Raw genomic sequence first — 53,365 nt, 5'->3', positions numbered from 1 at the left:
GGTGGTGGCCGCCAAGCTGGACCTGGACGACGACGCCGTGCGCCAGCTGCAGACCGTCCCCGTGCGCGGCAGCATCCCCGGCGGCGTGCCGACCGACCCGACCATCTACCGCTTCTACGAAATCGTGCAGATCTACGGCTCCACGCTCAAGGCGCTGGTGCACGAGCAGTTTGGCGACGGCATCATCAGCGCGATCAACTTCAAGCTCGACATCAAGAAAGTGGACGACCCCGAAGGCGGCCAGCGCGCGGTCATCACGCTCGATGGCAAGTACCTGCCGACCAAGCCGTTCTGAACGGCACGCCGGTGGCGGGATGGCCGCGGCACAAGCGGCATCCGTCCACCGCCCCCGGCGGCGCCCAGCGTAGTCGCCGGCCGGCGCCGCGATGCCCGGCACGCGAAGCGGCTAGCCTGCCGCGACGCGGGGGTCGAAGTCGAACTCGATGCGGATGCCGCCAGGCTCGCAGAGCATGGTGTGCCGCTTTGGCCCGGCGCCCAGCTGCTCGGGCGAAAACTCCACGACCACACCCGGCCATTTCGAGACACGCTCGAATACCTCGTTGAATTTTTCTTCCGTGGCGACGCGCAGCGCAAGGTGGTGCAGGCCCACGTTAGTCTTGCGGTCGAAACCGGTGAAGCTCGCTACATCGGCGACCTGCCACAGCGTCACCAGGACCTTGCCGTCCGAGACAAACGCCGCAGGGTAGTCCGGTTTCTCGCCGACCTGTTTCCATCCCAGGCACTGGATGAAGAAGTCTCGGGTACGCGCCAGATCCGGCACGCTCAGCCCAATATGGTCGATGCCAACGGTCATGGATTCTTCGTTCATGGTTTCGCCTTTTCAGGATGGTCGGAATCCCCCGGGGGGGACCTCTACATCCTGTCGCGCTGACGGGGAGGCGTCAAGGTGCATCAATGGCATTTCCGGAACTGACGAAAGCCTCCCCGCAGGCAATGAAGCCGATACCGCGCACCTGCCGGCGCAGCGCGGCGACGCTCAGTCCAGCGTGATCTTCAGGTCGCGGATCAGCTTGTGCCAGCGCAAGGTCTCGCTGCGCAGCAGGTCGGCATATTGCGCGGGCGTGCTGCCGACCGGCTCCACGCCGAAGTCCACCAGCCGCTTGTTGACGGCCGGCTCCCTGATGGCCGCCACGACCTGCTTGTTCAGCGTGGCGATTACCTCGCCCGGCGTGGCGGCCGGCGCCACCATTCCCACCAGCGCGGCAGCCTCCACGTTCTTGTAGCCGGCTTCGGCAAAGGTCGGCACATCCGGCAACTGCGGCAGGCGGGTCGGGCTGGCCACCGCCAGGGGCTTGACCTTGCCGCCCTTGATGAAGCCGGCGCCCGAGGCCAGGTCGACCATCATGGCCGGCACCTGACCGCCTGCCACGTCGGCCAGTGCGGGCGCCGCGCCACGGTAGGGCGCGTGGACCATGTTCAGCCCGGCCTCCACCTTGAGCAACTCCATTGCCAGGTGGTGCGGGCTGCCGGCGCCGGCGGAGGCGTAGTCGATGCCGCCCGCGCCGGATTTTGCCTTGGCCCTGGCGATGAATTCCTGCACGTTGTTGACCGGCATGCCCGGGCCGACCACGAGGATCATCGGGAACTTGCCCAGCAGCGTGACCGGCGCCAGGTCCTTGACCGGGTTGTAGGAAAGCGTCTTGTACAGCGCCGGGTTGAAAACCAGCGTGCCGTTGTCCGCCGACAGCACCGTGTAGCCATCGGCCGGTGCGCGCGCGGTCTCTGCCGCGGCGATCGCGGTGTTGCCACCCGGCTTGTTGTCGACCAGCACCGGCTGGCCCAGCTTGGCGGACAGCGCCTGGCCGATCGAGCGCGCCAGGAAGTCCGAGCCGCCGCCGGCCGGGTAGGGCACGATCCAGCGCACCGGCTTGGCCGGGAAGGGGGATTCGGCCGCAAGCGCGAAGGACGCCCAGGGCAGGACTGCCAGGCCGAGTCCGACGGCCAGGAATTTGCGGGTGGTGTTCATGTCTGTCTCCGGTTTCTAGTCATTTTTGGTTTCCTGCATCGCGCGGTGCCACGCCTGCGGTCAGTGCCGGAGCGGCCCCGCGGCGGCGGGCGGGGGTGCGCCAGCGCCCCCCGCCCGCCGGCCTCATACGCTCACGTGCCGCAGGTCGAGCACGCGTTGCGCCTTGCCGGTGGCGGTCGTCTTGATCTCACCGGCATTGAGCACGCGCACCGTCGTGGACACGCCGACGATCGTCTTCACCCGCTGCTGCAATTCCCTCGCAAGCTGGGCACGCTCGCTCTCGGCGAGGGCGTCGCAGAGTTCCGCCCGCGCTTCCACCGACACGGAGAGCGCATCCAGGTGGCCGTCGCGCGTGACGCACAGCTGGTAGTTCCCGCTGAGCCGCGCGATGCCGAGGATCAGCTCCTCGATCTGGCTGGGGAAGACGTTGACGCCACGGATGATCAGCATGTCGTCCGAGCGTCCCGTGATCTTCGCCAGCCTGCGCATCGAACGCGAGGTGGGCGGTAGCAGCGAAGTGAGGTCGCGCGTGCGGTAGCGGATCATCGGCATGGCTTCCTTCGACAGCGACGTGAACACCAGTTCGCCGTGGCTGCCGTCGGGCAATACCTCGCCGGTGATGGGGTCGATGATCTCCGGGTAGAAGTGATCCTCCCAGATGACCGGGCCATCCTTGCTTTCGATGCATTCGCACGCTACGCCGGGGCCCATGATCTCCGACAGGCCATAGATATCGAGCGCCTGGATGCCCGCACGCGTCTCGATCTCGCTGCGCATGCCCTGTGACCACGGCTCGGCGCCGAAGATGCCGAGCTTGAGCGAAGACGTCGCCGGATCCATGCCCTGGCGCGTCATCTCGTCGATCAGGTTGAGCATGTAGGAGGGCGTGACGAGAATGATGGACGGCTCGAAGTCGCGGATCAGCTGGACCTGCTTTTCGGTCTGCCCGCCGGACATCGGCACCACCATGCAGCCGAGCCGCTCCGCTCCGTAGTGGATGCCGAGGCCGCCGGTGAAGAGGCCGTAGCCGAAGGCGTTGTGCAGCGTGTCGCCGCGGCGCCCGCCCGCGGCCCGGATCGACCGTGCCGTCACGTTGGCCCAGGTGTCGATGTCGTTCGCGGTATAGCCCACCACGGTCGGCTTGCCGGTGGTGCCGCTGGAGGCGTGCACGCGCACCACCTCGTCGCGCGGCACCGCAAACAGTCCGAAGGGATAGTTGTCGCGCAGGTCCTTCTTCGTCGTGGTCGGAAATTTCGCCAGGTCCGAGAGCTGGCGCAGGTCGTCAGGGTGGACGCCGGCCGCGTCGAAGGCGCGGCGGTAGTGCGCCACGTTGTCGTAGGCGTGGCGGAGCGACCATTTGAGCCGCTCCAGTTGCAGCGCCTGGATCTCGTCGCGGCTGGCTAGTTCGATGGGGTCGAGTTCGCTCGGATGGGGAATGGGCTGGACCACGGTTGTCTCCTGGATATGACGCTACTGAATAGGATCGGACGGTGGCGGAGATGGGGGCGCCACGCAGCGGCCTGCCTCCTGGCGATGCGAGGCGACGGTCTGTGCCGTCGTCCGTCGCCAGGCTGGCAAGCGTCCGGTAGTACTTGTATCGATGGTTGGCGGACCGAAGCCGCTCAGGCGCCCGTAGCGGGCGCGCTGGCGGGCACGCTATGCAGGCGAGCGCTGCGCAACATGGCGGCGGCTCTGCACGACGCGGAACCGGTTGGCGACGAACGCCGAGTCGGCGAGGCTGGCGTTGGCCGCGGGATTCGCCCCGGTGGCATGGAAGTCGGAAAACGCTGCCGACTGGTTCACGAACACGCCGCCCGCGAGGTTCACCGACAAGGCGACACCGCCCGTCACCGCAGCCTCTTCGGCCGCTTCGAGCACCTGCTCATCGGTGCTGTAGACGGATAGCGTCAGCGCGCCGCGCGTGCGGGCGATGCGTGCGGCGAGTGCCAGCGAATGCGCGGTGGAGTCGGTGGCGACCACGAACGCGATCGGGCCGAACCATTCCTGCGTGAACGCGGCTTCGTCGCCGCTGGCGTCGAGCTTGCGCAGCAGCGGTGTGCTGACACGGGCTTCCGGATAGGCCGGATGCGCCAGGCTGCGGCTGTCGAGCAGCGGCGTGCCAAGCCGGGCTGCCTGTCCGATGCGGTCGAGCACGCCCTGGTTCTGGATCGCGCCCGTCAGTTCGACGGCCTTGGCCGGATCGGCGGTCAGCTTCTGCACGGCGTCGGCGATGGAGCGGGCGACGTCGTCGAACGACACCGTGCCTTCGGCCGTGCGGATGCCGTCGCGCGGCACATAGATATTCTGGGGCGCGGTGCACATCTGGCCGGAGTACAGCGCGAGCGAGAATGCGATATTGCGCGACACGGCCTTCAGGTCTTCGGCCGAGTCGATCACGATCTGGTTGACACCCGCCTTCTCCGTGTAGACCTGCGCCTGGCGGGCATGCGCTTCCAGCCAGTCTCCGTTGGCGGTGCTGCCGGTGAAATCGATCACGCGGATCTCGTCGCGCGTGGCCAGCGATTGCACGAGGGGCCCGTCGTTGGGGGCGGTCGCCAGCAGGGTCACCACGTTGGGGTCGAAGCCGGCCTCCGCCAGCACCTGGCGCGCGATGCGCACGGTGATGGCGAGCGGCAGGATCGCGGCGGGATGGGGTTTGACGATGACGGCATTGCCGGTGGCGAGATCGGCGAACATGCCGGGATAGCTGTTCCAGGTCGGGAAGGTGCAGCAGCCGATCACCAGCCCGATGCCGCGCGGCACGATGGTGAAGCGCTTTTCCATGGCCAGCGGCGGGTTCTTGCCTTGCGGCTTTTCCCAGTAGGCCGACTCGGGGACAGCGCGCATTGCGTCCCAGGCGTAGGCGATCGCCTCGAGCGCGCGGTCTTGCGCATGCGGGCCGCCGGCCTGGAACGCCATCATGAAGGCCTGCCCCGTGGTGTGCATGACGCTGTGCGCGATCTCGAAGCTGGCGCGGTTCAGCCGCTCGAGGATTTCCAGGCTCACGCCGATCCAGGCCTTCGGGCCTGCCTTGCGGTACTGCGCCTGCGCCTGCTGCACCGCCGGGATCAGTGCATCCGGGTCGGCCTTGGGATAGCCGATGTCCAGTGCGAAGCCGAACGGCGAGTGTTCCTGGCCAACGGTGCCGCTGCCGCCATGGCTGCCGGCCTGGTCGAGCGCGAAGGGCTGCCCGAGTTGCGCCTTGAATGCCGCTTCGCCGTCAGCCGCGGCGGTCTCGCCGTAGGCGCGCGGGCTGGGCATCTCGTTGAAGGGACTCCAGTAGCCGCGCGTGCGGATGGCTTCCAGGGCGTGTTCGAGGGTCTTTTCGTGTTTGGTAAACAGGGAGTGGTTCATCGCTGGGGGCCGCTTTTTCTGGTAGGTTGCAGTGATCGGATTACCGTTCGTCGTAGCTCACGACAACCCGGTCCGACACCGGATGGCATTGGCAGGTGAGCACGAAGCCATCGTCGATTTCATGCTGTTCGAGCGTGTAGTTCTTTTCCATCTTCACTTCGCCTTCGAGGACCTTCGCCCGGCACGTGCAGCACACGCCGCCCTTGCAGGCATAGGGCAGGGCGAGGCCGGCCTTGAGGCCGACATCGAGCACGCTGATTCCCTGGTACGGCAGGCGCAGCTTGCGCTTCTTGCCGTCGATGATCAGTTCCAGGTCAGCGGCCGGCATGTCGTCGGTGATCTCGACCGGTGGCACGCCGGCCTGGGGCAGCGGCGTGCCGAAGCGCTCGACGTGCACCTTCTCCGGCGCCACGCCGGCAGCCTTCAGGGCCGCTTCGGCGGCGTCCATCATCGGTCCGGGACCGCAGATGAATGCCTCGTCGATCTCCGTGGCCGGCGTGAGCGTCTGCAGGAAAGCGCGGCACTTGTCCTGGTCCAGCACGCCGTTGAACAGTTCGACTTCCTGCAGGTCGTCGGACAGCACGTGATACAGCGAGAACCGGCTCATGAAGCGGTTCTTGAGGTCTTCGAGTTCCTCGGCGAACATGATCGCGTCGACGCTGCGGTTGCCATACACCAGCGTGAAGCGGCTGGTCGGCTCGGTCTCGAGGGTGGTCTTGATGATGGCAAGGACGGGCGTGATGCCGGAGCCGCCGGAGAAGGCGACGTACGACCTTGACAGGTCGGCGTTCAGGTGCGTGAAGAAGCGGCCGTCGGGGGTCATCACTTCGATCTCGTGCCCGGGGCGCAGCGTATCGAACGCAAAGTTCGAGAATCGCCCGCCGCGCACCCGCTTGATGCCGATGCGCAGTTCGCCGTCGCGGTCGTAATCGGTGACGCCGACACAGATCGAGTACGAGCGGCGCGTCTCCTCGCCGTCAAGGTGGGTCTTCAGCGTGACGAACTGCCCTTGCGTGAAGCGGTACGCGTCGCGCAGCTCGTCGGGCACTTCGAACGAGACCGTGACGGCATCGGCGGTTTCGGGCCGTACCTCGCGGATACGCAGCGGATGGAATTGCGGAGTCGCCATGATGTCGGTCCAGGTCAGTACGGTTTGAAATAGTCGAACGGCTCGCGGCAGTCGATGCAGCGGTATAGGGCCTTGCACGCCGTCGAGCCGAATTGCGCCAGGCGCTCGGTGTGGTGCGAGCCGCATTGCGGGCAGGCCGGCGTGGCGCTGGCGGCGCGCGCCACGAAGCGGATCGTCGTTTCCCGGGGCGCCTGGTGGCTGCCGCAGTTGCCCATCGGTGGCGCGATGCCGTAGCGGCGCAGCTTCTCGCGCGCATCGGCGGTGATCCAGTCGGTGGTCCATGCCGGCGCGAGCACGGTGGCAATCCGGTGCGGCACGATGCCGGCCGCGCTGAGCGCCTGGCCGATGTCCTCCGCGATCTGCGACATCGCCGGGCAGCCCGAGTAGGTCGGCGTGATCACAACCTCGACGGCGCCGTCCGCGCCGCGCCGCACGTCGCGCAGGATTCCCAGTTCGCGCAGCGACACCACTGGGATCTCCGGGTCCGGCACCGCTTCCAGCACGGCCCAGGCGTGTTCCAGCGTGGCGTCCGGCGTCATCATGGCGTTGGCGTTCATCATGTCCTACCAGGTTGCACCAGGATGCTGGCGTGCCAGCGACTGCATTTCGGCCAGCAGGTAGCCCATGTGCTCGGAATGCTCGCCGTGCTTGCCGGTGGTGATGTACTGCACCGCGGCGGGGGCACTGAGAGTTGCCTCGGCCAGCGTCGCGGCGACGTCAGCCTGCCATGCGGGCTCGAGGTCCGCCATCAGCGGGCCGATGCCGGCCGCCGCGATCGCGGTTTCCACGGCGTCGGTCGCGAAGAACTCCTGTGTGTACGGCATCAGGTAATCGAGTGCCGCCTGCGCCCGCCGGTGCGATTCGTCGGTGCCGTCGCCCAGGCGGACCAGCCAGTCGCTTGCGTGTTGCAGGTGATAGCGCGTCTCCTTCAGCGACTTGGCCGCGATCGCCGCCAGTTGCGTGTCGGCGGACGACTCCAGGGCGGCCCACAGGTGGATCATCAGCGCCGAATAGAGGAAGTTGCGCGCGATCGTCACGGCGTAGTCGCGATCGGTGCGCACCGTGCCGGCAAGCGGGCCGGCGTGCGGCAGCTCGGCGATGGTGTAGTTGGCGAACTCGCGCTCGGTGCGGAAGTACGCGTAGCTGTCTTCGGTCTTCGTTGCGCCGCCGGCGGCTTCGTCGAGGGCCGCGGCATGCGAGTACAGCAGGCGGGACTGGCCGATCAGGTCCAGGCTGATATTGGCCTGCGCGATGTCTTCCTCGAGTGCCGGGCCCTGGCCGCACCACTCGCTGTTGCGCTGGCCGAGGATCAGGGCATTGTCTGCCAGCCGGAGCACATAGGAGAGGTGGGCGGACGCATGGGGGGAAGTATGGGGTGACGTAGTCATGGTCATGTCCCGCCTCACATGTGGTCGACTTCGGCCGGCAGCACGAAGAAGGTCGGATGGCGGTAGATCTTGTCGCCGGCCGGCTCGAAGAATGCCTCCTTGTCCGCCGGGTCGGACGCCGTGATCGCGGCCGACGGCACCACCCAGATGCTGACGCCTTCCTGCCGGCGCGTGTAGACATCGCGCGCCATGCGCAGCGCGGTGCTTGCATCGGACGCATGCAGGCTGCCGCAATGCTTGTGGTCCAGGCCCTGCTTGCTGCGTACGAATACTTCCCAGATCGGCCATTCCTTGCTCATCTTCGTCTCCTGTTCAAGCGGCTTGTTTGTGTGCGCGCGCCGCCTGCTTGGCGGCATGGGCGAGGGCGGCTTCGCGTACCCAGGCGCCGTCGTCGTGTGCCTTCACGCGGGTGGCGAGGCGTTCCTTGTTGCACGGCCCGTCGCCGTTCACCACGCGCCAGAACTCTTCCCAGTCGATCGCGCCGTAGTCGTGCGCCTTGCGCTCCTCGTTCCACTTAAGGTCCGGATCGGGCAACGTCACGCCGAGGATCTTGGCTTGCTCGACAGTCGCATCGACGAATTTCTGCCGCAGGTCGTCGTTGGAGATACGCTTGATGCCCCACTGGAACGACTGCCCGCTGTGGATCGAATCCTTGTCGCTCGGGCCGAACATCATCAGCACCGGCCACCACCAGCGATTCACCGCCTGCTGCACCATGTCCTTCTGCGCCTGCGTGCCCTTCATCATCGAGAGCAGGGCGTCGAAGCCCTGGCGCTGGTGGAACGACTCCTCCTTGCAGATGCGGATCATTGCCCGTGCGTACGGGCCGTAGGTGCAGCGGCACAGCGGGATCTGATTCATGATCGCCGCGCCATCGACCAGCCAGCCGATCACGCCGACATCCGCCCAGGTGGGCGTGGGGTAATTGAAGATGCTCGAGTACTTGGCCTTGCCGGCATGCAGTGCATCGACCAGCTGGTCGCGCGAGACGCCCATCGTTTCGGCCGCGCTATACAGGTAGAGGCCGTGGCCGCCTTCGTCCTGCACCTTGGCCAGCAGGATCGCCTTGCGCTTGAGGCTTGGCGCGCGGCTGATCCAGTTGCCTTCGGGCTGCATGCCGATGATCTCGGAGTGCGCGTGCTGCGAAATCTGCCGGATCAGCGTCTTGCGATATGCGTCTGGCATCCAGTCCTGCGCCTCGACCTTGCCGTCGGCCCGCATCAGCGCGTCGAAGCGGGCTTGCTCGGGAGAGACGTCGGCGTTCGCCGTATCGATGGGCTGGAGGCCGCCTGGGATATCAAGTGACTGGGTGTACATGAGATTTTCCTGGGGGATCTGGAGACTGAGTATATTAATAAACCGACCGGCCGGTCGATGAATTATAAGAATCGATTCGAAGATTTCAATAGGATTAGATTTGCGGGTGATGCCGGCGATGTTCGCGAGATCGGCAAGCGGACGGAAGGCCGCCAAATGCAGGTCGCGCATGGGACGCCGCTGACGCTTCGCGATGCCCTTGGCGCACATGCCGATGCGCGCCCGCGCGTATCAGGCACCCGGCGCGGGCATCTGCATCCGCGATGGCGGGATCGCGATACGCCATTTTGCAAGGGACCGCGAGCCAGTCACCATGGGAAAAGAGGTCGCTGCCGCCGCGAAGCACGCTGCCGGCGACCCTTTCCACCAAAGGAGACAAGGACATGGCACCACGGAAACTCTTGCAGGCCTGCCTCGCGTTCAGCGTGGCGACAACGGCGTTCGCCCAGGATCCCTATCCGTACAAGCCGGTGGCCGTCGTGGTCCCGCAGACGCCAGGCGGCGCCAACGACGCCATTGCCCGCATCGTCACGCAGAAGCTGTCGGAGCAGTTCGGGCGGCAGTTCATCGTGGAGAACCGGCCCGGTGCCGGCGGCAACATCGGCACGGCCTACGTCGGCAAGGCCGCCGCCGATGGCTATACGCTCCTGTTTACCGTAAGCAGCGCGCACCTTATCAATCCGGCGCTGTACAAGCGCACGGGCTTCGATCCGGTCCGCGATTTCGTGCCGGTGGGCAGTGTCGCGACGGCAGGGTATGTGCTCGTTGCCAATCCCGCCTTCGGGCCGAACAACGTCAGAGAACTGGTCGAAGCGGCGCGCGCGAAGCCGGACACGATCATGTATGCGTCCGCCGGCAACGGCACCTTGAACCACCTGATCGGCGAAATGCTCCAGCACAGCGCCAACATCAAGCTTGTCCATGTTCCTTACAAGGGCGCTTCGGCTGCCGTGGCGGACGTGGTGGGCGGACAAGTGCCGCTATCGGTGCAGAGCCTGCCGTCGGCGCTGCCCTTTATCCGCGCGGGCAAGCTCAAGGTGCTCGGCGTCACCAATGAAAAGCGGTTGCCCTCCATGCCGCAGGTACCCACCGTGGGGGAGACGCTGCCGGGCTTCGGAGCCACCCCCTGGTACGGGCTTTTCGCCCCCGCGCATACGCCCGGCGCGGTGGTCGGCCGCCTTCAGGCGGCCCTGAACAAGGTCATCGACAGCCCCGACGTGCGCGACACCCTCGCCCGGCAGGGATGCCAGCCCTTCGTGTCGGGCACGCCGCAGTTCGAGGCGCTGATCCGCGACGAGTTGCCGCGCTGGGCCGCCATCGTCAAGGCAGCCGGCGCGACCGTCGACTAAGCCCGGCGCGGCTGGCCGCTTGCGCTATGCGCGCAAGGCGGCCAGCGCGCGGGCCGACGGGCACAGGTGGTCTACCAGCAGCCGCGCCGCCACCGGCAGGCTGTCGTAGGAGCGGATGCACAGATTGAGCTTGCGCCGCGCCCATGGCTCCTTCAGCCCGACCGGCCGGATCTTCAGCACCCTGGCGTATCGTTGCGCCAGGCTCTTGGGAAGAATGACGATGCCCATCCTGGACTCGACCATCARGCAGACCGCGTCGTAGCTGTTGACCTGCATGCGGAATCTCACCGGCACGCCGAGCTCGCCGGCAGCGCGCATGAGCTGCAGGTTGATGAAGCTGCCGGTCTGCAGACCGATCAGGTAGTGCTCCAGCAGTTCGGCGCTGGTCAGCCATTTGCGGCCGCCCAGGGGATGGCCGGCAGGGACCACCACGACCAGTTGATCCTCGCGGTAGGGCAGCGTGAGGACATTCTGCGGCTGGCTGCCCAGGTCTGCATAGAAGCCCACATCCGCTGCGTTCTCGGCCACCCCGTGCAGGATGGCGCTGCTGATGCGTTCCTCCAGCTGGAGCTGCACGTGCGGGTATTTCTCGACAAAACCCTGCAGGTCGGCCGGCAGGAACTGTGCGATCGAGGACACGTTGGCGAAGATGCGCACCAACCCGCGAGTGCCGCTCGAATAGTCATGCATCAACGTGAAGATATTGTCGAGGTCGTTGATGATGCCGCGCGACAGGTTTTGCAGGGCGACACCCGCCGGGGTGGGGGAGATGCCCTTGTTGCTGCGCTCCAGCAATTGCGTATTGAGGACGTCTTCGAGATCGCTGATCCGCTTGCTGACCGCGGAGGCGGCGATATGCTCGCGCTCCGCGGCAGCGGCGATGGTGCCAAGCTCGGCTACCGCGAGGAACAGCTTGAGCGAAACCGGGTCGATTTTCATGGGCGGGGAGGAGTCTCCGGAACGGGGCCAGCCGCGACCGCACGGACCGCGCGGCACACGCGCCGCGCCAGGATCGTGCCCCGGGGTAGCTGCGGGCTTTGTCCTGCCGCAGCCAACAGGCGGCAAGCCGGTGTGGCGAGCCCGCCATCGTGCGTGGCGATGGCTATATTACGCTCCTGGCCACGCCATGGCGCGATGCCCGGCGCGGCGCCAGAGACACGGGCATGCCCGTGGCGGCGGTCGCTTCAGGGCCGGGCTGGCCACACCGGCCGCCGTGGCGGCCGGCGCAATCAGGGCCGCCAGGCGAGCGACAGGATCGCGCGCAGATCCGCCGCGGTCCTGATCGGGCGGATGTTGTTGCGCGTCACCATCGGGTGGGCCAGCGCGGGCGCGATCATATCGTCGACCTGCTGTCGCGTGAGACCGAGGTCGTCGAGCGTCGTCGGCATGCCCAGTCGCTCGAGGAGATTGCCGAGAATCGCGTGGAAGGGCCGGTCCGGCTGCCCCAGCGCGGCGCGAATCCGGTCGTGCTGTGGCACCGCCCAGCCCTCGAGCCACCTGGCCTGGGCCAGCATCAGCACACAGGCCGCATCGCTGTGCGGAACCCCGCCGCGGGGCCCCACGATGTGAACCATCCAGTGGCTGAAGCCATGGGGCACCGACATTTGCCCCATCCCCGTGTACCACGTCGCCAGCTGGCACTGGGTGAAGGCATCGAGCACGCCCCGCGCGAGCAGAGGCAGGTTTTCCATGTAAAGCGTGATGGCTTTCTCGGCCAGCACGCTCGCAAACGGATGCGTCGATGACGAACACGCCGTGTTGATGGCGTGGTCGAGGCCGCGGATTCCCGTCGACATCAGCAAGCGCACGGGCGTCTGGAGAAGGAGCGCGGGGTCGTAGATGATTGCCTGCGGCGAGCCGTCGGGCACGACAAAGCGCGCCTTCAGCCGGGTCTCGTCGTCGATCGGCGTGCTCACCGGTGTCCACTCCGACGTGGCCAGCGTGGTGGGGATCGCGATCTGGCGGATCGCCGCCGGCGCTTGCGAGGTCGTCAGCATCTCGGTGCCGTCGTCCGACAGGACGAACTGCAGCTCGAGCAGCCGCGCCCTGTCATACACGTTCTCGGAGAGGCAAAGTTGCATCGCCTTGCACATATCCATGACCGAGCCGCCGCCGACCGAGACAATCACGTCCGCGCGCGCATCCCTTGCCTGCCTTGCCGCCCTGAGCACATTGGACAGCGGGGAGTGCTCGCCGACGTCGTCGGTCAGGCCGACCAGGCGCTCGCCAAGGCATGCCCTGATCTGCCCGATGAACTCTGTCTTCGTGTTGATCGACCGCGAGCAGACGACGAACACGCGTCGATACCCGAACAGCGACAAGACGTCCGGCAGCGCCTCGGCTGCCGACACGTTGTGGAATACGCGCTCGTGTCCCGTGAAGCGGTAGCGAAACGCCCTGTGTCCGATGCTTTCCATCCTGGTTTCCTTGTGATCCCGGCGCGCGACGGAGCGCGGCGCCTGCAGGTCACCGAATCATGGCGCCAGGGTGTCGGCCCGAAAACAAGTGGTTCGCGAGCCTGCCATCGTGAATGGAGATGGCGGCAGCCGGGGCGCATGCCGGGGCTGCCTTGGATGCCTTATGGCATGGACCGCAGGACGGATCGCTTCGGGCGCGAGGACAGCCGGTCCACGGCCCTTCGTACTTCAGGAACGGTGCGGAAATGTCCAGTCGCTTTCCGGAGAGGATTTGGCCAGAAATGAGAACGATGTGTTCTCATCCGGCATGTTTATTCCCTGCGCCCGATTCCCTAGACTCTTGTCATGTCCATTGAGTCGAGAATAAGGACTCAATAAATAGGCAAAAACCAAGGCATCTGGGATGTTCCGAGAATTAATTTCCATAGTGTTGGCCGGATCGATTGTTGGCCATTCTCTGCCGGCCGTGGCCGGACCCGACTTCTACGTCATCGAGAGGGCCAGGGCGGAAAAGCGAGCCCTGGCGAAAAAGAGGGCGGATACGACGAAGGCATCCAGCCCTGGAGCCGGTGTTTCCATGCTTACGCCGCGTGGCGTCGAATACAGACCGGAGAGCAAGATGTCCGGTGGATAGGCGACTAGCGGCAGGCGCGAACCGGCAGCTGCCAGGCGGGTGGCGGGCTACCCCCTCGGATGGGGAGGGCGGTTGAAAACCATGGGGAAAGGCGCAAGATGACCGGCGTGATTGGATTAATCAGTTTTTTCCTGCCGGAGATTTAATTATGAAGCGCACATCCCTGTTTGTCTTGTCTCTTTCCTTTGTCGCGGGTATTGCCGCAGCACAGGCACAGAGGACGCCAGACCCATACACAGACGGCGCGCGCACCGGAAGCCGGGACCCGTACACGGAGGGCGCGAATTCCGGCAAGTTCGATCCGTACACCAGCGGCGCGAGGCAGTCCACCGCCGAAAAACTGAATCCGTCGCAAGCTACGGGGCCGGACAAGCCGAGCCGCGATCCCTATGGCAGCGGGGCCAGGAACGGCGCACGCGACCCCTACACCGACGGCGCCAGGAACGGCCCGCRTGACCCCTACACCGATGGTGCGCGCTCGGGCAAGCCCGACCCCTTTACGGACGGCGCGAAGTCGAAATAGGCGCGCAGTCGTGCCGTCCGTGTGATCAGTATCCGCTGGGGCACCTGGCCATGCATGATGAATCTGCAGTCCCGGCGGGTACATTTCCGGCTGGCAAGGTATTCTGGATCGGCCTGATCCGACAACCTATACTTGCGGTGATAATCACCAGGCAGCGTGGGGCTTCGGAAAATTAGCGGTGTGACCACGCGCCGGCCCCGCGCCCGGCGGTGACTTGCCACGGCGACGATCATGAGTCCGACTGGTTCCCGAGGAGCAATACGAGCGAGATGACGCAAGCCCAGACGCTACCCGGCCCGGCCTCGGCCCGCGACGCGAAATGGAGGCCAGCGCTGATCCGCACCAAGCTGGTTCCGCCATACACGCGCCATCAGATTGCCCGTCACAATGCGCTCCAGCTCCTGTCACGCGGCACCGAATGCAAGCTCACAGCCCTGGTTGCCCCCGCAGGCTTCGGCAAGACCACGCTTCTTTGCGAGTGGCGCAATGCACTTCTCGAGCAAGCGTACGCGGTGGCATGGCTGAGCATCGATCGCGAGGATGACGACCTGGTCCAGTTTACGGCCTACCTGCTGGCCGCAGTCCAGCAGGCGAGCGCCGAGGTAGGCGACCGCATGCAGCAACTCCTGCGCAATGACTATCTCGCACCCGTGGAGGCGCTTCTCGCTGAGCTGCTCAACGAGGTGGCGGCATGGGAGGGGAAGCTCGTCCTCATTCTCGACGACTTCGATCGCCTTCGCTCCGGCGATATCCATGAAGCCGTGTTCCGGCTCCTGCGCTATGCACCGGAGAACCTCCATATCGCTATAGCGGGCGAAGCGAGCCACCAATACCGCTGAGTTATTTTGCGTCCCGGGGCCAGCTGCTGCGCCTGGGGCCGGAAGACCTGCGTTTCGATCCCGCGGAAACGCAGGCCTTCTTCTCGAAGACGGCAGGGGTGACGCTGGACGGCGAACAGACCCGGAAGCTTCTGAGCGCCACCGAGGGTTGGGTCGCAGGGTTGCAACTCGCGTCGCTGGCGCTCAAGCAAGGCGGGGAGGGCGAGGATCTTGCGGCACAGTTGCCGCGCGCCCGGCGCGACATCGCTTCCTACCTGAGCGAGAACGTCATGGCGCACGTGCCTGGCGAGATGCTGGACTTCCTGCTGGACATATCGATCCTGGACCGGCTCTCGGCGGCCCTGTGCAACGCCGTGACCGGCAGGGACGATGCGCGCAAGAACCTCGAGTGGTTGCTGGCCGGCAATATGTTCCTGCGCCCGCTTGACGCGGAATGGGAGTGGTACCGGTTTCATGCGCTGTTCACGGATTACCTGCGCAAGCGCCTGCAGGAGGAACGGGCGGAGGATATCGCCGGCCTGCATCGCAGGGCCAGTGCATGGTATGCCGGCCAGTCCCTGTGGCCGGAGGCCGTCAAGCATGCGCTCGCCGCGGGCGATGTGGACCAGGCCGCGAGCTGGGTCGAGCGCTGCGCCATGACGCTGGTCGAAGCCAGCGATGTACGAACAGTACTGACCTGGCTGGCCAAGCTTCCGCACGAGGCAATACAAGGCCGGCTGCGCCTGCGCCTGGTTCATGCCTGGGCGCTCGCGCTTTCGCTGCAGACGGTGCTGGCGCAGCGGGAACTGCGCGCGGTCGAAGCCGACATCGCTCGCGACCGCTCCGTTGCCGACAGCATCGGCGTGGAACTGGCCGCCGTGAAAGCGTTGATTGCTGGCCTGTCCGATGCGAGCCGGGATTCTCTCGAGCTCGGACGGAGTGTGCTGGACATGCGGCCGGAACCGAACTCGTGGGAGGAGGGCATAGGGCTGACCACGCTCGTGTTCGGGTTGGCATATGCGTCCGAGTTCGACGAAGTGCAGCGCCTGCGCGACCGTGTCTCCCATGGTGCCGAGCGGGGTGCGCCCCTCTATGCCACCGTCTATCGGCAGAGCATGGTCGGCCTGAGCCTCTTTGTGGAGGGCAGACTGGAAGAGGCCGTGACCACCCTGGAGCACGCGCTTGGCCAAGCCAACGCAAGCGCCGGCAGCCAGTCCGCGGCCGCCGTACTGCCGGTTGGCTACCTTGCCGCGATCCGCTATGAGTGGAATCATCTCGAGCGGGTCGCCGAGATCCTGCGTGGGCGGCTCGATATCGCGCTCCAGGCCTGTTCCCTGGGTCCCCTGGCGGGCTTCTGCATCACGCTGGCGCGGCTGGCGTTCCTGAACGGCGACGTGGATGAAGCGAACGGGATCGTGGAACGCGCCGAAGCCGTCGCGAAGGAACGCGGCTGGCTCCGCCTGCAGGTGGCCTGCAAGGCCGAGGCCATCCGGCTGGCCATTCGCGCCGGCAATCTCGGGCGCGCCGCCAGCATGGGGCATGCGCTTGAGACGCTGCTGCCAGGCGAGAATCCACAGGCACTGTCAGGCAGCCAGCGCGAGACATGGCAGCGGCGCGAAGCCGCACTGTGCCGGTTGCTGATTGCGCGTGGGCGCGCCACGGAGGCGCTGCCACGTCTGCGCGCCATGCAAGCGGAGGCGCGCGTCGCGGGCATGCGCTATGTCCTGTCCCAGGTGACCGTGCTGCTGGCCGTGGCCACCCTGAGCGCGGGCCAGCCCGAGGACGCTGCCGCGGCGATCGGGGAAGCGGTGATCTATGGCCAGGACAACGGGCTGTGCAGGGTGTTCCTCGACGAAGGCGAACCGGCGCGCGAGATCCTTCACGCGTTGCGCAAGCGCCCCGACGCCTTTCCAGGTGTCGAGTCCTGGTATATCGAGAAGGTTCTCGCCGGGCTGGACGCGACGGGAAACGCCGCGGCCGCGCCGGTGCGGCCCGCCGCGGAGCGCCCGCCCGAGCGAACGGCGGCCAGCAGGCTGAGCGCCCGCGAAGTCGAGATCCTCGACTACGTCGCCCGCGGCCTTTCGAACAAGGAAATCGCCCGGGCGCTCCGGGTAGCCCCCGAGACCATCAAATGGCATCTCAAGAACATCTATGAGAAGCTGAGCGTGACGTCCCGCATTCAGGCCATCCAGAGCGGACTGGGCATGGATCTGCCCCGCCACGACCGGCCGAAGGGGCATGCCTGACGCAGGCGTTCAAACGCCGCCTCTCCGGCGGCGCTTTATCTCGTCGGACACCGCGCCGGACACCTCGCTCGCGCCGGCCATGATACGCGCGCGGTGTTCAGCCGGAGCGGGCTCCGGCTGAACATGCATACCCGCGGATACGGGCAAGCTGCTAGGCAGATGGCGTCAGAACGATCTTCCCGATATGCGTACCGGAGTCCATCAGTTCATGCGCCTGCGCGGCGTTCTCGAGCGGGAAGGTCCTGTCGACGAGCGGCTTGATCGTGCCGCCTGCCATCAGGGGCCAGACATGTTCCTCCAGTTCGCGGATGATCTGCGACTTCTCGGCTGCGGTGCGGGAGCGCAGCGTCGAGCCGATATGGGTCAGGCGCTTGGTCAGCATCGGGAAGAAGTCCACGTTCTGCGCCGCCCCCTTGATGACACCGATCTGCAGGATGCGCCCGTTCAATGCGGCCGCGGCGTAGTTGCGCGCTACGTAGTCGCCCGCGATGATATCGACAATCACGTCCACGCCGTTGCCGTCGGTGTGGCGCATCACCGCCTCGACAAAATCCTCTTCGAGGTAGTTGACCGCGTGGTCGGCGCCGAGCCGTAGACTGGCGTCGCGTTGCGCCGCGGAACCGACCGTCGTGATGATCTTGCTTGCGCCGAAGGCTCTGCTCAGCATGGTGGCGGTGGTGCCGATGCCCGATGCGCCGCCGTGGATCAATACGGTATCGCCCTTTGCGAACTTGCCGCGCTGGAACAGGTTCAGCCACACCGTCATGAAGGTTTCCGGCATCGCCGCCGCCTCGATCAGCGTCAGGCCGGGCGGAATGCGCAAGGTGTTGCTCTCGTTGGCGACAGCAAACTCCGCGTAGCCGCCGCCGGGGATCAGGGCGCACACCAGATCGCCCGTCTTGAATTGCGTGACGCGGTCTCCCAGTGCGACGATTTCGCCTGCCACCTCGAGTCCGGGGATATCGGATGCACCCGGTGGCGGGTCATACAGCCCTTTGCGCTGGAAGACGTCCGGGCCGTTGACGCCGGCCGCAATGATGCGAATCAGCACTTCGTCGGGTTTCGGCCGGGGAACGGGACGCTGTGTCGGGACGAGAACCTCCGGACCGCCCGGACGGACGATTTCGACCGCGATCATGGAATCACGAAGGGTTGACGGATTGATGGACATGAAAAATCTAAAATAAACCTAAAGGATTGATGAATTTTCGTTTAATCATATTTCAATGAGAAATTGAAAAAACGATAAGAGAAAGTATAGGTTCTTCCGAATATTCCATGTGATGCGCTTGCTCAGTGCACGAATGCGAAAATGCATCAGTGGGAGGCGCAGTGGGACTTGCCGCGTGATGTCTTGTGCCGATACGCACTACGCGCCACGCGCGCGCGGGCACTTCTCTGCCCATAAGCCGCGCGCCGGAACGCATTGTGCGTGCGTTGTCACCTTCGAGTTGCGTTCATTCCCGATGCCCCCCGGATGGGGAGGCGGCTTGCATGGCCGTGGCAGATCCGGATGATGCTTGCTGTCGGTGGCAGGCTGGCCGCGCGTGAAGCGTGATGCCGACCGCAACTTCATGAATCGCGATAGCCGGCAGGCCCGTCGCCAGAGGTCGACCCACCTGACGTTGCGGCGGGGGCGCCGTTATCGGCGGCCGCCGCCGCGTTGTATCTCGTGTCCCCCGCGGCCGATGCGCGATCAGACGCACACGCTGGCGCGATGCCGGAGCGGGTTGTGCATGACTATCTGGCGTAAGGCGCGTGTGCGCGCCATACGTCGCTGAGAAAGGCGCCTCGCGGCCATGCACCGGCGGCGGGTGCGCACGTAGATGCCATGAAACTGATTGACTGGAAGGATTGGGAAGTGTTTTGCCGCGTGGTCGAGGGGGCTGGCTTTACCGCCGGCGCCACCTTGATGGGAATCCGCAAGTCCGCGGCGAGCGCCGCCGTTTCCCGGCTGGAGGCCGAACTCGGCGTGCGCCTGCTGGAGCGCACGACCCGCAGGGTCAGGGTGACGGATGCCGGCCGGCAATTCTATGACCGTATCGCCCCGCTTTTCGGGGAGCTGCGGGAGATTGGCTCCGACTTGTCGTTGGCCAACAGGGTGGTGCACGGCACGCTGAAGATCGCAACGCCCTACGAGGTGGGTGCGCAATACCTTTCTTCCAGCCTGGCGCGGTTGATGTCAATGCATCCCGGGCTCGAAGTGCAGGTCGATGTCACCTGGGACCAGCCGGATCTGGTGCGCGATGACTACGACGTGGCTTTCGTCATGACCAGTGATTCCCTTCCCGACAGCTCCCTGGCGGGAAAGCGCGTACTGCGCATGGAGCGAGGCTTCTATGCCGCGCCAGTCCTGGCCGACAGGCTGGGCCCGGCGCGCACGCCGGACGAGCTTGTGGCGTGGCCGGCCATCGGGGCTCCGGACGAGAAGAACTGGGAGTTCGTGGCGGCGGGCACGCTCGAGGACAGGCGCCTGGCCGTAGCGCCCCGCCTGCGCACGGATAACGCCGAGATCCGCAAGCGGGCCGCGCAGGACGGCCTTGGCGTGGCGCGCTTCACTTGTCCGTTCGTTCATGACGAAGTAAGGAACGGTACGCTGGTGCGGGTACTCCCCGACTATGCGTCCGCTCCCGTGAAGGTGTACGCCCTGATGTCGACGCGAAAACACCGGACCGCCAACGTGCATGCATTTCTCGGCCTCCTTGAAGCGGAACTTGGTGCGGCAGGCGCCGCGTTGCAGGGAAGCCCCGCGGCCGCGCATGCCCTCGCAGCCCGTCGGAAGGCCTAGCAGGCCAGGGGCGGGCATCGCGCATGGTGCGGTCCAGCCGCGGTTCCTTCCCGCCCGGAGCCGTCACCGGCGCGCCGGGCGTCGGCGCCCCGATCAGTGCCGGCTCGCTTCGGCCGCGCCGAAACCGGTCTGCGCGCGCACGAACTGAGCGTCGAAGGCCTGCCGTTCCGCCGTCGCGCGGGCACTGCCGTCCAGCCTGGAAGCCGCCCAGGTCACGAGGAACGCCAGTGGCATGGAGAACAGTGCAGGGTGGTCATAGGGGAAGATTGCCGCGGGATGGCCCAGTACGGATTTCCAGACCGCCGGGCCCAGCACCACCAGGCCGACGGACGATACCAGGCCGGTCAGCCCGCCCCACACAGCCCCGCGCGTGGTCAGCCCCCGCCAGTACATCGAGAGGAACAGCAGCGGGAAGTTGGCTGACGCAGCGATATTGAATGCCAGCGCCACCAGGAAAGCGAGGTTCTGGCCCTTGAACAGCATCCCCAGCGCAACGGCGATGGCACCGATCACGAGCGTTGCCCGCTTGGTGACCGATACCTCCTCGGCTTCGGTCGCGCGGCCGCGGCGTATCACGCTGGCGTAGAGATCGTGCGAGATGGCGCACGCGCCCGACAGGGCGAGACCAGACACCACCGCGAGAATCGTGGCGAAGGCTACCGCGGCAAGGAAGCCAAGGAACAGGCTGCCGCCGGTGGCGTTCGCCAGGTGCATGGCGACCATGTTGCCGCCGCCGAGGAGCTTTCCTCCCACCTTGCCCGCTTCGAAGAAGCGAGGATCGGTTCCCACGATGACCATGGCGGCCAGGCCGATCACGAACATCGCCACGAACATGTACCCGATGAAAGTGCTGGCAACCAGGACACTGCGGCGTGCCTGCCTTGCATCGGGCACCGTGAAGAACCGCATCAGGATGTGCGGCAGGCCGGAGAGGCCGAAGATGGTCGCCAGAGACAGCGACAACGCGGAAACGGGGTCCGCGAACAGGCTGGCCGGGGACAGCAGGGCGATGCCGCTCGGGTGGACGGAGACGGCCCTGGCAGCCAGGCTTTCGAAGCTGAAGCCGAAGCGCGCGAAGGCGAGCGCGGCAAGCAGTGTGCCGCCCAGCATCAGGAGCACGGCCTTGATGATCTGCACCCAGGTGGTGGCGATCATGCCGCCAAACGTGACGTAGACGATCATCAGGCAGCCGACGCCGATCACGGCGTAGTGGTAGTCGATCCCGAACAGCAGCTGGATCAGCTCCCCGGCCCCCACCATCTGGACGACCAGGTAGAAGAAGACAACGATCAGCGAGCTGATCGCCGCCACCCACCGCGTACTGACCGGATCGAGCCGGTGGGAGACGATATCCACGAACGTAAACTTGCCGAGATTGCGCAGGCGTTCGGCCATGAGGAAGAGCATGACGGGCCAGCCGATAAAGAACCCCACGATGTAGAGCAGGCCGTCGAAGCCGCGCGCGTAGACCAGGCTGACGACGCCCAGCAAGGTGGCCGCCGACATATAGTCCCCGGCCACTGCCAGTCCGTTCTGGAGGCCGGTGATGCCGCCGCCGGCCGTGAAGAAATCGCTGGCCGTCCTCGTGCGCTTCGCGGCCCAGTATGTGATGCACAGGGTGATGGCGACAAACACCAGGAACATCGCAATGGCGACCGGGTTGAGCGGCTGGCGGGCGGCGGGCTCGACAGCAGGACCGGCCCAGGCGGGTCCCGCTGTCGCGGCAAGCTTGGTGGCGAGGGCGGCAGCCAGCAGGCGCAGGCGAGCGTATCCGGTCACGAGAGCACCTCCTGCAGGATCTGGCTGGCAAGCCTGTCCAGGCCGCGATTGGCACGCGCCACGTAGATGCATGTCGCGGCCCAGCCGATCACGATCACGGCGATCGCCAGGACGATGCCGAGATTCGTCATCGCGCCCGCCGCGATGGGCCTGGCCAGCACGGCCGGCCGCATCGTCACCATCGCCATCAGCAGCAGGTAGGCGCAGAGGACAATGCATAGCAGCGTCCAGGATAGCCTGGCCCGGCGTGCCGCCAGTTCCCTGAAGCCCGGGTGTTCTTGTATGCGGCGTGTAGCCGACGCAGTGGTCATCGTTGTCTCCTCGTGGGTTGTCCGCCTGGGCGGACCTTGGTTTTGCCGTTCGTGCGGCGGCATTGGTGCATGGGCTTGCGGTGGGCTACTGGTACTTGTCGCGCAGCAGGCGCTTGTTGATCTTCCCGACGCTGGTCTTCTCGATGGCATCGACGAAGACGACCCGCTCCGGCACCGCGTACTTCGAGATCACGCCGCGGCGCGCGCAGTCCCCCAGGTGCTCCCGTATGGTTGCTTCGTCGGCGCTTTCACCCGGCTTGAGCACGACCAGGGGCAAGGGACGCTCGCCCCATTTGGGGTCCTTCACGCCAATGACCGCGACTTCGCGCACCGAGGCGTGGCGCGAGATCAGGTCCTCCAGTTCGAGCGACGAGACCCATTCGCCGCCCGTCTTGATCACGTCCTTGATGCGGTCGGTGACCTGGAGGTAGCCGTCGCTGTCAATCGTGCCGATGTCATTGGTATGCAGGTAACCGCGCGCCCACAGTGCCCGGGATGCCTCGGGGTCCTTGTCATATCCCTGCGTCAGCCACGGCGCGCGCACCACGATCTCCCCGCTTGCCTTGCCGTCGTGCGCGACATCGCGCATTTCCTCGTCGACGATGCGCAAGTCGACCAGGGGAATCGGCAGGCCGGTCTTGGTCCGTATGTCGAGCTCGCGCGACGCTTCGCCCGCCATCGACGTCTTGACCTGGGCGAGCGTGAGGATCGGGCAGGTCTCTGACATGCCGTAGCCGGTGAAGACATCGATGCCCCGGTCGATGGCCGCTTGCGCGAGGCCGCGCGGCAGCGCCGAGCCTCCGACGATGACCTTCCAGCCCGCCAGGTCCGCCGCTTGCGCGGCGGGACAGGAGAGCACCATCTGCAGGATGGTGGGCACGCCGTGCGAGAACGTGACCTTCTCCCGCCCGAGCAGCGCGAGGAGCGTTTCAGGCGCGTAGCGTCCGGGGTAGACCTGCTTCATCCCCATCGCCGTGGCGACGAACGGCATGCCCCACGCATGCACGTGGAACATCGGCGTCATCGGCATGTACACGTCGTCGCGGTGCACCCGTCCCTGCGCCGGCGCGCTTGCGAGAGCGGCCATYGTGGCCAGCGTATGCAACACGATCTGGCGATGGCTGAAGTACACCCCCTTTGGCTGCCCGGTGGTGCCGGTGGTGTAGAAGGTGGTCGCCCTGGTGTTCTCGTCGAAATCGGGAAACGGGTAGTCGGGCGAGGCCGAAGACAGCAACGACTCGTACTCGTCGGCGAATCCGTCGGGCGGGTCGGTGGCCTGCGGGCTACCCTGGGCGTCTTCGAGCAGGACGAAGGTGTCGACGGTGAGAAGGTGGGAGCGGATGAGCGCCAGCACCGGCAGGAAGTCGGCGTGGATCAGCAGGGTCTTGGCGCCGGAATGATTCAGGGTGTAGATGATCTGTTCCGGCGCAAGCCTGACGTTGACGGTGAGCAGCACCGCGCCCATCATCGGCACGCTGAAGTAGGTTTCCAGGTAGCGATGGCTGTCCCAGTCCATGACCGCCACCGTATCGCCGGGGACGACGCCGATGGAACCCAGGCCGCTTGCCAGCAGGCCGATCCGGTGGCGCATGGTCCAGTAGCTGTGCCGGGTCTGGTCGCGATAGACGATCTCTTGCTCGGGGTGCACGGCGAGCGGCGCGTGCAGCAGTTGCTTGATGAGGAGCGGGTAGGCGTAAGCAGATGACGTACGCTCGTTCGGGGAAGGCATGGGCACGGTTTTCCTTTGTTGTCCTGGCGGCAGAATCAATGCGAGTCTTGATGGAAGGCGAGGGTGCCGGCCGCGCCCGCCATGACGGTCTGGCCGAGCCCGGTGACCTGTGCCAGCAGGTGATCGGCATAGAAGCGGGCCGTGGCGCGCTTTGCCTGCAGGAACGCGGCATCGCCTTCGCCGCGCAGGAGCCGGCCCTGCGCGATGCGCAGCGCGCGGGCCATCTGCCAGCCGCCGCAGACGAGCCCTGCGAGCTTGAGGAAAGGAGTCGCGCCGGCGTACACGGCTTGCACGTCTACGCTGTGATTGCGCACCACCCATTCGACGCAAGCCTCCAGCACGCCGACGGCCGCGGTCACTTGCTCATGTACCACCCGCACATCGTCCTGACTGCCGAGTTCAGCAAGCAGTGCGAGATCGGAGCGCATCATCGCGACCACGGCGCGTGCCGTGCGCCCATTGTCCCTGGCGATCTTCCTGCCGACCAGATCGTTGGCCTGGATGCCCGTGGTTCCCTCGTAGATCGTGGTGATCCGGGCATCGCGCAGGTGTTGCGCGACGCCGGTCTCCTCTATGTATCCCATGCCACCGTGGACCTGAAGCGCGGTGTTGGTGACTTCGACAGTCATTTCGGTGGCCCAGCCCTTGTTGATCGGGGTGAGGAAATCCACGAGGGCCTGCTGGCGGGCACGCTCTTCAGGGTCGCTGGCGGCATGCAACATGTCGCCCGCGGCGGCCAGGACGTAGGCAACCGCCCGGGCCGCTTCGGTCAGGGCCCGCATGGTCATCAGCATGCGGCGGACGTCAGGGTGGCGGATGATGGCCGCGGCGCCGGTCTCGCGGTCGCCGACCGGCCTGCCCTGGGTGCGTTCACGCGCGTAGCGCACGGCTTGCTGGTAGGCGCGTGCGGCGATGCCGATGCCCTGCAACCCGACTGCGCCACGCGCTTCATTCATCATGACGAACATGGACTCGAGTCCGCGGTTTGCCTCGCCGACCAGGTATCCCACCGCGCCTTGCGCATCGCCATAGGCCATCACGGCAGTCGGGCTGGCGTGAATTCCGAGCTTGTGCTCGATGGACACGCACCTGACATCATTGCGTGCGCCTAGCGTGCCGTCAGGCATCACCAGGAACTTCGGGACCAGGAACAAGGAAATGCCCTTGACGCCAGGGGGCGCATCGGGCATCCGCGCCAGCACGAGATGCACGATGTTCTCGGACAGGTCATGTTCACCGTGGGTGATGAAGATCTTCTGCCCGTAGATGCGGAAGTGATCGCCTTCGGGGACGGCTCGGGTGCGCACCGCGGCGAGATCGGAACCGGCCTGCGGTTCGGTCAGGTTCATGGTGCCGGTCCAGCGTCCCTCGATCAGCGGTGGCAGGTAGCGCTGCTTCTGTGCATCGGAGCCACACAGCATCAGTGCCTCGATGGCGCCGCCGGTCAGCATCGGGCAAAGCGAAAAGCCCATGTTCGCCGCGGCGAGCATCTCGAAGACCGCAGCCGCGACCACCCTCGGCAGGCCTTGGCCGCCGTACTCCTGCGGAAAGCGCAGTCCATTCCATCCCGCGGCTACGAACTGGCGATACGCTTGCTTCACCCCGGGTGGTGTGGTGACCTTTCCGTCGGCGAGCGTACAGCCGACCACGTCACCCTCGCGGTTGATCGGCGCGAGCACTTCGCCGCTGAACTCCGCGGCGGCGTCGAGGATGGACGCGACCGTATCCGCCGTGGCGTCCCCGAAGCCGGGCAGGGCGGCGATATCAGCCAGCCCGGCCAGTTCGGTGAGGACAAAATTCATGTCGCGCAGTGGCGCGCTGTAGTGACTCATGGTGTCTGATGGTCTGGCAATGCCGCGAGGGACTGGTGGAGGGAATTGCGTCAAGCGTAGGCGTCCTTCCTTGCGCTTTCAGCCCCTCCGCCGGGGAGCCCGGCGCAGGCGCCACGCCTCCCCATCCGAGGGGCTGGCACGTGCGGGGAACGCCCTTAGTCTTCTGCAGGCTGATGCACGGGCGCTGGCGCCCAGCAGCGTTCGTGCGCAATAGGAGCGCCGGCCCGGCTAGACCCCTGAGGAGACATATTCATGGCAGTCACGCATTCCATCCCGCAACCGTTTTCCGACCTGGAGGGGAAAGTCGCACTGGTGACCGGGGCTTTCAGCGGCCTGGGACGTCATTTCGCACTCACGCTCGCCCGTGCCGGCTGTCGCGTCGCGCTGGCCGGGCGGCGGCTGGCAGCGGGCGAGTTGCTGCTGTCGGAGATCCGGGAGGGCGGTGGCGAAGGCTGTGTCGTACCACTCGACGTGTGCGAATGGAGGTCGGTATTCGCGGCGTTCGATATCGCCAGCCAGGCGCTGGGCCCGATAGATATCGTGGTGAACAATGCCGGCATTGCGACGACAGGGCCGGCCATGGAGACCACGGAGGACGAGTGGCAACAGGTCATTGAAACCAACCTGAACGGCGCCTGGCGGGTCGCCCTGAGCGCGGCGCGCCATATGCGCGATGCGGGTAGCGGAGGAAGCATTGTGAATATCGCATCCATCCTCGGCATGCGCGTTGCACAACAGGTGCCGGCCTATTCCGCCGCCAAGGCGGGCCTGATCCACCTGACCCGCTCGCTGGCGCTCGAGTGGGCGCGCTACGGCGTGCGCGTCAACGCCCTGGCTCCAGGCTACTTCGAAACGGATATCAATCGCGAGTTCTTCGAGACGCAAAGCGGCTCGGCGCTGATCCGGCGCATCCCCCAGCGCCGCCTCGGCCAGGCTGGCCAGCTTGACGGGGCGCTGCTGCTGCTGGCTTCCGATGCCTCGGACTACATCACCGGAACGATCCTCCCGGTGGACGGCGGACACATGGTCAGCTCGCTCTGAACGGGCGTGGCCCGGCGAGATGACCCCGATGGGCGGTTCCCCAAGGAATCAGGAGCATTTCAAGCAATGAACACAACAAATCCGGACCTGGATATCCACGTCCTGGCCGAACTGCTGCATGGCGTCGGCCTGACAGACTACCGGTGCCTGAAGGCGCACCGCCTGACCGGCGGCCAGTCCAACCCGACCTACCGCATATCGTGCGGCCCTCGCCAGTATGTCCTGCGCACAAAGCCGCCCGGGCAATTGCTGGCCTCGGCGCATGCGATCGACCGCGAGTACCGCGTGCTGCAAGCCTTGCAGAACAGCGAGGTGCCGGTTCCACGTGTCCACTTCTACAGCGACGATACCTCGGTCGCGGGAAGCCCGTTCTACATCATGGATTACCTCGATGGCCGGGTCATGGTCGATCAGTCGCTGCCGGGCCTGGCTGCTACGGAACGCAGTGCCATCTACGCGGAGATGAATCGCATCATTTCCACGCTGCACATGGTCGACTATGCCAGCCTGGGGCTGGGCGACTTCGGCAAGACCGGAGACTACCTGGCGCGCCAGATTGCCCGCTGGACCCGCCAGTACCGGCAGTCGGAGCAAAGCATCCGGGCGATGGACGCGCTGGCCGACTGGTTGCCGGGCCATGTTCCGCCGGAACATCTCGCTTGCCTGGTGCATGGGGACTTCCGGCTCGACAACCTGGTCTTCCACCCCACGCAGCCGCGCGTGATCGGCGTGCTGGACTGGGAACTGTCGACGCTGGGCAATCCCCTGGCGGACTTCGCATATCACTGCATGAGCTGGCATATCCCGCCGCAGCTCTGGCGCGGCATCGCGGGTCTCGACCTGGCAGCGCTCGGCATTCCCGATGAGCTGTCCTACGCCAGGTCGTACTTCGGCGCCACGGGGAACGACGCAACGGAGCACTGGACCTTCTATCTCGCGTACAACTTCTTTCGCCTCGGCGCAATCATGAGCGGCATCGCACAGCGCGCGCAAGCTGGCAATGCCGCCTCGGCAGACGCGGTGGAGACCGGCCGCAAGGCCGGGCCGATCGCCGAGATCGGCTGGGCATACGCACAGCGCAATCACTTGCCAGGGCGGTAGCGCCGAGGCTCCCATCGAGTGCCTGCGGGCACTCGCCTGCGTTGCGCGGGCAGATCACGCGCAGCTTGCGGGGGGATCACGTGTGGACCGCGCGCCTTGATTGCCTGCAGGACCGGTGGTGAGCAGAAATGACGCGCGCCGCGGGCCAGATCCTGGGCCGCGGCGCGTCCGGCCGCATGGCTCGCGCCATGCCGCGGGTTTATCCGTTGAGAGTCACATCGTTGCCAGAGTCGGTGCGCGCCCCATCCGTGAAGGGATCGCGCTTGCCGAGGCCGGCGACGACAGACGTGCCGGACAGGCTATTGATTTCGGCGCCATGCGCTCCATCCGTGAAGGGATCGCGCTTGCCGAGGCCGGCGACGACAGACGTGCCGGACAGGCTATTGATTTCGGCGCCATGCGCTCCATCCGTGAAGGGGTCGCGCTTGCCGAGGCCGGCGACGACAGACGTGCCGGACGGGTTATTGATTTCGGCGCCATGCGCACCGTCCGTGAAGGGGTCACGCTTGCCGAGGCCGGCGACGATGACGATCGCAGGGAGTCGCCCGTGAGCGGAGCCCAACAGTCGTGCGGCAGCGGGGGCGCGCTGGCTGGTCTTGGCCGCATGGGCTGACTGGAACGGCAGCCGCGTCGTGGCGGGCCCGGCATTGCCCGCGAACACGGGGGAGGCAGCGAACGTGGCGGTCAGGGCCATCGCCACGCCGGCGATGGTGGAACGAGTAACGGTCTTCATGTTGGTACGTCCTTTGAACAATCAGAACACGGGGGTATCCGCCGCACCTCGCGAAACGGATAGCGTGTTCGGTGATCTGATGTTAGTAGTCACCCTGTACGGGATAAATACCTACATGAGGAACAGATTGTTCTCTGATACGTGCCAATCGGTCGGGGCTCGGTATCCGCGGGCTTCAGCCCGGTGCCGGTCGAGCCCGTCCTGGCCTCAATGGCGCGGCTCGCCCTTTGGCACGCCCAGCCACATCGCCGCGCCGCTGGCCAGCAGCAATGCCGCGAGCAGATAGAGCGCATTGTCCATGCTGCCGGTGTGCGTCTTGATCTGGCCGATGACCCAGGGGCTGACAATGCCGCTGGTGATGCCGATGCTGCTGATGAAGGCAATGCCGGCCGCGGCCGTATGCGCCGGCAGATGGCTCGGCGGCAAGGACCAGAAGATGGGCAGCGCGGCGAAGAYCAATACCGTTGCGGCGGACAGCAGCGCGAGCATCGCCGGAAAGCTCGGCAGGTGCAGGGTCAGCAGCGCCAGTGCCAGCGCCCCGCCGGCCGTGCAGGCAATGAAATGGCGGTGCCGCTCGCCGCGCCGGTCCGAGTTGCGGGCGATCAGGATCAGGCCCACCGCACCGATGGCGTTGGGGATGACCGAATACAGGCTGATCGACATCACGTCGGTGATGCCGAAGTCCCGGATCATCAGCGGCATCCAGAAGCTCAGCGTCAACGAGCCGCAGGTCAGCGCGAAGTAGATAAAGGCGAACAGATAGATGCGGGGATTGCGCAGGGCCTGCATCAGCGCGGCGAAGGAGTGCGCATGGGTGCCCCGTTCGCTCTCGCCGTTGTGCGCGGCCAGGTAGGTTTTCTCCTGGTCGGTGAGCCAGCTGGCCTGTTGCGGCTTGTCGACCAGGAATGCTGCGGCCACCAGTCCCAGGACGACCGCGGGCGCGCCTTCGATGGCGAACATCCACTTCCAGCCCTGCAGGCCGAGCACGCCGGCCATGTCCCGCATGATCCAGCCCGATACCAGTCCGCCCAGCACGCCGGCCACGGCCACCCCCGCAAAGAAGATGGCCATGACCGCCGCGCGCCGGCGCGCCGGAAACCAGTAGGTCAGGTACAGCACGATGCCCGGGAAGAATCCGGCCTCGAATACGCCCAGCAGGAAACGCAGCGTATAGAAATGGGCGGGGGTCGACACCATCATCATGCCGACCGAGGCCAGTCCCCACAGCACCATGATGCGGGTAAAGGTGCGGCGCGCGCCAAAGCGGGCCAGCAGCATGTTGCTGGGCACTTCGCACAGCACGTAGCCGACATAGAACACCGCGGCGCCCAGACCGTACATCGCATCGCTGAAGCCGAGATCCTGCTTCATCTGCAACTGGGCGAAGCCGATATTGATGCGGTCCAGGAAGGAAATGACGTAGCAGACAAAGAGGAAGGGAATGATGCGCAGCCATATCTTCCGGTAGAGTGCGTCTTCTTCGCGCGCAGCGGTACCTTGGGGCGCAATGGCCCCCGCATAGGATTGGGTCATGGAATGTCTCCGGGAACGCGGGCCTGGCGGGCCCTGGATGCCGACGTCTTTTGGGTCTTGCGTATGTGAGCGTCTTGGCAAAGAGTGGATGCGCGAGCGGGCCGGGCCCGCTGCGCTCAGGGTTGCGCGACGCGGCCTGGTGCCGTGCCGTCGCGCGCCATCTCCATGGCCGCGAGCAGCGTGCCATGGTCGCCGATATGGTTGGCGAGCAACAGGATCAGTTGCGCGTTGACGGCCTGACTCTGGCTGTCGTCCAGATCGCGGTGCATCTCGATCAGGGCTTCGTAGAAGTCGTCGGGGCGTGCCAGGTTAGGCTGGGTATTGAGGGTCATCGCTCTGCCTCCTTTTATCGGGATGTCGCCTTGAGATTCATGCCGGCACCAGGCCAGCGGGAGCCGGATCCGAAACCACCGCGGCTGGCCGCTGCGCGCCGGGCGCGTTGCCGGTCGCGCGCGCCATGGCCGCCGCGACGCCGGCGGCATCGATTCCCCGCCAGCGCGCGCAGACATGCTGGTCCGGGCGGATCAGGTACAGCGTGCCGGGTTGCGCGTCATAGCGCCGCGTGGCCAGCCCCTCGGTGTCTTGCAGTACCGTCACGCCGGCCGGCTGGCCGGCCTGGTCCGTGAGGCCCGTATCGAGCAGGACCACCCTGAGCGGCAAGCTGCCTTGCTGCAGGCGGAGCAGCGCCTGCAAGGCCTTGCCATCGGGCGCGCCGAACACCAGTGCGGTGAACTGCCCGCCCAGGTGCGGCAGCAGCCAGCCGGGGCCTTGCTCGCCGATGACCGGGGCGTCCACGCAGGCAGCGCCCGGCAGCATGTCGCCGGCAAAGTCGCCTGCATCGGCAGTGTTCAACGGCGAATCGCGCAGTACCGAGGGCACGGAAAGCCGCCCGCTGTTGACCAGCCGGCGCGCGAACGCATGCTGCTTCGACAGGTTGAGCACGGCGTCGCGGAACACCTTGCTGACGGCGCTCTTCGGCGTGATGAAATCGGTGGAGCGCGTCGAGTTGCGGATGTTCTCGTCGGCGGCGTACTCGCGTTCGCTCGCATAGGTATCGAGCAGGCTGTCCGGCGCATGGCCGCCGATCACGTAGGCCAGTTTCCAGGCAAGGTTCTCCGCATCCTGCACGCCGCTGTTGGCGCCGCGCGCCCCGAACGGCGACACGCCATGGGCCGAATCGCCGGCGAACAACACGTTGCCGTGGCGGAAGCTGTCCATGCGCAGGCAGGAGAAGGTATAGACGCTGACCCATTCCAGCTCGAACTTCACGTCCGCCCCGAGCAGCGCCTGCACGCGCGGGATGACGCGCTCGGGCGCTCTCTCCAGCACGGGATCGGCGTCCCAGCCGAGCTGGAAGTCGATGCGCCAGACATTGTCGGGCTGGCGATGCAGCAGCACGGACTGGTTCGGGTGGAAGGGCGGATCGAACCAGAACCAGCGCTCGGTCGGAAACTCCGCCTCCATCTTCACGTCGGCAATCAGGAAGCGATCCTTGAAGGTGCGGCCCTTGCTGTCGAGGCCGAGCAGGTTGCGCAGCGGGCTGCGCGAGCCGTCGGCGGCCACCACGTAGCGCCCGGCAAGGGCATAGGGGCCGTCGGGCGTGTCGATGGTCAGCACGACAGACGCATCGGCTGCGCCGGCATGGCGCTGCTCGATGCCGGTGACCTTGTGCTTCCAGCGGATGTCCAGGTTCGGCAACTGGCGTGCGCGGTCGAGCAGGAAACCCTCGACGTAGTACTGCTGCAGGTTGATGAAGGCGGGGCGCTGGTGGCCCGCCTCCGGCAGCAGGTCGAAGGCGTAGACCTGTTCGTCGCGCACGAATACCTTGCCGACGTTCCAGCACACGCCCTTGTCCACCATGCGCCCGCCGCACCCCAGGCGGTCGAAGATGTCCAGGGTGCGCTTGGCGAAGCAGATCGCGCGCGACCCGCTCGACAGCGTGCAGTCGTCGTCCACCAGCACGACCGGCACGCCATGCTGGGCCAGGTCGATCGCGGTGGCCAGGCCGACAGGGCCGGCGCCGACGACGATGACCGGGTGAGGGTTGCCGGCGTGCCCCTGTCGCTGCTCGGGACAGGGCTGATACTCAAATGACAGGTTCTGGTAGTCGTTGTTCATGCGTGTGTCTCCATCCACTCTTCCCGGCTGTTCCCGCTCGCTACGGTTCGCGCTTATTCCTGCAGCGCGGCCCACATTTCCTTGTCGCGCTGGGCGGTCCAGATGCGCGGATGGGCGATGCCACTGGCTTCGTCGAAAGCGCGCGACACGTCGAACGGCAGGCAGTGTTCGTAGATGAAGACATGGCCGAACTTCGGGTCCATCGACTCGCGCGTATGGGCCATGGCGCGCTTCAGGTCCAGGCGATCGGCCACGGCCTCCTTGCCGGCCTGGAACAGCGTGCTGACGAAGTCCTTCGTATAGGCGATGCCTTGCCTGACCTCTTCCGGGTTGGTAAGGGCGGGGCCGCGGCCCGGCACCAGCTTTTCGGCGCCCAGCGCCTGCAGGGCGTCGAGCGTGGCCGGCCATTGCGCGAGCTGCGCGTCGCCGCAGTAGCAGGCCGCGTCGTATTCGACCAGGTCGCCGGAGAACAGCACCTTCTGCGACGGCAGCCAGACCACCGTATCACCCTTGGTGTGCCCGGAACCCAGGTGCGCGATGCGGACTTCCAGCTTGCCCAGGTACAGCGTGATCTCCTTCTCGAACACCAGCGTCGGCCAGGTCAGGCCGGGCACGGTCTCGACGCCGGCGAACAGGCGCGGGAAGCGCTCGATCTCGGACTTCATGTCGGCCTCACCGCGCTCCACGATCATCTCGTAGGTGCCGCGGCTGGCGATGACCTGCTCTGCGCCCTCGGCAAAGTACGCCGAGGCACCCAGCACGCGCACCGCGTGGTAGTGCGAAAGCACGACGTACTTGATCGGCTTGTCGGTGACCGAGCGGATCCTGGCGATCAGATCCTGGGCCATGGCAGGGGTGGCCGTGGTATCGACGATCAGCACGCCGTCGTCGCCGATGATCACACCCGAGTTGGGGTCGCCCTCGGCGGTGTACGCGTAGGCGTTCTCGGAGAGCTGGGTAAAGGTGACTTTCTTGGCTTCCAGGTCGGCCTGGGATGCGAATGCCTTGCTCATGCTTGCCTCTTTGCTTGTCTGTCGTTTTGTGGGGGGACGAGACGGCGCAAGCCATGGCGATCGGCTGCAATGGTGGAGGCTGTCTCGCCCCGTCTTGACTCTGTGCTCTGTGGTTGCACCGGTTGCGGGGTAAGGCCATCTTAGGAATGCCGGTTAAATTAGTCAAGAGCAAAACATATTGCCATTGACTAATCTTGAGGCGAGCAATGAATGGGGCACCGAATCTAGGGGAAAACCCGATATCTTCTAGGGCGCATGAGGCCCGTCCATTACCATCTGGTCTTTCAAAGGAAAACGAATGGCACGATCAGCGGACGCCACGCCGGATGAAGGCGCGGCGGAGAAGGCGCAGCGCGGTATCCAGAGTGTCGAGGTCGGCGGGCGCTTCCTGCGGGCGCTGGCCGATGTGCGCGCGCCGATGACGCTGGTCGACCTCGCCGCCAGCGTGCAGATCGCGCCCGCGCAGGCTCACACTTACCTGGTCAGTCTGGTGCGGCTCGGGCTGATCAAGCGGGACCACCTGTCGGGCCGCTACGAGCCGGGCCCGCTGGCGCTGCAGCTCGGCATGCTGTACCTCGACCACGACGCCGCCTACCGGGCTGCCGTGCCGCGCGTGGCCGGGCTTGCCGCGTCCTGCGGGTTCAGCGTGGCGATCTGTGCCGCGGGTCCGCAGGGGCCCACCATCGTGCGCTATGCGCATGCCGGCTCGCCGCTGCACGTGAACTTGCATGTCGGCACGGTGATGTCGCTGTCGGCAACCGCAACCGGCCGCGTGTTCTGTGCTTTCCTGCCGCCCGGGCAATGGCAGGCGATCTGGCAGCGGCAGCAGGCGGCGGATACCGCCGCGGCCGGCGCCACGGCGCAGGCCGGCGCCTTCGCCGCCACGCTCGCCGCCATCCGCGAGCGCGGCATCGAGCGCAGCATCGATGCGCCGAGCCCCGCCGTCAGCAGCCTGAGCGTGCCGGTGCTCGACGAAGCCGGGCAGCTGCGCCTGGTCCTGACCGTGGTCGGGGCGACCGGCGTCATCGACGTGGACTGGGGCGGCCCCGTGGCCAGCGCGCTGCTGGCCACCGCCGCCGCCATCCGCGAGGCCGTTGCCGGCACCACCGAATGACCGAATGACAGGCCCATCCTTGCCAATCGACGACAACCAGGGCGACGCCGCCAAGCCCCAGCGCGGCATCCAGTCGCTCGACAACACCGGCCAGCTGCTCGCGGCGCTGGTGGCCGCGGGCCGGCCCTTGCCTTTGCGCGACCTGGCTCGCGCGGCCGGCATGGCGCCCGCCAAGGCGTTTCCGCATCTGGTCAGCCTGCAGAAGATCGGCTTGCTGGCGCGGGATGYGGCGGGCAATTTCCGCGCGGGCCCGCTGGGGCTGGAACTCGGGCTGATTGCCCTGCAACGGCTTTCGCCCACGCGCGAGGCCGAGCCGGAAGTCATCGAGCTGGCCGGCACGACCAGCCTGAGCGTGGCCATGGCCGTGCTCGGCCCGCTGGGGCCGACGGTGGTGCGGCTGGAAGAGGCGGCGCGCCCGCAGCACGTCAGCCTGCGCGTCGGCACGGTGCTGTCGCTGGTCAATACGGCGATCGGCCGGCTGTTCGCCGCGCATCTGCCGGAACACGTGCTGCTGGGTTTGCTGGAGCAGGATGCGCTTCGGCTGGCCGGCGTGCCGAAGGCGGAAGTCGTCGAAGCCGGGGGCGGGAAGGGCGAAACGCTTGCCCCGGCCTATGCGGCGCGGCTGGCGCAGATCCGCACCGCGCGCATCGACAATGCACTGGGCAGGCCCGTGCCCGGCATCGACACGCTGGCCGCGGCCGTGTTCGACCATACCGGCAGCATCGCGCTGGTCGTCGCCCTGATCGGCACCTCGGGCAGCTTCGACAGCCACACCGATGGCGAGACGGCCCGGGTGCTGCTGCAAGCGGCGCGGCGATTGTCGTGGCGGTTTGGCGCGATGGAGCCGGCAGCGGCGAACGGCTAGCCGCGCGGGCTTCGCGCCTTACTCTTCTTTCGCCGCGCGCCGGGATCGCTTGACCGGCGCCGGCGATGCCGGCTCGCCTGCTTCCACCTGCACTTGCGGATAATGCTCGAAGGTGCGCTTCATCAGCTCCCGCAGCCAGATGATCGCCGGGTCATGGTGGAAGCGAGGGTGCCAGTGCTGCCTGATGGCGAATTCCGGCAGCGCCACCGGCGGCTGCATGACACGCACCGTGCCGTACCTGGCGAACACATTGGCCAGCTCCAGCGGCACCGTCGCAATCAGCTCCGGCTGCTGTTCCATCAACAGCGGCACGACCAGGAAGTGCGGCGTCGACAGGTAGATATTGCGCTTGATGCCGTGATCGTCGAACGCGCTGTCGTAGGCTGCGCTGGCGCGCCCCGAGAGCGTGACGACGATCTGCGGCATGCGCTGGAACTGCTCGAGCGTCAGCGCTTCGCCCACTTCGTGGTTGCGCGCGCTGACGATGGTCACGAACGAATGCATGAACAGGCGCTGCTGGAACAGGCCCTCCGGCGCAGCGCGGATGGAGCCAAGCGCCAGGTCGGCCTCGCCGGAGCCGAGCATGCCCTCGATCTGCTGGAGCGGGACCTGCAAGGTGCGCAGCGTGCAAAGCGGTGCCTCGCGGCGCAGCCGGCTGATGAGCGGCGGCAGGAACACCAGCTCGCCCATGTCGGTCATGCAGAGATTGAATGTGCGCCGCGCTGTGAGCGGATCGAACCGCGCCTGCGACAGGACCTGCTGCCTGACCGTGGCCATCACGCCCACGATGGCTTCGGTGAGTTCGGCCGCCTTGTGCGTGGGCATCATGCCCTCCGGCGCCTTGACGAAGAGCTGGTCGTCGAAGAAGGCGCGCAGCCGGTTCAGGGCGTGGCTCATCGCGCTCTGGGTCAGGCCAAGTTCCTGCGCGGCCTTGGTGACGCTGCGTTCGCGCAGCATCGCATCGAACACCGCCAGGAGATTCAGGTCCAGGTCCGTCGCATGCATGGCGTACATTCTCGCTATTAGGTGGATGACGTTGACGCATGTTTCCCCGAAACCTATTCTGCAGTCAAGGGCCCCGCAGACGGGCCCTGGCAACGGAGACAAGGCATGACCCCCGACCTGCAACCGCATTTCCATGTGCACTTCTTCGTGCGCATCCTCGTGCGCATCCTTGTGCATATCCACGCCCACCGGCACACGCCTGCGCACGGCGCATGGCTTTCATCCTGATGCTTTCCCCGCTGCCGGGCGCAGCACACTAGCCAGCCGATCCGCCTCGCGCGTCCCGCACATGCTTCGCTGCCCAGCGATGCGTGCGTGGCAAGCCGCGCCCGGGATTCCCGCGGCGCACGCGCAACAGCCCTTCAGAAGGAATACGAGCATGTTTATCAAGAACACCTGGTATGTCGCCGCCTGGGACAAGGAAATCCCTCGCGAAGGCATGTTCTCCCGCACCATCATCGGCATGCCGGTGGTGATGTATCGCAAGGAAGACGGCAGCATCGTCGCCCTGGAAGACCGCTGCTGCCATCGCGGCGCGCCGCTGTCGGTCGGGCGCAGGGAAGGGGACTGCATCCGTTGCATGTACCACGGCCTGAAGTTCGACAGCGCCGGTAAGTGCGTCGGGGCGCCGGCGCAGGAGCGCATTCCGCCGCAGGCAAAGGTGCGCAAGTTCCCCATCGTCGAGCAGCACCGCTGGGTGTGGATCTGGATGGGCGATCCGGAGAAAGCCGATCCGTCTCTCGTGCCGGACACACAGTGGCTGGACCACCCGGACTGGCGCAGCCTGGATGGTTATATCCACTACGACGTGAATTACCTGCTGATCTGCGACAACCTGCTCGACTTCTCGCACCTTCCCTTCGTCCATCCGACCACCCTGGGCGGCGGCGAGGACTATGCAGCCGTGCAGCCGAAGGTGGAGCGTATCGATGGCGGTGTCAAGATCACGCGCTGGGCGCTTAACACCGACGCGCCCGCATTCGCCAAGGCGGTCAAGGCGTGGCCCGGGAAGGTCGACCGCTGGAATATCTACAACTTCACGCTTCCGGCCATCCTGCTGATGGACTCGGGAATGGCGCCCACCGGCACCGGAGCGCCGGAGGGCACGCGCATCGATGCCGCCGAGTTCCGTGGCTGCCAGGCGATCACGCCGGAGACGGAGAATTCCACGCATTACTTCTTCGCGCATCCGCACAACTTCGCCATCGACAAGCCGGAAGTCACCGCCTCGATCCACCAGAGCGTGGTCACCGCATTCGACGAGGACCGCGACATCATCTCGGCCCAGCAGCGCAGTCTCGCGCTCGCTCCGGACTTCAAGATGATGCCGTTCTCGATCGATGCCGCGCTGTCGCAGTTCCGCTGGGCGGTCGCCCGCAGGCTCGAAGAGGAGTCGGCCCAGGCTGCCGCGCCTGCCGAAGCCAGAACGATTGCCTTGCAGAGGTAGTGCAGATGCTCGAACTCATCGTATCCAGGCTGACCGCGGAGGCCGAAGGCGTACGCGGCGTCGAGCTGCGCCGCCCGTGCGGCGGCGCCTTGCCGGCGTTCAGCGCGGGCGCGCACATCGACGTCCAGCTGCCCGGCAACATCGTCAGGCAGTACTCGCTGTGCAACGACGCCGCCGAAACCGACCGCTATTGCCTTGGCGTCGGCCTTGCGCAGGCATCGCGCGGCGGCTCGCGCTTCGTTCACGAAGGACTCAGGGAGGGCGACTCGCTTGCTGTCAGCGCGCCGCGCTCGCTGTTCGGCATCGAAGCGGCTGCCAGCACCCATGTCTTCATCGCCGGCGGCATCGGCATCACGCCGGTTCTCAGCATGATCCGCTGGTGCGAAGCCAACCACAGGCCATGGAAGCTGTTGTATTGCGTGCGCTCGCGCCAGCGCGCGGCGTATCTGGCGGCGTTGTCGCGCTTTGGCCAACGGGTGCAGGTTCACGCCGACGACGAACGCGGCGGGGATCTGGCCGATATCTCGTCCTTTCTCGGCGGACTGGCCGAAGGCAGCCATGTGTACTGCTGTGGTCCTGCACCGCTGATGGACGCGGTGGCCGCGACGGCGGCAGCAGCAGGCGTGCCCGGCGCGGCGACCCACTTCGAGCGCTTCAATGCCGGCCCGCAACGGACCGGCGCGGATGCGGAGCAGGGATTCACCGTGGTCCTGCGCCGCCATGGCGGCCGCTTCGCGGTCCCCGGTGGCGTCTCCATCCTCGAAACCCTGGAGCGCAACGGCGTCCCCCTGCCTTTTTCCTGCCGGGAGGGACTGTGCCGCAGTTGCGAAGTGCCCGTGCTGGCCGGCGTGGCGGACCACCGCGACTATGTGCTGGGCGACGATGAGCGGCAGGCCAACACGAGCATCATGATCTGCGTCTCCAGGGCGCTGACGCCCGAGCTTGAACTCGATATCTAGCCACTTGTCACCGCGCGGGCCCGCCTTCGCGCACCGGCTTGTCGTCCAGCAGCCGGGCGGGGATGGCAAGCAGCAGGGTGAGCGCCCCGCCAACCAGCAGCACCGCAAGCATGTCGAAGGCGAAATAGAGATCGCCGGTGCGGGTCTTCAGCGCGCCCACGACGATGGGGCTGAGCAATGCCGCGAGGCCGCCCAGGCTGCTGATGAAGGCGATGCCCGCGGGGGCCTGGCCGCGAGGCAGGTAAGCCGGCGGGATGGTCCAGAACACGGGTAGCGCGGCCAGGCACGCCGCGGCGCCGGCAGTCATGCAGATCACCGACGGCAGCAGCGCGCCGCGCACAAGGCCCAGCAGCAGGAAGCTGGCGGCGCCGACCAACATGGTGCCGGCGACGTGCCAGCGCCGCTCGAGGCGTCGGTCCGAACTGCGCGCCAGCAGGAACATGGCAGCCAGGGCGAGCAGGTAGGGCAGGCTGGAGATCCAGCCGATGCGGGCGACCTGGTCCACACCGAAGTCACGGATCAGTGTCGGCATCCAGTAGGCAATGGTGTTGGTGGCCGCGTAGATGGAAAGGAAGGCCAGCCCGATCGCATAGATGCGCGCATCCCCGAGCAAGCTCCGCAGGCCGCCGTGCCCCTGCGGGCGGCTTTCGGTGGCGAGCTGGCGCCGCAGCATGGCCTTCTCGGATACGCTCAGCCACGGCGCGGAGTCCGGGCCGTCATCGAGCCATCGGTAGGCCAGCAGGCCCAGCAACACGGCGGGAATGCCTTCCACCACGAACAGCACCTGCCAGTCCCGCAGCCCCAGCCAGCCATCGAGATGCGACATGATGGCCGCCGCCAGCGGGCCGCTGATCATGCCGGCGACCGTTCCCGACATCAGGAACAGCGAGGTGATCCGGCCCCGGCGTGCGGCGGGGAACCAGTATGTCAGGTAGAGAATGACGCCGGGAAAGAACCCCGCTTCGGCGACGCCCAGCAGGAAGCGGGCGGCGTAGAGCGCCGCGGGCGAATTGACCTGGCTGGTGGCGATGGTCGCGACGCCCCACAGCAGCAGGATGCGGGTGATGGTCAGGCGCGCGCCGATCTTCTGCATGTACAGGTTGCTCGGCACTTCGAACAGGATGTAGCCGGCAAAGAACGCCGCCGCCCCGATGCCATAGGCCGCATCCGACAAGCCCAGGTCGTGCGCCATGCGCAGCTTGGCGAAGGAGATGTTGATGCGGTCGATGGTGTTCAGCACATAGGCCAGGAACAGGAACGGCAGCAAGCGCCACATGATCTTCCGATAAAGGGCGGCAAGCGTGCCCGCGTCTTCGCTCAGCGTTGCGGCGGGGGGGAGTTGGGCCAGTGATTGCACTGTGGCCTCCTGTACGTTCCTGGGGATGGGGGACGGCGGGCACTGCCATGCGGCGCCCGCTGGCGCTAGGCTTCGATGGCCCGGCAAGCCTGGTCGAGCAGCGGCACCGCCAGTTCGCAGGCCTCGATCCCCTGCAGGCTGACGATCTTGAGCACGGCCAGGATCTGCTCGCGCGTCGCGCCGAGCTTGAGTGCCGCCTCGATATGCCGTTGCGTGCCATGGCCGTACATATGGGTGATGGCGGCATCGCCGGCGATGCAGAGAAACTCGATCCAGAGCGGCGGCAGGATGTTGTCGCGCCACAGGCCGAAGCCCATCGCCAGGAATTTCTCCAGGTACAGCGGATCCCAGCGGTACAGCGTTTCCCACAGCGGGTTGAACATCCCGTTGGCGCGCACGGCGTCGCATACCGGCGTGGCGCCGGCCGCCACCGGCTCGTCGGGCAGGCCCGCGCGGGCCAGTTCCTCGGCGAGCGCCGGCACGCCGACCGCGCAGGCGTGGATGCCAACCACGCTGGCCAACTTGAAGACTTCGAGGATTTCGGCACGGCTCGCGCCGAGCTGGAGCGCCTCGCGGACGTGGCGCGACACGCCGGGCTTGTAGAGATGGGTCGCCGTCACGTCGATATTCAGGCGGATCAGCGCGACGAGCTTGGGGTCGAGCACGCCCTCGGCCTGTGCGTCGCGGGCCAGCGCGACCCAGGAAGCGATCCACTTGGGATCCCATTGCGTGAGCGGGTCGAGCTCGCTGCCGAGCACGCCGTTGTCCCGCAGCGCCTTGTAGTGGGGGAAGAGATTCATTTGCATATCTGTCGAAGCTGTTGCGGTGATCAGATCACCGAGCCCCCGTTGGGGCTGATCACCTGGCCGACCAGGTAGTGCTCGTCGCTCGCAAGGTGCAGCACCGTCGCGGCATACTCTTCGACCGTGCCGAAGCGCCCCGAGGGGCAGCCCTGCCAGAGCCGGTTGCGGCCGGCATCGCCGATCTGCTCCAGGTATTGGTTGAAGGCGGGCGTCGCGACGCCGCCCGGCGCCATCGCGTTGACGAAGATGTTGGCGCCGGCCACTTCCATGGCCACCGACCGGGTGAACGCGATCACCGCGCCCTTGGTGGCGCTGTAGTGCGGGCTGTGCGCGCTCTTCGACGAGATGCCGGCGATCGACGCGACGTTGACGATGCGCCCGAAGCGCTGCGGCTGCATCAGCTTCAGCGCTTCGCGCGTGCAATAGAAGACACCGTGCACATTGACGCCCCAGTAGCGCAGCCATTCGTCGTCGCTGATTTCACTGGTGAACCCCAGCGAGTCGCGCGCCACCGGCGTTTGCATGTACTCGTAGAGCTGGTTGCGGCGCCCGGTGTCGATTGGCCTGTTGGGCGTCAGCGCGGCGTTGTTGACGAGCGCGTGCACCGTGCCGAAGCGCGCCACGGCGGGCGCGAACATGGCGCTGACCTCGGCGCTGGACGAGACATCGCAGTGCAGTGCCAGGCAGGCGCCGCCCGCGGCTTCCACCGCTTCGCGGGCCTCGTGCAGCGATGTCTGGTTCACGTCGCAGATCACGACGTCTGCGCCTTCGCGCGCCAACGTGACGGCGATCGCCTTGCCCAGGCCCGGCCCGACGCCGGTCACGAGCGCAACTTTGTCTTTCATTCGCATGGCAGTACCACTGTTGCTGAGGTGAGGCCGGCCCTCGTGCGCGTGGCTGGCGAGGGCCGGTGGGTGATGCGGCAAGCGCGGGATCAGGCCGCTTGCGGCACGGGGAAGCCGCGCTGGCCCGGCTTGCGGTTGGGCACCATGCCGAGGTTGCGGATGGTCTCGTCGGCGCTGTCGTACCACTCGTCGATCTTGTAGATGCGGCGCGCATCCTTGCCATCGGCCACATCGCGGCCCAGTTCGCGCGCCAGGCGCACGGTCTGCTCGATCTGCTGCACCGAAGTCATGCGTTCGCCCTTGCGGCCCCACAGGTTGTCCTCGATGCCCACGCGCACGTGCAGGCCGAGCGCGATCGCCATGGCGTTCATGGGCAGCACGGCGCGCATGGCGCTCTCGATCGTCAGCACGGCACCGTCGGGCGTGCGGCGCACGAACTCGATCATGTCGGCCGGGTGCAGGCCGGCCGCGCCGCCGCCGATGGCGACATAGTTCAGGATCAGCGGACCACGGTACAGGCCCTTGCGGATCAGGCGCTCGACGGTTTCGAGCTGCGCCACGTGGCCGAGCATGAAATGGGGCTGGATGCCCGCCTTCGTCAGCCGCTCCAGGTGCTCGAGGAAGAACGAGGGCTTCGAGTCGACCACCATTTCACTGTACGCCTTGACGTACTCGGGCTTCTCCAGGATGGTGCCCTTGACGTCGTCCTCGGTCAGCATCTCGCAGATGTTCATCTGGCTGGTGTTGATGGCGATGGTCACCTGGTCCGGCTTCGGGTTCAGATCGGCCAGCATGTGGCGGGTGTCATAGTCCAGCCATTCGGCTGCCTTGCCTTCGCCCTCCGGCGCGAAGGAGATCGAGCCCCCGACCTGCAGCACCATGTCGGGCACGGCTTCGCGCAGGCGGGCCAGCATCTCGTTGAACATCGAAAGGCGCTTCGAGCCCTTGCCGTCGGATTCACGCACATGCACGTGCAGCACGGTGGCGCCCGCGTTGTAGCAATCCACGGCCTTCTGGACCTGGGCATCCATGCTGACCGGGATGTCGTCGGAATCGGTGGGCAGCCATTGCGGGCCGTRGGGCGCCACCTGGATCACCRGTTTTTCCTGGTTTTCGGGAAGCAGGCTGTCGTCGAGAAAATGCATGGGTCGTCTCCTGGTTGGTCGGGAATATCAGCGCGGGGCGCATGGCGATATTCTGGACGGCATCGAGACCTTTTGTTTATCCTTGCGTCACTCCTTAATATACTGGTGTCACACTTGGTGGAAACCCTGAATTTATGAAGCCGGTCAACCGTTCCGTACCCATGGGCACCCTGGCGCGCGTGATCGAAGTCCTGCGGGAACTTGGCGTGGATCCCTGGCCGGTCCTGGGCCGCCATGGCGTAACCGCGGCGGCGCTGGAGGAGCCCATGGCACCGCTGGCGCTGGCGGTGTGCGCGCGTATCCTCGCGGACGCCAGCGATTCGGCTGCCTGCCCGCACCTCGGCGTGCTGGTGGGTGCCCGGGCGAACATGGAGAATGCCGGCCCCCTGCGGCTGCTGCTGCTGTCCTCGAAGACGGCGCGCGATGCCGTGGAGGGCATCCTGCGCTACGGCCGCATCTGGTACCGGGGCATCGATACGGCGCTCACCGTGCGTGAGGGTTACGCGGCATTCTCGGTCGAGATCGACGGCACCTTCGCTGGCCGCGAGGAATTGCTGACGGCCTACCTGGCGGCCAACCTCCAGTTGTTCCGCCTGCTGCTCGGCAAGATGTGGACGCCCGCGGCGGTTCACCTGTCCCGGCCGCTCCCTGCCGGGCTGGGGCCGTACGCCTCGCACTTCGGTCCCCATGTCCTGTTTGGCCAGCCGCGCGACGAATTCACCTTCGCCTCGGCCACCCTCGACCAGCGCTGCGGCGTGGCCGACGAGGCGCTCGAATCGTCGGTGGTCCGCTACCTCAGCGAGCTGGAATCCCATGTCATGCCTGATTTTCTCGGCCAGGTCCRCCATGCGCTGCGCGACCTGATGCTGCTGGGAGAGTGCACCGCGACCCGGCTGGCTTCGCTGTTTGCCGTGCACCGCTTTACCCTGCATCGTCACTTGCAGGATCACGGCACGTCTTTCGCCGTGTTGCTCGACGAAGAACGCCGCGCGCTTGCGCGGCGCTTGCTGGCCAATACGGATCTGCCCGCGGGCGATATCGCCCAGGCCCTGGGTTTCAAGACGCAGGCGGGATTCAACAAGGCCTTCCAGCGTTGGGAAGGCGTGCCTCCCGGGGCGCTGCGCACCGAGCGCCGCCGGCGGCCCCGCCTCACCGTCCACCGCGCATAGCGCCGGGGCGCGCCGCTCCCATCTTGCGACATTACCGATTGCTCATGTATCTGAGGTATTAATTCATTAGTGTTCCGGGCCTGAGCGTGGGCAGAATTCACCGGCACACACGCCTCCGATAGCCAGACACTCATAGAAACGGCGTGTGCTTCCCAGGAGACAACATGAAGCAGAAATGGGCAGGCCGCGCCGGCCTTGCATTGAGCATCACGGCACTGACGGCTGCAGCACTGGTTGCGGGTTCCGCCCTGGCCCAGGACAAATGGCCGTCGCGGCCGATCCGCCTGGTCGTTCCCAGCCCTGGCGGCAGCGGGCCGGACGTGCTGGCCCGCGTTTTCGCCGAGCAGATTTCGCAAGCGCTGAAGCAGCCCGTGGTGGTGGACAACAAGCCCGGCGCCAACGGACAACTTTCGGTGGATACCGTGGTCCGCGCGCAGCCCGACGGCTATACCGTCCTGTTCGCCAGCGCGTCCGCCACGGTGATGAACCAGGCCATCCAGCCGAAGCTGCCCTACGACATCGTGAAAGACCTGGTTCCCGTTGCGCAGATTGGCGCGGGCGGGGTATTGCTGGTCGTCACGCCCGATTTTCCGGCGAAGAACGTCAAGGAGTTCGTCGCCACCGTCAAGGCCAGTCCGGGCAAGTATGACTACGGCAGCTGGGGCGTCGGCTCGGGCGGCCACCTCGCCATGGCGCAACTCCGCACGCTGGCGGGGCTGGAGCTGACCCACGTGCCGTACAAAGGCGTGCCGCCGATCATGACGGACCTGCAGGGCGGGGTGCTGAAGGTCGCCTTCGTCGACATCACCACCTCGGTACCCCTGGTCAAGAGCGGCAAGATCCGCGCGCTGGGCATCACCGGAAAGCACCGCGCGCCGGCCTACCCCGATGTGCCCACGATGGCCGAGCAGGGCTTTCCGATGCGCAACGAAGGCTGGTATGGTGTGTTCGTCCCCAAAGGCACGCCGCGCGATATCGTCGCCGCGCTGAATACGGAGATCAACAAGGCCTTGCGCTCGCCGACGCTGGCCGCGCGCTTCCAGCAGCTCAACATGATGGCGGATCCGCCGCTGACCAGCCCCGACGAGTTTGCGCGCACGGTCAGGAATGACTACGCCACCTGGGCGGACGTCGTGAAGGCCAACGGCATCAAGCCGGAGTAGCCGCGCCGCTCAGCCCGCCACGGCAAGCTCCGCGCAATGCTGGAAGGCCTCGATGGCGGGCGAGGGCGCCTGCCCTAGCAGGGTGAAGGTCGAGATCGACAGCAGCACGCCTGGAATCTCGAGCGGCAGGATGCGGGCAAGCCCGCGCTCTTCATAGGTTCGCGCCAGGCGTCCCGTCACTACCGCCACCGCCTGTATTTCTTCGAGCAGCCCCAGCACCAGCCCGGCCGATACGGATTCGACATGGTGCGGCGGGCTCTCGACCTTCATGCGCCTGAGCGCGGCGTCCAGGCTCTGCCGCAGCCTTGCGGTGCGCGGCGGCAGCACCCACGGGAAATCGGCCAGGTCGCGCCAGCCCACGTCCGCACGCGTGGCGAGCGGATGGCCGGGGCCCACCACGACGCGCATGACCTCTTCGTAGAGATGGTGCTGGCCGACGTCCTGCGGCGTGGCCCTTTCCGACAGCGCGCCGAGCACCACGTCGAGCCGGCCGGTGCGCAACTGCCCCATCAGGATATCCATCGGCGCCTCGTACACCGCGATGTTCAAGGTCGGCATGCGCGCCTTGGCCAGCGCCACGATGCGCGGCGCGGCGCGAGCGACAGCGTGGTGCCCGGCATCGTACCCACGGCGATCGTGGCGGAAGCCCCCTGGCCCAGCGCCAGGAGTTCATCGCCGGCCCGGTCCAGTTCGTCGAGGATCGACTGCGCGTAGCGGACAAAGCACAGGCCATGCGGCGTGGGCTCGATGCCGCGCGGCCGGCGCACGAACAAGGCATAGCCGAGGCCGTCCTCGATTTCCGCCAGCGCCTTCGAGACGGCCGGCTGCGTGATGTTCATCGCATGCGCCACCCGCCCGACCTGCCGGTATTCCTCCAGCGCTATTACCAGACGGAGATGGCGCAACTTCAACCCAGTGCGTAAGAAACTAATGGCATCCATCGGTGCAGACCCTTAAAACTCTGGTGAGTATTTGAATTTTCGCCGCATGAGAGGACGGTTCACATATCGGATATTACCTTTTGGTTTTGTCGTGAGCATCATTTTTCATTAGCCATCCGGTGCGTCTCTTCGCACAATGTATTCAACGGCCGGCGCCTGGCAACGGCCACTAAAACAAGGAGACGAAGATGCAAGCTGTGCATGAGATTGCTACGCCGAAGCCCGTCGAGACGCCGGCCAGCTGGACGGCGGCGGAGATGGCTTCGAGAGAGTCCGAATGGGTGATGTGGCTGAGCCAGGACGATGTCGCGCAGCTGGATGCCGCACTGGGCCATGCCAAGGGGCTGGGGCTGGCAGTGCCCGCCATCACCAGGGAAACCTTTCCGCTCGGCAGCCTCGCCACGAAGCTCGCCGACCTGCGCCAGCGCCTGGAGCGTGGCATGGGCGTCGTGCTGCTGCGCGGCCTGCCGATGGAGCGCTACTCGAAGATGGATGCCGGCGCGATCTATTGGGGCATCGGCATGCACATGGGGCGCGCCGTGGCGCAAAACGCCTTCGGCGACGTGCTTGGGCATGTCTGGGATCTTGGCAAGAACCCCAAGGACGACATGACCGCGCGCGGCTACCAGTCACGGCATCGACTGCCGTTCCACACCGATGGCGCGGATGTCGTCGGCCTGCTTTGCTTGCGCACGGCGAAAGAGGGCGGGGTCAGCAGCATCGCCAGCTCCATGGCCATTCACAATGCCATGCTGCAAGAACATCCGGACCTGCTGGCGCGCCTGTACCAGCCTTTCGCCTTCGATCGCCGGCATGAGGAAGCGCCCGGCCAGGCGCCGTTCACCATGACGCACGTGTTCACGTGGCATGGCGGCCGGCTGTTCAACCGGTATATCCGCAGTTTCATCAACACGGCCCAGCGCTTTCCCGAGGCGCCGCGCCTGGCGCCGGAAGACATCGCCGCGCTGGACCGCTTCGACGCCTACACGCAGGATCCGCGCTTTCGCATCGATATGGAACTCGCGCCGGGCGACATGCAGTTCCTGAACAACTACGTAATCCTGCATTCGCGCACCAGCTACGAGGATCATCCCGATCTGGACCGCAAGCGCCACCTGCTGCGCCTGTGGCTGTTCACGCCGGGTTTGGCCGACGTGCCCGAGAGCTTCAGGCTGCGGTACCTGCTCACGGATGCCTGGGCGAAGAATCCCCGGCCGCCGATCTATGACGTGAACCAGATCATGGGCGTGACCACGCACTGAATCGCGCCGCATGCGGCGGGTGACACCGTGCATCGCCATGCGGGCGGATGAATCCATCAAGACATCAAAGCATCGAAGCATCGAAGCATCGAAGCATCAAGGCGAAGGAGTACAACCATGAAGTCTCTGCACGGAAAAACGGCCTGGATCACGGGCGGCTCCAGCGGCATCGGGCGGGCCTGCGCGCTCTCGCTCTGGCAGGCCGGCGCGACCGTGGTCATCTCCGCGCGCAGCCAGGAGGCGATCGACGCCCTCGTGGCCGAGTGCGGGAACGAGCGGATCATCGCGCTGCCTCTCGACGTGGCGGACCGCGCAGCGGTGGAAGCGGCCGGCCGGCAGTTGCAGGAGCGCATCGGCGCGGTGGACATCCTGGTCAACGCGGCGGGCATCAACGTGGCCAACCGCAAGCTGTCGAAGCTCACGCCGGCGGACTGGGACCAGGTGATCGACATCAATCTCAACGGCGCGTTCTACTGCATGCACGCCGTGCTGCCCGGCATGCGGGAGCAGGGCGGGGGCACCATCGTCAATATTTCGTCCTGGGCCGGCCGCTTCGCCTCCGCGCTGACCGGCGCCGCCTACGGTGCAAGCAAGCATGCGATGGCCGCCATGACCCTGTCCGTGGCGATGGAGGAATGCGCCAACGGCATCCGCGCCTGCGCGATCTATCCGGGCGAGACGGCCACGCCGATCCTGCTCAACCGTCCCACGCCGCCCTCGGAGGAAGACCTTGCGCGCATGCTGCAGGCGGAAGACGTGGCGGCAGCGGTCGATTTCGTGATCTCGATGCCGGCGCGCGCCACCATCAATGAACTGGTCATCAGCCCGACCTGGAATCGTGCCTTCCTCGGGTTCCAGCCGCCCCCGAAGCAAGGCTAGTACAGCGGCGGTTCCGGGGCGCGCGCCGCCGCGAACCGCTGCCTTTGCGCATGACCGGTGCTTACCCGGCACGGATTCCAGGAGACAACGATGAACCGACGCATTTGGATGGAAGGCCTGCTGTCCACCGCCATGGCAGCGCTGATTGCCGGCCCGCTCCAAGCCCGGGCCCAGCCGGCGCCGCCGTGGCCGTCCCAGCCCGTGCGCATGATCGTGCCGGGCGGGGCCGGCTCGGGCACCGACCTGATGGCGCGGCTGTTTGCCGAGCCCCTGTCGAAGGCCCTCAGGCAGCCCGTCATCGTCGAGAACCGGCCCGGAGCCAACGGCCTGATCGGCAACGACATGGCCGCCAAGGCGGCGCCTGACGGCAACACCATCCTCTTCAGCAATGCCTCGGCGGTGTCGGTCAACGCCGCGCTTCGCGCTACGCTGCCCTACGATACGCTCAGGGACCTGGCGCCGGTCATCCAGGTCAGCGCCGGCGGCGTGCTGCTGGTGGCAGCCGCGGGCGTGCCGGTACGTGACTTCAGCGAATTCCTCGAATACGTGCGCGCGAATCCCGAGATCGCCTACGGCACGTGGGGAGTCGGCTCGACCGGGCACCTCGCAATGGAAGCCATTGCGCACGACAGGCAGCTCCGGATGCGGCATATCCCCTACAAGACCATGGGGCAACTGCTCACGGACCTGCAGGGCGGCGTGGTCAAACTTGCATTCGTCGATGCGCGCTCGCCCGTCGCCCTGGTCCAGGCCGGCAAGCTGCGGCCGATCGCCATGACCGGCACGCGCCGCGCGCCCATGCTGCCAAATGTGAAGACGCTCAAGGAGCAAGGATTCAGCTTCGACCTCGATGGCTGGTATGGCTTTTTCGTGCCGGCACGCACACCGGCCGGTATCGTCAGCCGGCTCAATGGCGAGATCACGCGGGTCATGCGCGACCCCGGGCTGCAGCCCGCGTTTGCGCAGCAAGGCCTGGCATGGGTGGGGCGGAACTCGCCCGAACAGTTCATGCAGGTGATCCGCAACGACATCCGTGCATGGAAGGACGTCGTCGTGGCGGCCCAGGTCAAGGCGGATTGAGCGGGGCATGGCCCGCCCCGCACGGCGCATCCGTCGCCGGCGGGCACCGTGGTGCCGGCTGCTGGCTCAGGTGGCGCAGGCGACCCTTGCCTGGCATCGGGTGTCGCGGCACTCACTTTGACGCTCAGCGGCCTTCAACGTAGAGAAAGAACTCAACCCGCTCGCCCGCGGACTCCATCGACTGGCCAAACGTGATCCAGCCATGTCCCCTGAGCGCGACTTCGTCGCGGCGCAGGACGAATTCATCTTCGCCATCGATGGTGACATGCGTGCCGTTCGAACTTCGATCGGTCAGCACATACCTGCCCGCGCGCGACTCGACCGTCGCCTGGAATCTCGACGCCTGCCGGTCCGCCACGACAATATTCATGGCGCTGTCGCGGCCAATGCTGACCGGCGTGGAGGTGGCGTTCATTTCGAGCAGCGTTTCCCGGTACCTCAGCGTGAGCAGCGCGCTGCGCAAGGCGCGCGGACTCGCCACGGCCATGACGGTCATGTCGGCGTTCTGCTGCCATATCGCTTCGAACAGATCGACGGGCGGTTCCTTGCCGCGCACCTGTATCGGGTACAGGTAGCGGGTCATCTGGCGCAACCTCTCCGGCAGGCGCTCCACGGAGGTCCTGCTGGTGATGATCTGTCCACGCGAGGCGAGCTTGGAGAGGCGGGCGGCGAGATTCACGGTGTCGCCGAACACGTCGCCCGATTCATCGGACAACACCTGGCCATGATGAAAGCCGATATGGACCGACATGGGCACGCCGGCAATGGGCGGAAGTTCAGAAACCGCCACCTGCATGTCGAGTGCTGCCTGCATCGCCTGTTCGGCCGATGCAAACACCACCATGATCTCGTCGCCGATGGTCTTGACGACGCGGCCCTGGACGGCCCCGGAGCAGGATTTCATGACGGCGATGCAGCGGGTGATGGCACCGAAGGCGACCGTATCGCCGGCCGTTTCATATAGCCTTGTACTGCCGCTGACATCCGCGAACAATACCGAGCCGTCGGACGCCTGAGGTACTGGTTCTCGGTCCATATGCATCAATCCGTCCGGTCGATCGGCTGGCCGTCAAAACGTCGTCGGCAAACTGCGCTTGCACTTTGGGCATTCTGGCACCGTCGCCGGGGTTGCTCAACTTGAATTCGCGCGCCGGCTGCGCCGCGATAGTGCGGCAGAGTACTTTGGAGGCGATCCTTTACCGCCTCACCGGCGCGGCCGTGGCGCATACTCATGCTGATCCGGGGGACGCGCGTGACGCGAATGAGACCCGCCCCGGGGCTCCGTGGCGGGGGAGGCCAGATGAACCAGACGCAAGCGCGCTTCCTGGCGTTGTGGTCGCGCTGTGGCGGCATCCACGGCGAGGCCACCTATGCGGACCTGGCACGCCACTACGCCGAGCCGGCGCGTCACTATCACACCCTGCACCATGTGCGCCGCTGCATGCGCGACCTCGACCGGGTGCGCGACGCGGTCCCCGACCCCGATGCCGTGGAATTGGCGCTCTGGTGCCACGACGTGATCTTCATTCCCGGAGCCAGGGACAACGAGCAACGCAGCGCCGAGTGGTTCGTGCAGCGGGCCGGGGGGCGCATCGCGGCGGCGGGGCGCATCGCCGACATGATCCTGGCGACCCGGCATGCCGTTGCGCCGCCCGATCCGGACGCCGCCTTCACCGTTGACATCGACCTGGCGGTTCTCGGTGGCGGACGTACGCATTTCCGCCAGGACGGGGCGCGCCTGCGGGCCGAGCGCCCCGATCTCGACGAACGGACCTACGATGCGCGCGAGCGTACCCTGCTGGGTGCGCTGCTGGCGCGTCCACGCATCTACTACACGGACATATTCCACGCCCGCTGCGAAGCCAGCGCCCGTCGCAACCTGACGTGGCGGCTCAGCCTCCCGGCGCCGCATTGAGCCCCGGCAGCCATCGATCGAGGAGACGCCAATGTCCCAACCAGCGCGAGCCGCAGCAAGCGGCCCCCGGCGCAACGCCAGGCGGGCAGCGCCAGCGACGCCGGCAACCGAGGAGGGCGCCGTGCACGGGACGTCATCCTCCCCGGTCCGCCGCATCAATATCGCGCTGCAGGGAGGCGGCAGCCACGGGGCGTTCAGCTGGGGCGTGCTCGATCGCCTGCTCGAGGATGACCGCATCGAGATCGACGGCATCAGCGGCACCAGCGCCGGAGCGGTCAACGCTACCGTGCTCGCCTACGGCCTCGTCAGCGGTGGACGGGAGGGGGCGCGCCGGATGCTTGAGGCATTGTGGCGCGGCGTCGCCGACTGCGCCCGAATGAGCCCGCTACAGCCCTCTTGGCTCGACCGGATGATGGGCTTCGACCAGTTGAACCTTTCGCCGGGGTGGCTGATGTTCGACTATGTCACCCGCTTCTTTTCGCCCTACCAGCTCAACCCGTCCAACCTGAACCCGCTGCGCGACATGCTGGCCCGGATGATCGATTTCGAGATACTGCGCAATTGCCGTAGCCCCAGGCTCTTCCTGTGCGCCACCAATGTGCTGAGCGGCCGCATACGGGTGTTCGGCAATCACGAAATCAGCATCCAGACCGTGCTGGCCTCGGGCTGCCTGCCCAGCCTGTTCCAGGCCGTGGAGATCGAGGGGGAGTACTACTGGGACGGCGGCTACATGGGCAATCCGCCCATCTACCCCTTGATCTACGAGACCGACGCCCGCGATGTGCTGATCATCCGCATCAATCCGATCCGCATTCCAAATGTACCGACTACGGCACGGGAAATCCTCGACCGGGTCAACACCTTGAGCTTCAACTCGTCGCTGATGCGGGAGATGCGCGCGATCGAGTTCGTCTCCAGCCTGATCGACGAAGGCGCGCTGGATCCCGCGCGCTACCGGCGCATGTTCATCCACAGCATCGATGCCGAGACCGAGATGGCCAGGCTCGGCGTATCGAGCAAGTTCAACGCGGACTGGCACTTCCTGAGTGAGCTCTGCGCGCTGGGACGCGAGCGCGCCGATGGCTGGCTGAAGGCAAACTTCAGCGCGCTGGGACAACGCTCCTCGACGGACATCGTCAAGACCTTCCTGTGAGTGCAACCATGACAGCAACCGTGGCGTGGCAATCAAGGTAGCAGCGGAGTCACGAGCCTGCCGCAGACGCCGCCACCTTGTGTCCGGCCATATGATGCAGATACGCCAGCAAGTCCTTCAGGTCGGCGTCAGACAGCGTTTTCCTGTCGATCGCTGACATGCGCGCGTTGGGCCACCAGCGCAGCGCCTGCGGGTCACGGATCAGTTTGGTCAGCTTGTCGTCGCCCAGGTACTCGACCGGGCTGTATGGCACGTTCAGATCGGGGCCAAGCTGTGCATCGCCGACCCGGTTGAGGGAGTGGCACGAGAAGCAAACGCGCTGGAACGTCGCAAAGCCGCGCATGACAGGGCCGTCGGCAGGCAGGCCGGCGGCGGGCCGGATGGCCGCGAAGCGCTCGGCAGGCGAAGCCGTGATGTCGATGCGCACGATGTTGTATGTCCAGAGACTCTCGTTGACCACGGAAGCGGCGTGGCCCGACGGAACTGTCCAGATCAGGCGAAAGGGCCCGATGTCCTGGCCCTTGAGCGTTGGCCACGGCGCGGCCGGGTTCTCCACCGCCAGCCAGGCGCGCGGCTCGTCGGCGCTGTCAGCCAGCAGCAGGCGCATCGGCAGGTGCGAAATATAGCCATCGCCGGCTGCAGTCGTCGCACTCGCGTCGGGCGTCACCGGCATGCCGCGCAGCAGGACCGCCAGGGGAATGGCCTTGAACGTCAGGCGGCGTTTCAGATTGTCGTCGTCCACCGTCACATCGGTCAGGCGACGGTCATTCAGCAACCCGTCGCGCGTCCAGTTGCGCTGTTGCGTGCCAGCGGAAATGGTCAGCGTCGCCGTGTCCGCGGCGCACGCCTGTCCTGCCAGGAACGCTATTGCACAAGCAAGCGCGCCGGCGGCCTTTGCGATCCAGCTTTTCATGCGTCTTTCTCCAAAGCGCAGGAGATAGGTACGGCACGGCTGCCATCAACACGCGTCCCGCGCGATCGGGCTCCCGCAAAACACCGCGCAAGCCGGGAGCGCCTAGGCAAGATGAGCGACAGACGAATGTGCCCGTTTTTGTCCGAGCGCACAGTGTATTCGAAAGCGTGGAGGCGGAGTAGGCGATCCGCGCCTGCGTCGCCGCGGCGG

Annotated in this window: 50 protein-coding genes; 20 read left to right on the top strand and 30 right to left on the bottom strand. The window is 66.3% G+C overall.

Translation table 11 applies throughout. The features are described from left to right. A partial coding sequence (cynS, locus tag AC1DK4_RS14020) for a cyanase (RefSeq protein ID WP_477131597.1) occupies window positions 1-295 on the top strand: 295 nt, incomplete at its 5' end. A 111-nt stretch (window positions 296-406) separates the two neighbouring features. Here cynS and AC1DK4_RS14015 read toward each other — a convergent pair. From AC1DK4_RS14015 to paaA, 9 genes are all read right to left on the bottom strand, one after another. After that, window positions 407-829: a VOC family protein gene (locus AC1DK4_RS14015; protein WP_441619653.1), complete on the bottom strand. Its 423-nt coding sequence runs from the start codon at window positions 827-829 to the stop codon at window positions 407-409. A 168-nt stretch (window positions 830-997) separates the two neighbouring features. Next, window positions 998-1,987 carry a Bug family tripartite tricarboxylate transporter substrate binding protein gene (locus tag AC1DK4_RS14010; protein ID WP_441619651.1) on the bottom strand — a complete coding sequence of 330 codons (990 nt, stop codon included), beginning with the start codon at window positions 1,985-1,987 and terminating at the stop codon, window positions 998-1,000. Window positions 1,988-2,110: 123 nt separating this feature from the next. Next, a complete protein-coding gene (gene paaK / locus AC1DK4_RS14005; protein WP_441649740.1) occupies window positions 2,111-3,436 on the bottom strand; it encodes a phenylacetate--CoA ligase PaaK in 1,326 nt (441 codons plus the stop codon). A gap of 207 nt (window positions 3,437-3,643) precedes the next feature. Further along, the gene (gene paaN, locus AC1DK4_RS14000) at window positions 3,644-5,341 is read right to left on the bottom strand and encodes a phenylacetic acid degradation protein PaaN (protein ID WP_441619647.1); all 1,698 of its coding nucleotides are present in this window, start codon (window positions 5,339-5,341) and stop codon (window positions 3,644-3,646) included. 40 nt (window positions 5,342-5,381) lie between these two features. Beyond that, window positions 5,382-6,470 carry a 1,2-phenylacetyl-CoA epoxidase subunit PaaE gene (gene paaE / locus AC1DK4_RS13995; RefSeq protein WP_441619645.1) on the bottom strand — a complete coding sequence of 363 codons (1,089 nt, stop codon included), beginning with the start codon at window positions 6,468-6,470 and terminating at the stop codon, window positions 5,382-5,384. A gap of 14 nt (window positions 6,471-6,484) precedes the next feature. After that, on the bottom strand, window positions 6,485-7,030 hold the full coding sequence (gene paaD, locus AC1DK4_RS13990; protein WP_441619643.1) for a 1,2-phenylacetyl-CoA epoxidase subunit PaaD: 546 nt from the start codon (window positions 7,028-7,030) through the stop codon (window positions 6,485-6,487). Between the two features lie 3 nt (window positions 7,031-7,033). Beyond that, the gene (gene paaC / locus AC1DK4_RS13985; RefSeq protein WP_441619641.1) at window positions 7,034-7,858 is read right to left on the bottom strand and encodes a 1,2-phenylacetyl-CoA epoxidase subunit PaaC; all 825 of its coding nucleotides are present in this window, start codon (window positions 7,856-7,858) and stop codon (window positions 7,034-7,036) included. A 14-nt stretch (window positions 7,859-7,872) separates the two neighbouring features. Beyond that, a complete protein-coding gene (paaB, locus tag AC1DK4_RS13980; RefSeq protein WP_441619639.1) occupies window positions 7,873-8,157 on the bottom strand; it encodes a 1,2-phenylacetyl-CoA epoxidase subunit PaaB in 285 nt (94 codons plus the stop codon). A gap of 13 nt (window positions 8,158-8,170) precedes the next feature. Next, window positions 8,171-9,175 carry a 1,2-phenylacetyl-CoA epoxidase subunit PaaA gene (paaA, locus tag AC1DK4_RS13975; RefSeq protein WP_441619657.1) on the bottom strand — a complete coding sequence of 335 codons (1,005 nt, stop codon included), beginning with the start codon at window positions 9,173-9,175 and terminating at the stop codon, window positions 8,171-8,173. A gap of 383 nt (window positions 9,176-9,558) precedes the next feature. On the opposite strand from paaA, the gene AC1DK4_RS13970 reads away from it, so the two are divergent. Continuing rightward, window positions 9,559-10,524, top strand: a complete 966-nt coding sequence (locus AC1DK4_RS13970) for a Bug family tripartite tricarboxylate transporter substrate binding protein (RefSeq protein WP_441619637.1) — start codon at window positions 9,559-9,561, stop codon at window positions 10,522-10,524. Window positions 10,525-10,548: 24 nt separating this feature from the next. Here the strand turns inward: AC1DK4_RS13970 and AC1DK4_RS13965 are convergent, their stop codons facing one another. Both AC1DK4_RS13965 and AC1DK4_RS13960 read right to left on the bottom strand, forming a co-directional pair. Beyond that, entirely contained in the window at window positions 10,549-11,463 is a 915-nt protein-coding gene (locus AC1DK4_RS13965) for a LysR family transcriptional regulator (RefSeq protein ID WP_477131596.1), read from the bottom strand. 290 nt (window positions 11,464-11,753) lie between these two features. Continuing rightward, window positions 11,754-12,941: an iron-containing alcohol dehydrogenase gene (locus AC1DK4_RS13960; RefSeq protein WP_441619634.1), complete on the bottom strand. Its 1,188-nt coding sequence runs from the start codon at window positions 12,939-12,941 to the stop codon at window positions 11,754-11,756. Between the two features lie 782 nt (window positions 12,942-13,723). Between AC1DK4_RS13960 and AC1DK4_RS13955 the strand changes: the two genes are divergently transcribed. From AC1DK4_RS13955 to AC1DK4_RS13945, 3 genes are all read left to right on the top strand, one after another. Beyond that, window positions 13,724-14,098 (top strand): hypothetical protein, encoded by a 375-nt coding sequence (locus AC1DK4_RS13955; RefSeq protein WP_477131595.1) that lies wholly within the window; start codon window positions 13,724-13,726, stop codon window positions 14,096-14,098. Window positions 14,099-14,367: 269 nt separating this feature from the next. Continuing rightward, window positions 14,368-14,937, top strand: a complete 570-nt coding sequence (locus AC1DK4_RS13950; protein ID WP_477116757.1) for an AAA family ATPase — start codon at window positions 14,368-14,370, stop codon at window positions 14,935-14,937. Between the two features lie 98 nt (window positions 14,938-15,035). Next, the gene (locus tag AC1DK4_RS13945) at window positions 15,036-17,162 is read left to right on the top strand and encodes a winged helix-turn-helix domain-containing protein (protein WP_477116756.1); all 2,127 of its coding nucleotides are present in this window, start codon (window positions 15,036-15,038) and stop codon (window positions 17,160-17,162) included. A 151-nt stretch (window positions 17,163-17,313) separates the two neighbouring features. Here AC1DK4_RS13945 and AC1DK4_RS13940 read toward each other — a convergent pair whose 3' ends face one another. Then, window positions 17,314-18,333, bottom strand: a complete 1,020-nt coding sequence (locus AC1DK4_RS13940) for an NAD(P)H-quinone oxidoreductase (RefSeq protein WP_441619628.1) — start codon at window positions 18,331-18,333, stop codon at window positions 17,314-17,316. A 660-nt stretch (window positions 18,334-18,993) separates the two neighbouring features. Here AC1DK4_RS13940 and AC1DK4_RS13935 point away from each other — a divergent pair. Further along, the gene (locus tag AC1DK4_RS13935; protein ID WP_441619626.1) at window positions 18,994-19,950 is read left to right on the top strand and encodes a LysR family transcriptional regulator; all 957 of its coding nucleotides are present in this window, start codon (window positions 18,994-18,996) and stop codon (window positions 19,948-19,950) included. Between the two features lie 93 nt (window positions 19,951-20,043). On the opposite strand, the gene actP is transcribed toward AC1DK4_RS13935, so the two are convergent. From actP to AC1DK4_RS13915, 4 genes are all read right to left on the bottom strand, one after another. Then, complete coding sequence (actP, locus tag AC1DK4_RS13930; RefSeq protein ID WP_441619624.1) at window positions 20,044-21,729, bottom strand: cation/acetate symporter ActP; 1,686 nt, start codon at window positions 21,727-21,729, stop codon at window positions 20,044-20,046. After that, window positions 21,726-22,040 (bottom strand): DUF485 domain-containing protein, encoded by a 315-nt coding sequence (locus AC1DK4_RS13925; protein ID WP_441619623.1) that lies wholly within the window; start codon window positions 22,038-22,040, stop codon window positions 21,726-21,728. The genes actP and AC1DK4_RS13925 overlap by 4 nt, the downstream gene beginning before the upstream one ends. Before the next feature lie 85 nt (window positions 22,041-22,125). Next, window positions 22,126-23,769: a fatty acid--CoA ligase gene (locus AC1DK4_RS13920; protein ID WP_441643430.1), complete on the bottom strand. Its 1,644-nt coding sequence runs from the start codon at window positions 23,767-23,769 to the stop codon at window positions 22,126-22,128. Between the two features lie 35 nt (window positions 23,770-23,804). Then, on the bottom strand, window positions 23,805-25,601 hold the full coding sequence (locus AC1DK4_RS13915) for an acyl-CoA dehydrogenase (protein ID WP_441619619.1): 1,797 nt from the start codon (window positions 25,599-25,601) through the stop codon (window positions 23,805-23,807). A 252-nt stretch (window positions 25,602-25,853) separates the two neighbouring features. Here AC1DK4_RS13915 and AC1DK4_RS13910 point away from each other — a divergent pair, with 252 nt between their 5' ends. Further along, entirely contained in the window at window positions 25,854-26,642 is a 789-nt protein-coding gene (locus AC1DK4_RS13910; protein WP_441619618.1) for an SDR family NAD(P)-dependent oxidoreductase, read from the top strand. Between the two features lie 66 nt (window positions 26,643-26,708). Further along, the gene (locus AC1DK4_RS13905; RefSeq protein ID WP_441619616.1) at window positions 26,709-27,743 is read left to right on the top strand and encodes a phosphotransferase; all 1,035 of its coding nucleotides are present in this window, start codon (window positions 26,709-26,711) and stop codon (window positions 27,741-27,743) included. A gap of 199 nt (window positions 27,744-27,942) precedes the next feature. On the opposite strand, the gene AC1DK4_RS13900 is transcribed toward AC1DK4_RS13905, so the two are convergent. The 5 genes from AC1DK4_RS13900 to AC1DK4_RS13880 all read right to left on the bottom strand — a co-directional run bounded on the left by AC1DK4_RS13900 (window position 27,943) and on the right by AC1DK4_RS13880 (window position 33,140). Then, window positions 27,943-28,476: a hypothetical protein gene (locus tag AC1DK4_RS13900; RefSeq protein ID WP_441649739.1), complete on the bottom strand. Its 534-nt coding sequence runs from the start codon at window positions 28,474-28,476 to the stop codon at window positions 27,943-27,945. A 207-nt stretch (window positions 28,477-28,683) separates the two neighbouring features. After that, window positions 28,684-30,009 (bottom strand): MFS transporter, encoded by a 1,326-nt coding sequence (locus AC1DK4_RS13895; RefSeq protein ID WP_477131594.1) that lies wholly within the window; start codon window positions 30,007-30,009, stop codon window positions 28,684-28,686. Window positions 30,010-30,125: 116 nt separating this feature from the next. Next, on the bottom strand, window positions 30,126-30,341 hold the full coding sequence (locus AC1DK4_RS13890) for a DUF2783 domain-containing protein (protein WP_441619610.1): 216 nt from the start codon (window positions 30,339-30,341) through the stop codon (window positions 30,126-30,128). Window positions 30,342-30,378: 37 nt separating this feature from the next. Beyond that, on the bottom strand, window positions 30,379-32,127 hold the full coding sequence (locus AC1DK4_RS13885) for an FAD-dependent oxidoreductase (protein ID WP_441619608.1): 1,749 nt from the start codon (window positions 32,125-32,127) through the stop codon (window positions 30,379-30,381). 53 nt (window positions 32,128-32,180) lie between these two features. Continuing rightward, the gene (locus tag AC1DK4_RS13880; RefSeq protein ID WP_441619606.1) at window positions 32,181-33,140 is read right to left on the bottom strand and encodes an MBL fold metallo-hydrolase; all 960 of its coding nucleotides are present in this window, start codon (window positions 33,138-33,140) and stop codon (window positions 32,181-32,183) included. A 298-nt stretch (window positions 33,141-33,438) separates the two neighbouring features. On the opposite strand from AC1DK4_RS13880, the gene AC1DK4_RS13875 reads away from it, so the two are divergent. Together AC1DK4_RS13875 and AC1DK4_RS13870 are read left to right on the top strand one after the other, a co-directional pair. Next, complete coding sequence (locus tag AC1DK4_RS13875) at window positions 33,439-34,254, top strand: IclR family transcriptional regulator (protein WP_441619604.1); 816 nt, start codon at window positions 33,439-33,441, stop codon at window positions 34,252-34,254. Between the two features lie 4 nt (window positions 34,255-34,258). Next, complete coding sequence (locus tag AC1DK4_RS13870; protein ID WP_477131593.1) at window positions 34,259-35,119, top strand: IclR family transcriptional regulator; 861 nt, start codon at window positions 34,259-34,261, stop codon at window positions 35,117-35,119. Between the two features lie 18 nt (window positions 35,120-35,137). On the opposite strand, the gene AC1DK4_RS13865 is transcribed toward AC1DK4_RS13870, so the two are convergent. After that, window positions 35,138-36,124 (bottom strand): LysR family transcriptional regulator, encoded by a 987-nt coding sequence (locus tag AC1DK4_RS13865; RefSeq protein WP_441619600.1) that lies wholly within the window; start codon window positions 36,122-36,124, stop codon window positions 35,138-35,140. Between the two features lie 105 nt (window positions 36,125-36,229). On the opposite strand from AC1DK4_RS13865, the gene AC1DK4_RS13860 reads away from it, so the two are divergent. The 3 genes from AC1DK4_RS13860 to AC1DK4_RS13850 all read left to right on the top strand — a co-directional run bounded on the left by AC1DK4_RS13860 (window position 36,230) and on the right by AC1DK4_RS13850 (window position 38,530). Further along, a complete protein-coding gene (locus AC1DK4_RS13860) occupies window positions 36,230-36,352 on the top strand; it encodes a hypothetical protein (RefSeq protein ID WP_441619598.1) in 123 nt (40 codons plus the stop codon). A 151-nt stretch (window positions 36,353-36,503) separates the two neighbouring features. Then, a complete protein-coding gene (locus AC1DK4_RS13855; RefSeq protein WP_441619596.1) occupies window positions 36,504-37,571 on the top strand; it encodes an aromatic ring-hydroxylating dioxygenase subunit alpha in 1,068 nt (355 codons plus the stop codon). Window positions 37,572-37,576: 5 nt separating this feature from the next. Further along, entirely contained in the window at window positions 37,577-38,530 is a 954-nt protein-coding gene (locus AC1DK4_RS13850; RefSeq protein ID WP_441619594.1) for a PDR/VanB family oxidoreductase, read from the top strand. A gap of 7 nt (window positions 38,531-38,537) precedes the next feature. Here AC1DK4_RS13850 and AC1DK4_RS13845 read toward each other — a convergent pair whose 3' ends face one another. The 4 genes from AC1DK4_RS13845 to AC1DK4_RS13830 all read right to left on the bottom strand — a co-directional run bounded on the left by AC1DK4_RS13845 (window position 38,538) and on the right by AC1DK4_RS13830 (window position 42,680). Continuing rightward, window positions 38,538-39,887 carry an MFS transporter gene (locus AC1DK4_RS13845; protein ID WP_441619592.1) on the bottom strand — a complete coding sequence of 450 codons (1,350 nt, stop codon included), beginning with the start codon at window positions 39,885-39,887 and terminating at the stop codon, window positions 38,538-38,540. Window positions 39,888-39,952: 65 nt separating this feature from the next. Beyond that, complete coding sequence (locus AC1DK4_RS13840; protein ID WP_441619590.1) at window positions 39,953-40,687, bottom strand: carboxymuconolactone decarboxylase family protein; 735 nt, start codon at window positions 40,685-40,687, stop codon at window positions 39,953-39,955. A 29-nt stretch (window positions 40,688-40,716) separates the two neighbouring features. Then, the gene (locus AC1DK4_RS13835; RefSeq protein WP_477131592.1) at window positions 40,717-41,535 is read right to left on the bottom strand and encodes an SDR family NAD(P)-dependent oxidoreductase; all 819 of its coding nucleotides are present in this window, start codon (window positions 41,533-41,535) and stop codon (window positions 40,717-40,719) included. A gap of 89 nt (window positions 41,536-41,624) precedes the next feature. Beyond that, complete coding sequence (locus AC1DK4_RS13830) at window positions 41,625-42,680, bottom strand: beta-keto acid cleavage family enzyme (RefSeq protein WP_477131591.1); 1,056 nt, start codon at window positions 42,678-42,680, stop codon at window positions 41,625-41,627. 134 nt (window positions 42,681-42,814) lie between these two features. Here AC1DK4_RS13830 and AC1DK4_RS13825 point away from each other — a divergent pair, with 134 nt between their 5' ends. After that, window positions 42,815-43,849, top strand: coding sequence for an AraC family transcriptional regulator ligand-binding domain-containing protein (locus tag AC1DK4_RS13825; RefSeq protein WP_477131590.1), 1,035 nt, complete (start codon window positions 42,815-42,817; stop codon window positions 43,847-43,849). Between the two features lie 164 nt (window positions 43,850-44,013). Next, complete coding sequence (locus AC1DK4_RS13820; RefSeq protein WP_441619583.1) at window positions 44,014-45,012, top strand: Bug family tripartite tricarboxylate transporter substrate binding protein; 999 nt, start codon at window positions 44,014-44,016, stop codon at window positions 45,010-45,012. A 9-nt stretch (window positions 45,013-45,021) separates the two neighbouring features. Here the strand turns inward: AC1DK4_RS13820 and AC1DK4_RS13815 are convergent, their stop codons facing one another. After that, a complete protein-coding gene (locus AC1DK4_RS13815) occupies window positions 45,022-45,570 on the bottom strand; it encodes a LysR substrate-binding domain-containing protein (protein ID WP_477117351.1) in 549 nt (182 codons plus the stop codon). Next, window positions 45,558-45,917 (bottom strand): LysR family transcriptional regulator, encoded by a 360-nt coding sequence (locus tag AC1DK4_RS13810; RefSeq protein ID WP_477117350.1) that lies wholly within the window; start codon window positions 45,915-45,917, stop codon window positions 45,558-45,560. The genes AC1DK4_RS13815 and AC1DK4_RS13810 overlap by 13 nt, the downstream gene beginning before the upstream one ends. Window positions 45,918-46,141: 224 nt before the next feature. Here AC1DK4_RS13810 and AC1DK4_RS13805 point away from each other — a divergent pair, with 224 nt between their 5' ends. The 3 genes from AC1DK4_RS13805 to AC1DK4_RS13795 all read left to right on the top strand — a co-directional run bounded on the left by AC1DK4_RS13805 (window position 46,142) and on the right by AC1DK4_RS13795 (window position 49,174). Next, entirely contained in the window at window positions 46,142-47,215 is a 1,074-nt protein-coding gene (locus AC1DK4_RS13805) for a TauD/TfdA family dioxygenase (protein ID WP_441619579.1), read from the top strand. A 117-nt stretch (window positions 47,216-47,332) separates the two neighbouring features. Then, window positions 47,333-48,094, top strand: a complete 762-nt coding sequence (locus tag AC1DK4_RS13800) for an SDR family oxidoreductase (protein WP_441619577.1) — start codon at window positions 47,333-47,335, stop codon at window positions 48,092-48,094. Window positions 48,095-48,184: 90 nt separating this feature from the next. Continuing rightward, window positions 48,185-49,174, top strand: a complete 990-nt coding sequence (locus AC1DK4_RS13795) for a Bug family tripartite tricarboxylate transporter substrate binding protein (protein ID WP_477131589.1) — start codon at window positions 48,185-48,187, stop codon at window positions 49,172-49,174. Window positions 49,175-49,298: 124 nt separating this feature from the next. Here AC1DK4_RS13795 and AC1DK4_RS13790 read toward each other — a convergent pair whose 3' ends face one another. Continuing rightward, complete coding sequence (locus tag AC1DK4_RS13790) at window positions 49,299-50,210, bottom strand: adenylate/guanylate cyclase domain-containing protein (RefSeq protein ID WP_441619573.1); 912 nt, start codon at window positions 50,208-50,210, stop codon at window positions 49,299-49,301. Between the two features lie 264 nt (window positions 50,211-50,474). Between AC1DK4_RS13790 and AC1DK4_RS13785 the strand changes: the two genes are divergently transcribed. Continuing rightward, complete coding sequence (locus AC1DK4_RS13785) at window positions 50,475-51,089, top strand: HD domain-containing protein (protein ID WP_441619571.1); 615 nt, start codon at window positions 50,475-50,477, stop codon at window positions 51,087-51,089. Between the two features lie 121 nt (window positions 51,090-51,210). Then, window positions 51,211-52,242, top strand: a complete 1,032-nt coding sequence (locus AC1DK4_RS13780; RefSeq protein WP_441619569.1) for a patatin-like phospholipase family protein — start codon at window positions 51,211-51,213, stop codon at window positions 52,240-52,242. 49 nt (window positions 52,243-52,291) lie between these two features. Here the strand turns inward: AC1DK4_RS13780 and AC1DK4_RS13775 are convergent, their stop codons facing one another. Next, window positions 52,292-53,155, bottom strand: a complete 864-nt coding sequence (locus tag AC1DK4_RS13775; RefSeq protein ID WP_441643428.1) for a cytochrome c — start codon at window positions 53,153-53,155, stop codon at window positions 52,292-52,294. Window positions 53,156-53,365: the final 210 nt, after the last annotated feature.

It is taken from the genome of Cupriavidus sp. 05N38, assembly GCF_056397345.1.
Note: the sequence above shows the minus strand (reverse complement) of the source record. Positions and strands in the feature narration are given on the sequence as shown.

Excerpts from the sequence above, each read along its gene's own strand:
- paaA (WP_441619657.1), bottom strand. The coding sequence starts at position 9,175 with ATGTACACCCAGTCACTTGATATCCCAGGCGGCCTCCAGCCCATCGAT.
- AC1DK4_RS13835 (WP_477131592.1), bottom strand. The coding sequence starts at position 41,535 with ATGAAAGACAAAGTTGCGCTCGTGACCGGCGTCGGGCCGGGCCTGGGC.
- AC1DK4_RS13900 (WP_441649739.1), bottom strand. The coding sequence starts at position 28,476 with ATGAAGACCGTTACTCGTTCCACCATCGCCGGCGTGGCGATGGCCCTG.
- AC1DK4_RS13950 (WP_477116757.1), top strand. The coding sequence starts at position 14,368 with ATGACGCAAGCCCAGACGCTACCCGGCCCGGCCTCGGCCCGCGACGCG.
- AC1DK4_RS13805 (WP_441619579.1), top strand. The coding sequence starts at position 46,142 with ATGCAAGCTGTGCATGAGATTGCTACGCCGAAGCCCGTCGAGACGCCG.
- AC1DK4_RS13860 (WP_441619598.1), top strand. The coding sequence starts at position 36,230 with ATGACCCCCGACCTGCAACCGCATTTCCATGTGCACTTCTTCGTGCGC.
- AC1DK4_RS13865 (WP_441619600.1), bottom strand. The coding sequence starts at position 36,124 with ATGCATGCGACGGACCTGGACCTGAATCTCCTGGCGGTGTTCGATGCG.
- AC1DK4_RS13840 (WP_441619590.1), bottom strand. The coding sequence starts at position 40,687 with ATGAATCTCTTCCCCCACTACAAGGCGCTGCGGGACAACGGCGTGCTC.
- AC1DK4_RS13800 (WP_441619577.1), top strand. The coding sequence starts at position 47,333 with ATGAAGTCTCTGCACGGAAAAACGGCCTGGATCACGGGCGGCTCCAGC.
- AC1DK4_RS13935 (WP_441619626.1), top strand. The coding sequence starts at position 18,994 with ATGAAACTGATTGACTGGAAGGATTGGGAAGTGTTTTGCCGCGTGGTC.
- paaB (WP_441619639.1), bottom strand. The coding sequence starts at position 8,157 with ATGAGCAAGGAATGGCCGATCTGGGAAGTATTCGTACGCAGCAAGCAG.
- AC1DK4_RS14010 (WP_441619651.1), bottom strand. The coding sequence starts at position 1,987 with ATGAACACCACCCGCAAATTCCTGGCCGTCGGACTCGGCCTGGCAGTC.
- AC1DK4_RS13940 (WP_441619628.1), bottom strand. The coding sequence starts at position 18,333 with ATGTCCATCAATCCGTCAACCCTTCGTGATTCCATGATCGCGGTCGAA.
- AC1DK4_RS13850 (WP_441619594.1), top strand. The coding sequence starts at position 37,577 with ATGCTCGAACTCATCGTATCCAGGCTGACCGCGGAGGCCGAAGGCGTA.
- AC1DK4_RS13910 (WP_441619618.1), top strand. The coding sequence starts at position 25,854 with ATGGCAGTCACGCATTCCATCCCGCAACCGTTTTCCGACCTGGAGGGG.
- paaC (WP_441619641.1), bottom strand. The coding sequence starts at position 7,858 with ATGACTACGTCACCCCATACTTCCCCCCATGCGTCCGCCCACCTCTCC.
- AC1DK4_RS13905 (WP_441619616.1), top strand. The coding sequence starts at position 26,709 with ATGAACACAACAAATCCGGACCTGGATATCCACGTCCTGGCCGAACTG.
- AC1DK4_RS13960 (WP_441619634.1), bottom strand. The coding sequence starts at position 12,941 with ATGGAAAGCATCGGACACAGGGCGTTTCGCTACCGCTTCACGGGACAC.
- paaE (WP_441619645.1), bottom strand. The coding sequence starts at position 6,470 with ATGGCGACTCCGCAATTCCATCCGCTGCGTATCCGCGAGGTACGGCCC.
- AC1DK4_RS13820 (WP_441619583.1), top strand. The coding sequence starts at position 44,014 with ATGAAGCAGAAATGGGCAGGCCGCGCCGGCCTTGCATTGAGCATCACG.
- paaN (WP_441619647.1), bottom strand. The coding sequence starts at position 5,341 with ATGAACCACTCCCTGTTTACCAAACACGAAAAGACCCTCGAACACGCC.
- AC1DK4_RS13815 (WP_477117351.1), bottom strand. The coding sequence starts at position 45,570 with ATGCCGACCTTGAACATCGCGGTGTACGAGGCGCCGATGGATATCCTG.
- AC1DK4_RS13775 (WP_441643428.1), bottom strand. The coding sequence starts at position 53,155 with ATGAAAAGCTGGATCGCAAAGGCCGCCGGCGCGCTTGCTTGTGCAATA.
- AC1DK4_RS13880 (WP_441619606.1), bottom strand. The coding sequence starts at position 33,140 with ATGAGCAAGGCATTCGCATCCCAGGCCGACCTGGAAGCCAAGAAAGTC.
- AC1DK4_RS13970 (WP_441619637.1), top strand. The coding sequence starts at position 9,559 with ATGGCACCACGGAAACTCTTGCAGGCCTGCCTCGCGTTCAGCGTGGCG.
- AC1DK4_RS13790 (WP_441619573.1), bottom strand. The coding sequence starts at position 50,210 with ATGGACCGAGAACCAGTACCTCAGGCGTCCGACGGCTCGGTATTGTTC.
- AC1DK4_RS13855 (WP_441619596.1), top strand. The coding sequence starts at position 36,504 with ATGTTTATCAAGAACACCTGGTATGTCGCCGCCTGGGACAAGGAAATC.
- AC1DK4_RS13915 (WP_441619619.1), bottom strand. The coding sequence starts at position 25,601 with ATGAGTCACTACAGCGCGCCACTGCGCGACATGAATTTTGTCCTCACC.
- paaD (WP_441619643.1), bottom strand. The coding sequence starts at position 7,030 with ATGATGAACGCCAACGCCATGATGACGCCGGACGCCACGCTGGAACAC.
- AC1DK4_RS13885 (WP_441619608.1), bottom strand. The coding sequence starts at position 32,127 with ATGAACAACGACTACCAGAACCTGTCATTTGAGTATCAGCCCTGTCCC.
- AC1DK4_RS14015 (WP_441619653.1), bottom strand. The coding sequence starts at position 829 with ATGAACGAAGAATCCATGACCGTTGGCATCGACCATATTGGGCTGAGC.
- AC1DK4_RS13890 (WP_441619610.1), bottom strand. The coding sequence starts at position 30,341 with ATGACCCTCAATACCCAGCCTAACCTGGCACGCCCCGACGACTTCTAC.
- AC1DK4_RS13785 (WP_441619571.1), top strand. The coding sequence starts at position 50,475 with ATGAACCAGACGCAAGCGCGCTTCCTGGCGTTGTGGTCGCGCTGTGGC.
- AC1DK4_RS13875 (WP_441619604.1), top strand. The coding sequence starts at position 33,439 with ATGGCACGATCAGCGGACGCCACGCCGGATGAAGGCGCGGCGGAGAAG.
- AC1DK4_RS13925 (WP_441619623.1), bottom strand. The coding sequence starts at position 22,040 with ATGACCACTGCGTCGGCTACACGCCGCATACAAGAACACCCGGGCTTC.
- AC1DK4_RS13795 (WP_477131589.1), top strand. The coding sequence starts at position 48,185 with ATGAACCGACGCATTTGGATGGAAGGCCTGCTGTCCACCGCCATGGCA.